The sequence below is a fragment of the Corynebacterium sp. NML 120412 genome (assembly GCF_002285155.1).
In the GTDB taxonomy this organism is placed as follows: domain Bacteria; phylum Actinomycetota; class Actinomycetes; order Mycobacteriales; family Mycobacteriaceae; genus Corynebacterium; species Corynebacterium gottingense.
This window is the reverse complement of sequence record NZ_NSGL01000007.1, coordinates 1-56,237: the sequence shown is the minus strand read 5'-3', so window position 1 is coordinate 56,237 and position 56,237 is coordinate 1. Positions and strand designations below refer to the sequence as shown.

The 56,237-nt window shown below is 66.4% G+C and carries 55 protein-coding genes, 2 pseudogenes and 1 riboswitch (1 of these 58 running past the window's edge); of the genes and pseudogenes, 25 read left to right on the top strand and 32 right to left on the bottom strand.

The window, feature by feature from the left end:
• Positions 1-388: the 5' portion of an SAV_6107 family HEPN domain-containing protein gene (locus tag CKJ84_RS10900; protein WP_095546958.1), read on the bottom strand. Its footprint begins 56 nt before the window's first position; 388 of the gene's 444 nt are visible here — the first part of the coding sequence; the start codon lies at positions 386-388; the stop codon falls past the left edge of the window.
• 139 nt (positions 389-527) lie between these two features.
• On the opposite strand from CKJ84_RS10900, the gene CKJ84_RS10895 reads away from it, so the two are divergent.
• The 3 genes from CKJ84_RS10895 to CKJ84_RS10885 are packed head-to-tail and all read left to right on the top strand — an operon-like array spanning position 528 to position 3,741.
• Positions 528-1,094, top strand: coding sequence for a GNAT family N-acetyltransferase (locus CKJ84_RS10895; RefSeq protein ID WP_095546957.1), 567 nt, complete (start codon positions 528-530; stop codon positions 1,092-1,094).
• 56 nt (positions 1,095-1,150) lie between these two features.
• A complete protein-coding gene (locus CKJ84_RS10890; protein ID WP_095546956.1) occupies positions 1,151-2,254 on the top strand; it encodes a polyprenyl synthetase family protein in 1,104 nt (367 codons plus the stop codon).
• Positions 2,254-3,741 carry an alpha-(1->6)-mannopyranosyltransferase A gene (locus CKJ84_RS10885; RefSeq protein ID WP_095546955.1) on the top strand — a complete coding sequence of 496 codons (1,488 nt, stop codon included), beginning with the start codon at positions 2,254-2,256 and terminating at the stop codon, positions 3,739-3,741. The genes CKJ84_RS10890 and CKJ84_RS10885 overlap by 1 nt, the downstream gene beginning before the upstream one ends.
• Here CKJ84_RS10885 and CKJ84_RS10880 read toward each other — a convergent pair.
• On the bottom strand, positions 3,713-4,105 hold the full coding sequence (locus CKJ84_RS10880; protein ID WP_095546977.1) for an Rv2175c family DNA-binding protein: 393 nt from the start codon (positions 4,103-4,105) through the stop codon (positions 3,713-3,715). The two genes, CKJ84_RS10885 and CKJ84_RS10880, sit on opposite strands and share 29 nt — an antisense overlap.
• Before the next feature lies 1 nt (position 4,106).
• Between CKJ84_RS10880 and CKJ84_RS10875 the strand changes: the two are divergent.
• A pseudogene (locus CKJ84_RS10875) lies at positions 4,107-5,417 on the top strand (protein kinase); the annotation flags it as partial.
• A gap of 62 nt (positions 5,418-5,479) precedes the next feature.
• On the opposite strand, the gene CKJ84_RS10870 reads toward CKJ84_RS10875, so the two are convergent.
• From CKJ84_RS10870 to CKJ84_RS10835, 8 genes are all read right to left on the bottom strand, one after another.
• Positions 5,480-6,868 (bottom strand): class II 3-deoxy-7-phosphoheptulonate synthase, encoded by a 1,389-nt coding sequence (locus tag CKJ84_RS10870; RefSeq protein ID WP_095546954.1) that lies wholly within the window; start codon positions 6,866-6,868, stop codon positions 5,480-5,482.
• A 51-nt stretch (positions 6,869-6,919) separates the two neighbouring features.
• Positions 6,920-7,456 (bottom strand): polyadenylate-specific 3'-exoribonuclease AS, encoded by a 537-nt coding sequence (locus CKJ84_RS10865; protein WP_095546953.1) that lies wholly within the window; start codon positions 7,454-7,456, stop codon positions 6,920-6,922.
• Positions 7,457-7,498: 42 nt separating this feature from the next.
• Positions 7,499-7,717, bottom strand: coding sequence for a hypothetical protein (locus CKJ84_RS10860; protein ID WP_133064696.1), 219 nt, complete (start codon positions 7,715-7,717; stop codon positions 7,499-7,501).
• Positions 7,718-8,467, bottom strand: a complete 750-nt coding sequence (locus CKJ84_RS10855; RefSeq protein ID WP_095546952.1) for a 1-acyl-sn-glycerol-3-phosphate acyltransferase — start codon at positions 8,465-8,467, stop codon at positions 7,718-7,720.
• 36 nt (positions 8,468-8,503) lie between these two features.
• Positions 8,504-9,469: an ROK family protein gene (locus CKJ84_RS10850; protein ID WP_095546951.1), complete on the bottom strand. Its 966-nt coding sequence runs from the start codon at positions 9,467-9,469 to the stop codon at positions 8,504-8,506.
• Between the two features lie 15 nt (positions 9,470-9,484).
• The gene (locus CKJ84_RS10845; protein WP_095546950.1) at positions 9,485-10,588 is read right to left on the bottom strand and encodes a glycosyltransferase family 4 protein; all 1,104 of its coding nucleotides are present in this window, start codon (positions 10,586-10,588) and stop codon (positions 9,485-9,487) included.
• A gap of 19 nt (positions 10,589-10,607) precedes the next feature.
• Positions 10,608-11,654 (bottom strand): C40 family peptidase, encoded by a 1,047-nt coding sequence (locus CKJ84_RS10840; RefSeq protein WP_233125678.1) that lies wholly within the window; start codon positions 11,652-11,654, stop codon positions 10,608-10,610.
• A 198-nt stretch (positions 11,655-11,852) separates the two neighbouring features.
• Complete coding sequence (locus CKJ84_RS10835; RefSeq protein ID WP_095546948.1) at positions 11,853-12,608, bottom strand: C40 family peptidase; 756 nt, start codon at positions 12,606-12,608, stop codon at positions 11,853-11,855.
• A gap of 13 nt (positions 12,609-12,621) precedes the next feature.
• Positions 12,622-12,782, bottom strand: a riboswitch (cyclic di-AMP (ydaO/yuaA leader).
• A 384-nt stretch (positions 12,783-13,166) separates the two neighbouring features.
• Here CKJ84_RS10835 and CKJ84_RS10830 point away from each other — a divergent pair.
• Complete coding sequence (locus tag CKJ84_RS10830) at positions 13,167-14,240, top strand: zinc-dependent alcohol dehydrogenase family protein (protein WP_095546947.1); 1,074 nt, start codon at positions 13,167-13,169, stop codon at positions 14,238-14,240.
• Between the two features lie 76 nt (positions 14,241-14,316).
• Here the strand turns inward: CKJ84_RS10830 and CKJ84_RS10825 are convergent, their stop codons facing one another.
• The 6 genes from CKJ84_RS10825 to CKJ84_RS10800 all read right to left on the bottom strand — a co-directional run bounded on the left by CKJ84_RS10825 (position 14,317) and on the right by CKJ84_RS10800 (position 20,648).
• Positions 14,317-15,948: a cytochrome bc complex cytochrome b subunit gene (locus tag CKJ84_RS10825; protein ID WP_095538103.1), complete on the bottom strand. Its 1,632-nt coding sequence runs from the start codon at positions 15,946-15,948 to the stop codon at positions 14,317-14,319.
• On the bottom strand, positions 15,948-17,168 hold the full coding sequence (locus CKJ84_RS10820; RefSeq protein WP_095546946.1) for a ubiquinol-cytochrome c reductase iron-sulfur subunit: 1,221 nt from the start codon (positions 17,166-17,168) through the stop codon (positions 15,948-15,950). Before CKJ84_RS10820 ends, CKJ84_RS10825 begins: the two co-directional genes overlap by 1 nt.
• Positions 17,165-18,013, bottom strand: a complete 849-nt coding sequence (locus CKJ84_RS10815; RefSeq protein ID WP_095538101.1) for a cytochrome c — start codon at positions 18,011-18,013, stop codon at positions 17,165-17,167. Before CKJ84_RS10815 ends, CKJ84_RS10820 begins: the two co-directional genes overlap by 4 nt.
• A 42-nt stretch (positions 18,014-18,055) precedes the next feature.
• On the bottom strand, positions 18,056-18,676 hold the full coding sequence (locus CKJ84_RS10810; RefSeq protein ID WP_173783230.1) for a heme-copper oxidase subunit III: 621 nt from the start codon (positions 18,674-18,676) through the stop codon (positions 18,056-18,058).
• Between the two features lie 428 nt (positions 18,677-19,104).
• Positions 19,105-19,536 (bottom strand): cytochrome c oxidase subunit 4, encoded by a 432-nt coding sequence (locus CKJ84_RS10805; protein ID WP_095278124.1) that lies wholly within the window; start codon positions 19,534-19,536, stop codon positions 19,105-19,107.
• A gap of 20 nt (positions 19,537-19,556) precedes the next feature.
• Positions 19,557-20,648, bottom strand: coding sequence for a cytochrome c oxidase subunit II (locus tag CKJ84_RS10800; protein ID WP_095534902.1), 1,092 nt, complete (start codon positions 20,646-20,648; stop codon positions 19,557-19,559).
• A gap of 419 nt (positions 20,649-21,067) precedes the next feature.
• On the opposite strand from CKJ84_RS10800, the gene asnB reads away from it, so the two are divergent.
• Positions 21,068-23,005 carry an asparagine synthase (glutamine-hydrolyzing) gene (gene asnB, locus CKJ84_RS10795; RefSeq protein ID WP_095546945.1) on the top strand — a complete coding sequence of 646 codons (1,938 nt, stop codon included), beginning with the start codon at positions 21,068-21,070 and terminating at the stop codon, positions 23,003-23,005.
• A 461-nt stretch (positions 23,006-23,466) separates the two neighbouring features.
• The gene (locus CKJ84_RS10790; protein ID WP_095546975.1) at positions 23,467-24,477 is read left to right on the top strand and encodes a S41 family peptidase; all 1,011 of its coding nucleotides are present in this window, start codon (positions 23,467-23,469) and stop codon (positions 24,475-24,477) included.
• A gap of 72 nt (positions 24,478-24,549) precedes the next feature.
• Here the strand turns inward: CKJ84_RS10790 and CKJ84_RS10785 are convergent, their stop codons facing one another.
• Positions 24,550-24,894 carry an iron-sulfur cluster assembly accessory protein gene (locus tag CKJ84_RS10785; RefSeq protein ID WP_095278134.1) on the bottom strand — a complete coding sequence of 115 codons (345 nt, stop codon included), beginning with the start codon at positions 24,892-24,894 and terminating at the stop codon, positions 24,550-24,552.
• Positions 24,895-25,060: 166 nt separating this feature from the next.
• Between CKJ84_RS10785 and CKJ84_RS10780 the strand changes: the two genes are divergently transcribed.
• Together CKJ84_RS10780 and CKJ84_RS10775 are read left to right on the top strand one after the other, a co-directional pair.
• A complete protein-coding gene (locus CKJ84_RS10780; protein WP_095546944.1) occupies positions 25,061-25,807 on the top strand; it encodes a DUF3043 domain-containing protein in 747 nt (248 codons plus the stop codon).
• Between the two features lie 3 nt (positions 25,808-25,810).
• A complete protein-coding gene (locus tag CKJ84_RS10775; protein ID WP_095546943.1) occupies positions 25,811-26,833 on the top strand; it encodes a nicotinate-nucleotide--dimethylbenzimidazole phosphoribosyltransferase in 1,023 nt (340 codons plus the stop codon).
• Positions 26,834-26,848: 15 nt separating this feature from the next.
• Here the strand turns inward: CKJ84_RS10775 and CKJ84_RS10770 are convergent, their stop codons facing one another.
• A complete protein-coding gene (locus CKJ84_RS10770; protein ID WP_095546942.1) occupies positions 26,849-27,955 on the bottom strand; it encodes a branched-chain amino acid aminotransferase in 1,107 nt (368 codons plus the stop codon).
• 111 nt (positions 27,956-28,066) lie between these two features.
• Here CKJ84_RS10770 and CKJ84_RS10765 point away from each other — a divergent pair, with 111 nt between their 5' ends.
• Entirely contained in the window at positions 28,067-29,548 is a 1,482-nt protein-coding gene (locus CKJ84_RS10765) for a leucyl aminopeptidase (RefSeq protein ID WP_095546941.1), read from the top strand.
• Between the two features lie 39 nt (positions 29,549-29,587).
• On the opposite strand, the gene CKJ84_RS10760 is transcribed toward CKJ84_RS10765, so the two are convergent.
• Positions 29,588-29,983: an oxidoreductase gene (locus CKJ84_RS10760; RefSeq protein WP_095278143.1), complete on the bottom strand. Its 396-nt coding sequence runs from the start codon at positions 29,981-29,983 to the stop codon at positions 29,588-29,590.
• 162 nt (positions 29,984-30,145) lie between these two features.
• Here CKJ84_RS10760 and sucB point away from each other — a divergent pair, with 162 nt between their 5' ends.
• The 8 genes from sucB (at position 30,146) to CKJ84_RS10720 (ending at position 40,878) form a co-directional block, all read left to right on the top strand.
• On the top strand, positions 30,146-32,239 hold the full coding sequence (gene sucB, locus CKJ84_RS10755; protein WP_095546940.1) for a 2-oxoglutarate dehydrogenase, E2 component, dihydrolipoamide succinyltransferase: 2,094 nt from the start codon (positions 30,146-30,148) through the stop codon (positions 32,237-32,239).
• A 175-nt stretch (positions 32,240-32,414) separates the two neighbouring features.
• Entirely contained in the window at positions 32,415-35,255 is a 2,841-nt protein-coding gene (gene gcvP, locus CKJ84_RS10750; protein ID WP_095546939.1) for an aminomethyl-transferring glycine dehydrogenase, read from the top strand.
• 30 nt (positions 35,256-35,285) lie between these two features.
• A complete protein-coding gene (gcvT, locus tag CKJ84_RS10745; RefSeq protein WP_095546938.1) occupies positions 35,286-36,374 on the top strand; it encodes a glycine cleavage system aminomethyltransferase GcvT in 1,089 nt (362 codons plus the stop codon).
• 1 nt (position 36,375) lies between these two features.
• The gene (gcvH, locus tag CKJ84_RS10740) at positions 36,376-36,768 is read left to right on the top strand and encodes a glycine cleavage system protein GcvH (protein WP_095278151.1); all 393 of its coding nucleotides are present in this window, start codon (positions 36,376-36,378) and stop codon (positions 36,766-36,768) included.
• A gap of 47 nt (positions 36,769-36,815) precedes the next feature.
• Positions 36,816-37,604, top strand: a complete 789-nt coding sequence (lipB, locus tag CKJ84_RS10735; RefSeq protein WP_095546937.1) for a lipoyl(octanoyl) transferase LipB — start codon at positions 36,816-36,818, stop codon at positions 37,602-37,604.
• A gap of 34 nt (positions 37,605-37,638) precedes the next feature.
• Entirely contained in the window at positions 37,639-38,682 is a 1,044-nt protein-coding gene (gene lipA / locus CKJ84_RS10730) for a lipoyl synthase (RefSeq protein ID WP_095546936.1), read from the top strand.
• Between the two features lie 74 nt (positions 38,683-38,756).
• Positions 38,757-39,545 carry a DUF4191 domain-containing protein gene (locus tag CKJ84_RS10725; protein WP_095546935.1) on the top strand — a complete coding sequence of 263 codons (789 nt, stop codon included), beginning with the start codon at positions 38,757-38,759 and terminating at the stop codon, positions 39,543-39,545.
• A 28-nt stretch (positions 39,546-39,573) separates the two neighbouring features.
• Positions 39,574-40,878 (top strand): threonine/serine exporter ThrE family protein, encoded by a 1,305-nt coding sequence (locus CKJ84_RS10720; RefSeq protein WP_095546934.1) that lies wholly within the window; start codon positions 39,574-39,576, stop codon positions 40,876-40,878.
• Positions 40,879-40,908: 30 nt separating this feature from the next.
• On the opposite strand, the gene CKJ84_RS10715 is transcribed toward CKJ84_RS10720, so the two are convergent.
• Positions 40,909-41,370 carry an RDD family protein gene (locus CKJ84_RS10715; protein ID WP_095546974.1) on the bottom strand — a complete coding sequence of 154 codons (462 nt, stop codon included), beginning with the start codon at positions 41,368-41,370 and terminating at the stop codon, positions 40,909-40,911.
• A 116-nt stretch (positions 41,371-41,486) separates the two neighbouring features.
• Between CKJ84_RS10715 and glnA the strand changes: the two genes are divergently transcribed.
• A complete protein-coding gene (gene glnA / locus CKJ84_RS10710; RefSeq protein ID WP_095546933.1) occupies positions 41,487-42,923 on the top strand; it encodes a type I glutamate--ammonia ligase in 1,437 nt (478 codons plus the stop codon).
• Between the two features lie 47 nt (positions 42,924-42,970).
• Here glnA and CKJ84_RS10705 read toward each other — a convergent pair.
• Together CKJ84_RS10705 and CKJ84_RS10700 are read right to left on the bottom strand one after the other, a co-directional pair.
• A pseudogene (locus CKJ84_RS10705) lies at positions 42,971-43,306 on the bottom strand (carboxymuconolactone decarboxylase family protein); the annotation flags it as partial.
• A gap of 155 nt (positions 43,307-43,461) precedes the next feature.
• Positions 43,462-44,076 (bottom strand): META domain-containing protein, encoded by a 615-nt coding sequence (locus tag CKJ84_RS10700; protein ID WP_095546931.1) that lies wholly within the window; start codon positions 44,074-44,076, stop codon positions 43,462-43,464.
• Positions 44,077-44,236: 160 nt separating this feature from the next.
• Here CKJ84_RS10700 and CKJ84_RS10695 point away from each other — a divergent pair, with 160 nt between their 5' ends.
• Complete coding sequence (locus CKJ84_RS10695; RefSeq protein ID WP_095278171.1) at positions 44,237-44,497, top strand: helix-turn-helix transcriptional regulator; 261 nt, start codon at positions 44,237-44,239, stop codon at positions 44,495-44,497.
• A gap of 19 nt (positions 44,498-44,516) precedes the next feature.
• Positions 44,517-44,990 (top strand): hypothetical protein, encoded by a 474-nt coding sequence (locus CKJ84_RS10690; protein WP_095546930.1) that lies wholly within the window; start codon positions 44,517-44,519, stop codon positions 44,988-44,990.
• Here CKJ84_RS10690 and CKJ84_RS10685 read toward each other — a convergent pair whose 3' ends face one another.
• Positions 44,991-45,593: an META domain-containing protein gene (locus tag CKJ84_RS10685; RefSeq protein WP_095546929.1), complete on the bottom strand. Its 603-nt coding sequence runs from the start codon at positions 45,591-45,593 to the stop codon at positions 44,991-44,993. It lies immediately after the preceding gene.
• 155 nt (positions 45,594-45,748) lie between these two features.
• Between CKJ84_RS10685 and CKJ84_RS10680 the strand changes: the two genes are divergently transcribed.
• Positions 45,749-46,027: a DUF4236 domain-containing protein gene (locus CKJ84_RS10680; RefSeq protein ID WP_095538082.1), complete on the top strand. Its 279-nt coding sequence runs from the start codon at positions 45,749-45,751 to the stop codon at positions 46,025-46,027.
• Here CKJ84_RS10680 and CKJ84_RS10675 read toward each other — a convergent pair.
• Complete coding sequence (locus tag CKJ84_RS10675) at positions 45,993-46,847, bottom strand: CPBP family intramembrane glutamic endopeptidase (protein ID WP_095546928.1); 855 nt, start codon at positions 46,845-46,847, stop codon at positions 45,993-45,995. The two genes, CKJ84_RS10680 and CKJ84_RS10675, sit on opposite strands and share 35 nt — an antisense overlap.
• Positions 46,848-46,915: 68 nt before the next feature.
• On the opposite strand from CKJ84_RS10675, the gene CKJ84_RS10670 reads away from it, so the two are divergent.
• On the top strand, positions 46,916-47,845 hold the full coding sequence (locus CKJ84_RS10670) for a TDT family transporter (RefSeq protein ID WP_095546927.1): 930 nt from the start codon (positions 46,916-46,918) through the stop codon (positions 47,843-47,845).
• Here CKJ84_RS10670 and CKJ84_RS10665 read toward each other — a convergent pair.
• From CKJ84_RS10665 to CKJ84_RS10645, 5 genes are read right to left on the bottom strand one after another with little or no spacing between them, the layout of a single operon-like run.
• Entirely contained in the window at positions 47,842-48,561 is a 720-nt protein-coding gene (locus CKJ84_RS10665) for a ketopantoate reductase C-terminal domain-containing protein (protein WP_095546926.1), read from the bottom strand. The genes CKJ84_RS10670 and CKJ84_RS10665 overlap by 4 nt on opposite strands.
• Positions 48,561-48,890: a ketopantoate reductase family protein gene (locus tag CKJ84_RS12725; protein WP_095546973.1), complete on the bottom strand. Its 330-nt coding sequence runs from the start codon at positions 48,888-48,890 to the stop codon at positions 48,561-48,563. The genes CKJ84_RS10665 and CKJ84_RS12725 overlap by 1 nt, the downstream gene beginning before the upstream one ends.
• Positions 48,891-48,930: 40 nt before the next feature.
• Positions 48,931-50,064 (bottom strand): HNH endonuclease signature motif containing protein, encoded by a 1,134-nt coding sequence (locus tag CKJ84_RS10655; RefSeq protein ID WP_143340365.1) that lies wholly within the window; start codon positions 50,062-50,064, stop codon positions 48,931-48,933.
• Positions 50,065-50,075: 11 nt separating this feature from the next.
• Positions 50,076-50,660, bottom strand: a complete 585-nt coding sequence (locus tag CKJ84_RS10650) for a GH25 family lysozyme (protein WP_095546924.1) — start codon at positions 50,658-50,660, stop codon at positions 50,076-50,078.
• Complete coding sequence (locus CKJ84_RS10645) at positions 50,657-51,181, bottom strand: NUDIX domain-containing protein (protein WP_095546923.1); 525 nt, start codon at positions 51,179-51,181, stop codon at positions 50,657-50,659. Before CKJ84_RS10645 ends, CKJ84_RS10650 begins: the two co-directional genes overlap by 4 nt.
• A 62-nt stretch (positions 51,182-51,243) precedes the next feature.
• Here CKJ84_RS10645 and CKJ84_RS10640 point away from each other — a divergent pair, with 62 nt between their 5' ends.
• Positions 51,244-51,981: a hypothetical protein gene (locus tag CKJ84_RS10640; protein WP_095546922.1), complete on the top strand. Its 738-nt coding sequence runs from the start codon at positions 51,244-51,246 to the stop codon at positions 51,979-51,981.
• Between the two features lie 15 nt (positions 51,982-51,996).
• Here CKJ84_RS10640 and CKJ84_RS10635 read toward each other — a convergent pair whose 3' ends face one another.
• The 3 genes from CKJ84_RS10635 to thrC are packed head-to-tail and all read right to left on the bottom strand — an operon-like array spanning position 51,997 to position 54,647.
• On the bottom strand, positions 51,997-53,040 hold the full coding sequence (locus CKJ84_RS10635) for a S1 family peptidase (protein ID WP_233125676.1): 1,044 nt from the start codon (positions 53,038-53,040) through the stop codon (positions 51,997-51,999).
• Position 53,041: 1 nt separating this feature from the next.
• On the bottom strand, positions 53,042-53,179 hold the full coding sequence (locus CKJ84_RS12380; RefSeq protein WP_167457398.1) for a hypothetical protein: 138 nt from the start codon (positions 53,177-53,179) through the stop codon (positions 53,042-53,044).
• Between the two features lie 25 nt (positions 53,180-53,204).
• Entirely contained in the window at positions 53,205-54,647 is a 1,443-nt protein-coding gene (gene thrC, locus CKJ84_RS10630; RefSeq protein ID WP_095546971.1) for a threonine synthase, read from the bottom strand.
• 136 nt (positions 54,648-54,783) lie between these two features.
• On the opposite strand from thrC, the gene CKJ84_RS10625 reads away from it, so the two are divergent.
• Positions 54,784-56,130, top strand: coding sequence for a nitrate/nitrite transporter (locus CKJ84_RS10625; RefSeq protein WP_095546921.1), 1,347 nt, complete (start codon positions 54,784-54,786; stop codon positions 56,128-56,130).
• Positions 56,131-56,237 lie beyond the last annotated feature (107 nt).

Here is a 56,237-nt window from a genome sequence, read left to right as displayed (position 1 = left end):
GCTCCGCCTCGTCCAGCAGGGCCGTCACCTTGTCCATCTCTGGGCGCTGCTGGATGCCAGAGGCAACGCGGCCACGCAGCGCCGAGTAACCACGAAACGTCGCCGCCCACCGCTTGCCGTCCGGACCGGTGAGCGCCAGCTTGTCCCACGCGCTACTCGGCAGCCGCTTTCGCCGGCGTATCTCCGGCGCGGTGGCACACACCGCTCCCGCAGTACGCAGCGCAGCCAGGTACGCCTGCTCAAGAGCGAGCGCCTCATCCCCCGCTTCAAGCTCCTCGTGAGCCTGCGCCAAGAAGGCGTCCGCGGCGGCAAGGAAGCGGTCGCGCTTGGCGGTGGAGGACGCGGAGCGGGTAGTTGCGGAAATCACGCTGGCAGTAGTGGTGTTCATCGGGCTGTCCTTTCCTATTGGGATGTCGTTGGTGTTGACCTTAAGGTGCGGGGCGAACACGGTGGCGTCGATAATCGCTCAAATGTTCGAAGTTGTGGCTTTTTCCACGGCGCGAGTACCGGCATGGTTCGATGGAGACGTGACCGTAGACATTCGCCCCCTGAGCAAGGCTGAATTCGCGTACCTTGCACCGCAGCTCGTGGACATTTACCTCGACGCGATGGAGTACCCGCGCTCGATCCGCCCCGAGCGGATCCGCGTTTGGCGCGGCGAAGTCACCACCCCCGGGTTCGTTGCCTTCGCCGCCGTCAGCGGCGAGCACGTTCTTGGCGTGGCCTACGGATTCCTGGGCAGCCGCGAGCGCTGGTGGGACCGACAGCTCGTCCGCGCGATGCGAGAAAACGGCGGGCCGACCGACCACGACCGCGCAATCCTGCGCAACTACTTCGAGGTTGCGGAGGTCCACGTCTCCCCCAGCGCCCAGGGGCACGGCATCGGCGCGCAACTCCTGCGCGCGCTCCTCCAGGCGACACCTGCGCCCCACGCGCTGCTGTCCACCCCGGAGGTCGAGCAGGAGGCCAACGCCGCCTTCCGGCTCTACCGCAGGTTTGGGTTCACCGACGTCGCCCGCGGCTTCTACTACTCGGGGGACCCGCGCCCGTTCGCAATCTTGGGACGCACCCTGCCGCTGCCGTCCGACGGGTAGGTAATCTTGCGGTAGCACGACGCCCCCACACTCATGAGATATAAGGAGTTCACACCGTGGCCGATAGGAGCACCCCGCTAGACCAGATCCCCGCGGCCGTGGAAGCACAACTCCGCCAATTCTTTGACCAGCAGCGCGAACCGGTCGCCCGCATCGGCGAGCCCGTCACCAACGCGGTAGCGCACCTGGAGCGATTCGTCCTGGGCGGCGGAAAGCGCATCCGCCCGCTCTATGGTTGGGCCGGCTTCGTTGGCGGCGGCGGGCTGGAGCGTAAAGGGGCCGGAAGCGCCGAGGACCCGGAGGCAGTCCTGCGCGCCGTCAGCGCGCTCGAGTTCATCCAGGCCTGTGCCCTCGTCCACGACGACATCATTGACGCCTCCGACACCCGGCGTGGCAACCCGACCGTCCACCGCGCCGTGGAGGCCGAACACCTCGCGGCCGGCAGGCGCGGCGACGCCGCCACCTTCGGCGAACACGCCGCCATCCTCATCGGAGACCTCGCCCTGGTGTGGGCCGAGGACATGTGGCGCTACTCCGGCCTGAGCGACGCCGCCCTCGAGCGCGCCGCAGCGCCCTGGCGAGGGATGCGCACCGAGGTCATCGGCGGCCAGCTGCTCGACATCATGCTCGAGGCGCAGGGCAGCGAGTCCATCGAACTTGCGGATCGCGTCAACCGGTTCAAGACCGCCGCGTACACCATCGAACGCCCGCTGCACCTCGGCGCAGCGATCGCGGGCGCGCCTGCGGATACCATCGAAGCCTTCCGCGGCTACGGCCACGACATCGGCATCGCCTACCAGCTCCGCGACGACGTCCTCGGCGTCTTCGGGGACTCCGCCGTCACCGGCAAGCCGGCCGGCGACGACCTCCGCGAGGGCAAGCGCACCGTCCTCTTCGCCACCGCGCTCCAGCTGCTCGACGAGTCCGACCCGTCCGCCGCGGCCGAGCTACGCGCCGGCATCGGCACCGCCACGGCGCCTGAGGATCTGGCCCGGCTGGCGGAGCTGATTGCGGAAAGTGGGGCGCTGGAGGGCGTCGAAAAGCGAATTGAGGCACTCACGACCTCGGGGCTCGCGCACCTGGAGACCGCCAATATCGACGACGCCGTGGCCGACAACCTGCGGCAACTGGCCATCAAGTCCACGGAACGGCGTGCCTGATGCAACGCACGCTCTGGCTTGGCGTCGCCGCCAGCGTGTGCATCGCGCTTGGCTCCTACGGTGCGGGCGCAACGCGCAACCGCAGCGGGCTGATGCGGGAACTCGGCCTCAACGCGCTGACCTACGGCCACGGCCGCGGACTCATGGACGGCCTGCTCACCGTGGGCATCCTGGGTCTTGTCGTGGCCTGGCTGCTGCTCGGCCGCGCCCGCCCCGGCCTACGCGCGACGCGACTGGCCACCTGCGCCTGGACCGCACCGCTCGTGCTCAGCGGGCCGGTGCTGTCGCGCGACGTCTACTCCTACCTCATGCAGGGGGCAATGCTTCGCGACGGCTACGACCCCTACACCGAGGGCGCAGCCGTCAACCCGGGGCCGTACCTCTGGGAGGTCAGCCACGACTGGCGCAACACCACCACCCCGTACGGCCCGTTACACCTCGGGCTGGGCAAGGCGATTACCTCGGTCATCGGCGACGACGTCACCGCCGGGTTGGTGGCGTACAAGCTCATCTCGCTCGCCGGCTTCGCCCTCATCGTGTGGGCGGTACCGCGGATCGCCCGCGAGCTCGGCGGCGACCCGGAGTTCGCCCTCTGGATCGGCGCCACAAACCCGGTCATGCTGCTGCACCTCGTCGGCGGCATGCACAACGAATCCGTCATGGTCGGCCTCGTTTCCGCCGGCCTGCTCGCGTGCATCGCGCCGGAGCGACGCCGTTTTGCCTGGTCCACCGCAGGCATCGCGCTCATCGCGCTCGCCGTCTCCTTGAAGGCCACCGCGGCGATCGCGCTCCCCTTCGTCGTCTGGATCCTGCTCGCGCGCGACAACGGCGGCGCGCACGCCAGCTGGCCGCGCCGCGTGGGCGTGTTCATCGGCAGCGGTGCGTGGACCGTCGCCGTCACGGCCGCGGTGGTCAATCTCGTCACCGTGCTTTCCGGATCGTCGTGGGGCTGGGTCGAGGAGATCTCCGGAAACTCCAAGGTGGTCAACCCGCTGGCCGGGCCGACGCTGCTCGCCGAGCTCATCGCGCCGATCGCGCAGCTGATCAACGAGGACTTCCACTACAACAGCGCCCTCGCCGCCACCCGCGCGGCCAGCGGGATCCTCATGCTCGCCGGGCTCGTCGTCGTGTGGTGGTTCTTCCGCCCCAAGGACAGGGCGCTTGCCGACGCCACCGCTGTCGCCGGCACCGCCGCCGCCTACGCCGTCGCATTCGTCGCCAACTCGGTGACGCTGCCTTGGTATTACGCGTCGCTCATCTCACTGGTGGGCACGTTCCGTGCCCCGGCGTGGGTCGAGCGGGTCGCGGTGGGCGGCTCCGTCGTCATCGCGCTCGCGTTCACGGGCAGCGGCAACCACCGCTTCTACGACCCGTGGTTCCTCGTGCTCGCGCCGTTCGCGGCGCTTCTGTCGGTCGTGTTGGTGTGGCCGCGCGGTGGCGTCGATAAGCAGGTCGGCGCTAGAACGCCATCGCCTGCGCGCGCCTAATCACCTCGCGCGCGCCGTGGCCGTGCAGGGCGTCGATCGGACGGCCCGGGAGCGAATCGTCCGGGGTAAACAGGTATGCGAGGATCTCTTCCTCGGTAAATCCGCCGTCGTAGAGCACCGTGATCGCGCCGGTGATGAACTTGCTCATCTCGCCGTCGCTGAACAGCACGGCCGGGATGCACTTCTTGCCGTCCTTGCGGTAGACCACGAGCTTCTTGCCGTTCACGTAGTCGTGCACCTTGGTCACGGGGATGCCGAGCATCTCCGCAACATCAGGCATGGTGAGCAGTTCTTCGCCAGCGAGAAGATCATCAAGAGTATTCACGGAACCGTAGTTTAGCGCCGAGCGACGGGTGTGCACCATACTGGTCAGCATGCGTGTAGGAGACTACCTGGACAACCGGTACGTGATCGACAGGCCGATCGCGCGTGGCGGCATGGCCACCGTGTACCGCTGCGTGGATACCCGACTCGGGCGCGAGGTCGCCGCAAAAGTCATGCACGAGCAGTATGTTCATGACCCGGTGTTCCTCGACAGGTTCCGCCGCGAGGCCCGCGCCATGGCGCAGTTGTCGCACCCGAACCTGGTCAACGTCTACGACTTTTCCGCGCAGGGCGACACCATCTTCCTCATCATGGAGCTCATCACCGGCGGCACGCTTCGCGAGCTCCTCGCCGAGCGCGGCCCGATGCCGCCGCACGCGGCCACCAGCGTGCTCCGCGGCCTGCTCACCGGGCTCGGAGTCGCGCACGCCAAGGGCCTTGTCCACCGCGACATCAAGCCCGACAACGTGCTTATCAGCGCGGACCACCAGGTCAAACTCGCCGACTTCGGGCTCGTGCGCGCCGCCGCCGAATCGCCGCAATCTACCGACCAGATCGTGGGCACCGTGTCCTACCTCTCGCCGGAGCAGGTCAACGGCTCCGCGATCACGCCCGCCTCAGACGTCTACTCCGCCGGCATTGTCCTTTTCGAGCTCCTCACCGGCCGCACCCCGTTCACCGGCGACACGCCGCTCGCCCACGCCTACGCACGCTTGCAGGATGATGTGCCGCCGCCGTCGCAGCTTATCGACGGAGTGCCCATGCTCTTCGACGAACTCGTCACCACCGCGACAGCCCGGACCCCCTCCGAGCGGTTCCGCGACGCCGGGGAGTTCCTCGATGCGCTCGACGACGTCGCGCGCGACCTGCGCCTTCCCGCCTACACCGTGCCGGCCCCAAAAAACTCGGCCGCAAACCGCGCCGCAGCGCACCCCACGCGCTTCGGCTCCCAGCCGCGCCCTCCTCGTCCTCCGCACCCTCAGCGCCCGCAGTACCCCAACGGAGCAGGATCCACGCGCGCCGTTCCGCAGGCCGAGCGGCGCCTGTTCCCGGATGCCCCGGGCGCTGGGGCCGCGGCTTCGGTTCCGCAACCAGTCCCGCAGCCTGCCCCGCAACCGGTGCCCGTGCCGACGCGGCAGGCTCCCGTCGCGCCGCCTCCCACGCAGCGGCCGCCAACACCGGCGGCACCGCCAGCCGCGCGCGGACCGCGCCCCAAGGTGCGGCGCGTGTCCAACCGATCAGGCCTGGGGATTGTGGTGTACGTGCTGTTCGCGGTTGCGGTCACCGCAGCTGTCGCCGTCGGCGGTTGGTGGTTCGGCTCGGGCCTCTACGGCGAAATCCCTCCCCTGCTCAGTTCCGCGCTGGGCGGGTGAGGAAGGGAGGGATCGCGGGGGCGTCGAGAAGCGAATGGCGCTTAGTAGCGCAACATCTCCGCGACGAGGAAGGCCAGCTCGAGGGCCTGCTCGGTGTTCAGGCGAGGGTCGCATGCCGACTCGTAGCGGCCCGGCAAGTCCACGTCGCTGATGTCCTGCGCGCCGCCGAGGCACTCGGTGACGTTCTCGCCGGTGAGCTCGATGTGCACGCCGCCCGGGTGCGTGCCCAGCTCGCGGTGGACCTCGAAGAAGCCCTGGACCTCATCAATAATCTTGTCAAAGTGGCGCGTCTTGTAGCCGTTGGACGAGGTGAACGTGTTGCCGTGCATCGGGTCCGACTGCCAGACGACCTTGTGGCCGGACGCCTCGACCGCCTTGACAATGCCGGGCAGGACCGTGCGGATGTTGTCGTGACCCATGCGGATCACCATGGTCAGGCGGCCCGGCTCGCGGTTCGGGTCGAGCTTGTCCGCGTAGGCGACAGCCTCCTCCGGGGTCACCTTCGGGCCGAGCTTGATGCCGATCGGGTTATCAATGAGCGCCGCGAAGTTGACGTGGAAGTCATCCATCCCGCGGGTGCGTTCGCCAATCCACAGCTGGTGCGCGGACAGATCGTAGAGGTGCTGCTTGCCGTCCTCGCCATCAGCCAGGCGCAGCATCGCGCGCTCGTAATCAACCAGCAGCGCCTCGTGGGACGCGAAAATCTCGGAGGTGCGCAGGTTGTAGTCGTTGACACCGCAGGCGTCCATGAACGCGAGCGAGCGAGAGATCTCGCGTCCGAGCGCCTCGTAGCGCGCACCCGCCGGCGAGTTGGTCACGAACTCGCGGTTCCAATCATTGATGTTGTGCAGGTCAGCGGTGCCCGAAGCAACCAGGGCGCGCACCAGGTTCATCGCTGCGGACGAGTTTGCATACGCGCGGACCATGCGGGCCGGGTCGTGGCGGCGGGACTCCTCGGTCGGCTCCACGCCGTTGACAATGTCGCCGCGGTAGTTCGGCAGACCGTTCGCGTCCAGATCGGACGAGCGCGGCTTGGCGTACTGCCCCGCGATGCGGCCGAGCTTGACCACCGGCATCGACGCGCCGTACGTCAGCACCGCCGCCATCTGCAGCAGCGTGCGCACGTTCGCCCGGATGTGCGGCTCCGTGTTGGACTCAAAGGTCTCGGCGCAATCGCCGCCCTGCAGCAGAAACGCCTTGCCCAGCGCGACGTTCTTGAGGTGCGACTTCAGCTGGTGCACCTCCGGCGCGAGGACCACAGGCGGAACGGACTCGAGGATCTTGCGCACGGCGCGGGCCTGATCCGGGTCCCAGCTCGGCTGCTGCTTCGCGTCGCGCGAAACCGCGTCCTGAAATTGCTCGTTCAGGTCCCCCGGCAGCGGCGGAAGATCGGGCAAAACTTCTTTAGGGATGTCAATAGTCCAACTCACGTTCTCATTCTTAGCACACCGGTGAGGGGCACAAAATGAATTTGCGGACTTTTATGCGTGCCCAAGAGAGGGGTCACGGAACGCGGTGACCCGGCCTTTTGCATCCAGCGGCAGCACTTCCGCGCAGGCGCGGTACTTCTTGACGTTATGACGGGCGTCGACAAGCGCATCGTGGCTCCCCTTCGGAACCCGCGGAAGCTTCGGCCGGCCGGCCATCTCCCAATACTGCTTCAGCTCGTGGGTGAAGTGCGGCAGCTCGCGCGGGTACGCGCTCATGTCACCCCACATCTGTGCGAACAGCACGTGGTCATAGCCGCCAACCCACGCCCAGAGGTGCGGCGTGGAGGAGTCAGCGGTGAGGAAGTCGAAGACCTCATCGCGGATCGTGCGCAGCGGCTTCCAGCGCGGGTCGCTCTCCGGCGGCAACTTACGCAGCACATTGCGGACGACCCAGTCGCTGGCGCGGGTGGCGTCGAAGTCGCGAGAAACCGCGTAGTACTCGCGGCCGTCCTCGGCGACGATGCCGATGGACACCAGCTCGATCGTCGAGCCGTCCTCAATGAACTCCGTATCGTAGAAGTACTTCACCTGCGCACACAGGCCTTCCTAGTTCCAGGGTGTAAACATTTGTTACTCGCTCGGGCGATCATCCAAGCGGATCGGCAGGCGCTCCTCACGCCGAGCGCGACTGCGCGGCCAGAACATCACTACCGCGACGATGACGACGGCGATCGGTGCGGCAATCGTCGTGTGAAAGCCGGTTTGCGACGCAACAATGTAGAGCGCCACCGTGACAACCACCAGCACGATGCGGGTGAGGAGATCCTTGTCCATGCTCTTCATGCTCACCTACTTTCCCTCCGACGTTGCTTCCGGCTCGGCTCCCGGCGGGTACGACCCCGTCGCGGCGAGGGATTCCTTGACCTCGCTGGCGTAGACGTCAACGTAGTCGTAGCCCGTCAGCTCGGCGAGCCGGCGCATGAGGTAGTCCGTGAACGGACGGGCTACCTCGCGCGACGCCGGGTCGAACCCGTGCTCCGCAGCCCACGCGTGCGGGTCGATCTGCTCACTGATCTCAATGTGCACCTTCGCCGGGCGCGGGAAGTTGGTGCCGATCGGGTTGGCGTTGCGGGTGCCCACCATGCCGGTCAGCACGACGGGCGCGCCCGTTTCCATCGCGATGCGCGCAACGCCCGTGCGCCCCTTGTATACCCGGCCGTCCGGCGAGCGCGTGCCCTCCGGGTAAATACCAAAGAGCTCGCCGCTGTCCAGCACCCGCGTCGCGGCGTTAAGCAGGGCATCGCCCGCATCCGAGCTCTGGCGGTCCAGCGGGACCTGCCCCACCGAGGAGAAGAACCACTTCTGCACCGCTCCCTTCACGCCGGGCGTGGTGAAGTACTCGCTCTTCGCCGGGAACGTGAGCTGCCGGCGCACCATCAGCGGCAGGTAAAACGAGTCCATGACGGCCTGGTGGTTGGACACCATGATCGCCGGGCCGCGCTCCGGAATGTTGTCCGCCCCGTTGATCGTCGGGCGATTCCACACAATGAGGAACGGGCCGAGCACGGCCTTAAACAGTGAATACCACCGGTTTGTCATTGCGTTTGCTCCCTCATCAAGATGCTGATCAAGATTTCAGTGCTCGCCGCGCAGCATCTCGCGCGCGAGGTCAGCCACACCGATCATACCGGCCTGGGGGCCGAGTTCCGCGCACTGGATGTCTGCCACCGGGCGGTACCCGGACCCGACCATCGTGTTCGCCATCGTTTCCCGAGCAGTGTCAACGAACAGGTCGGCATCCTCCGACACCCCTCCGCCCAACACGATGAGGGCGGGGTCGAGCACGTCAGCGACGATTGACAGTCCGCGCCCCAGCCAGGTGGCGAAGCTGTCCACGGCGGCCTGCCCCAGCTCGTCGCCGGCGCGCGCCGCGGCCATCACGTCGCGCCCAGTCGCGCGCTTGTCCACCACCTTGCGGTACAGGCCACAGCGCTTGTAGGAGCCCTTCGCCGCGCTCTCTATCGCACAGTCCACCAGCGAGGTCCCCGACGCGTAGCGCTCGAGGCACCCTTGCTTGCCGCAGGAGCAGACTCGCCCGTCCGGGACAACGGTAATGTGGCCGAACTCCGGGGCGGTACCGAAGGACCCACGGTAGATCTCCCCGTGGTGCATCAGTGTCGCGCCGATTCCCGTGCCCACGGCGAACAGCACCCACGTGTCGGCCGACTTCGCGGCGCCGAACCGGTACTCGCCCCAGGCCGCCGAGTTCGCGTCGTGCTCCAAGCGCACCGGCAGGCCAAGGGCGTCAGTGAGCTCGCGGCGCAGCGGGTGGTCATCGCGCCACGGCAGGTGCGGGGCGAACCGCACGATCTCGCAATCGGGGTCGAGGAAGCCGGCGATCGCCAGGCCGACAGCACCGATGTCGTACGTCTCGCGCAACTGGTTGACCAGCTGCACGATCCCCTGCGTCATTTCCGGGCCGGTTTGCGGCGTCTGCGTCTGCGCCGAGTCAAGAATCCGCCCCGCCGAATCCACGACGGCGGCGCGCAAGTTCGTTCCGCCGATGTCAAAACCGAGCGTGAGCGTTTCGTCCGTTGCCATAGCCCATCATCGTAGTTACTTCAGCTGTGCGGCCAACCTGCGGGTCAGCACGTCCCAGGCAAAGTGCTTCTCGACGCGCACCCGCCCCGCCTCACCCATCCGCTTGGACGCGGCGGGATCGCTGAGGAGGGTGATGGTGGCGTCGGCAAGCATGCGCACGCTCGTGCCGTCAACGACGACGCCGGTTGCCGGCGTGATGGTTTCGGGCGCGCCGCCGGAGTCGCCGGCGATGACGGGGACGCCGCAGGCCTGCGCCTCGAGGTAGACGATGCCAAGGCCCTCCACGTCGAGGCCGCCGCCGCGGGTGCGAGCGGGCATGGCAAAGACGTCGGCTGAGGCGATGGTGTCGCGCAGCGTTGCTCGGTCGACCGCGCCGGTGAAGGTGACGCCTGCGGTGCCGCGGGCGAGGGTGCGGAGTCGGCGCTCGTCTGGACCGGACCCGACGATCACAAGCTGGGCACCCGGCACGGCTGCGCGGATGGCGGGCAGCGCGCGGATGAGCTGGTCCTGCCCTTTTCTGCGGACGAGCCGGGACGCGCACACGATGCGGGGCGCGGGCTCGGCGTGGGCGGGCTCGGCCGGCCGGAAGAAGTCCGTGTCTACCCCAGACGGCAGCGCGACGTACTCGGGGTGTGCGCCGAATGCGGGGGCAATGCGGCGGCGCGTGTAGCCGGAAATGTAGGTGAGTACGTCTGCGTTGCGGCCGATGTTGCGCAGGACCTGGCGCGCGCCCGGGAGCATCGACCAGCCGACCTCGTGCCCGTGGGTCGTGGCCACGACGCGGTGCGCACCGGCCCGCTTGGCGGCGCCGCCAAGGACGGCCAATGGCGCGGCTGCACCGAACCACACCGTGGTCGCGCCGTGGCGGCGGATCAGCTGCGCCATTGCCGCCCGGACGCGCGGGGTGGGCAGCATCACCCGGTGTGGCCACCGCACGATGGTGTAGGGCTGCGCGGCGTCCCACTCGCGCGCAGCCGCCGCGTCCTGCGTGGAGGCAAACACGACCACCGAGTCGGACCCGTTCAGCGCAACGAGGTGGGAGACGAAATCCCGCAGATACGACTGAATCCCGCCGAGAGTCGGCGGGAAGTCGTTGGTGACAAGCAGCGTCGGGGCCATGGCCTGCCAGCGTACGCGGTTAGTAGCGCACTGCGCCCTGGGCCGGCATGGAGTTGACCGGCACCACCTGGACCGGGATGCCGTAGTCGGACGCGTGGACCACCATGCCGTCGCCGATGTACATGGCCACGTGGGTCACGCCCGGGTAGTAGCCGATGATATCGCCCGGCTGCAGCTGGTCCATGGAGACCGGCGTACCGCCGGCCAGCTGGGCCTGCGACGTACGCGGGATGCCCTTACCGTTCTGGCCGTAGGCCCACACCATGAGGCCCGAGCAGTCGAATGCGTCCGGGCCGGTCGCGCCCCAGCCGTAGGGCTTGCCAATCTGCGCGAGCGCTGCGGCGACCACGCCAGAATCCGCTGCCGGCACGTTGGCACCGAGGTCGATCGGTCCGTCCTTGGCAATCCAGCGCTGGCGGTCTTCCTCGTTCAGGCTATCTACCTGGTCCTCGATGTCACGGATCTGGTCGTCCAGCTCGTCGCGCTCGCGGTGGAGCGCGTCCAGCTGCGCGGCGAGCTGGTTGCGGTTGTACTCCGCTTCCGCCTTCGCAATGTTCGCGCTCCGGGCGCGCGACGCTGCCTCTTCGTTGGCGGTGTTCAAGCCATCAATGGTCATCTGCGCGTTGCGAGACAGCGAGTTGAGGTACGCGGCTCGGTCGATCGCCACCTGCGGGCTGCCCGACTCGAGCGTCGTGAGCAGCACCTCCGACTCCGAATTGCGGTACTTCGACTGCGCAATGTCGTTGACGTTGCGCTGGTAGCTCGTCTTTGCGCCGTTGGCCTCCGCAGCGGCGGTGCGCGCCGCGGCAGCCTTCTCGTCCGCCTCCGCGATCTTGCGTTCGGACTCAGCGACCTGGTCCTCGAGGGACTTGATCTCCTCCGACTTCGCCGTGGCCTGGTGCGAGACGTCTTCGAGCCTGTCGATCAACTCATCAACGTCGTCCGCACCAGCCGGCACCTGCAGCGCGGCAACCGCCGCCGAAGAGAGCGCACCGACCGCGATGACCATTGCGCCTCGACGTCCTGAACGGCGCGCACCGCGCGCGTGGAGAGAGTGTTTGCCCACGACAAATCCCCTTGAACTTTCAAGCCGAGTACGCCACTCGGAAAACCAATATCGGCCGTGGTCCAACTGACCGCAAGCCTTTACAAAACTGTAACTACTATAGCCAGATCAGCCGTCCAACAAAAGCACACCCGGCCAATCAGCAACGATTGACACGGGTGTGAAAGTTGGTGCGCAACGAGTGCGCGAATCCGCGAGTTAGAAGCGGACCACGGAGTGGACCGGCATCATGCTCAGCGGGCGCTCGCCGACCGGGACGCCGTCGTTGAGGGCGTCGATGATCATGCCATTGCCAGCGTAGATAGCAACGTGGGAGGCGCCGCTGTAGTACACGACGATGTCGCCCGGCTGGATGTTGTCCAGGGAGACCGGGGTACCCGCGGAGGCCTGCGCCTGCGAGGTGCGCGGGATGGACTTACCGGCCTGAGCGTAGACCCAGGAGGTGAAGCCGGAGCAGTCGAACGCGTTCGGGCCCGCTGCGCCGTAGACGTACGGCGAGCCAATCTTGGTGCGGGCGATGTCGACGATGCGCTCACCCTGGGTCTTCTCCTGCACCACCGGCGCCGGCGCGGACACCGGAGCGGAGTACTGCTGAGCGACGGCCGGTGCCGGAGCCTCCGGCAGGACCTGCGCCTCAACGTTGGCGATGAACTGGTTGAAGCCCGGGACGTTGGCGATACCCGGCAGCGTCTTCACCTGGGACAGGGCCTGACGGTACTGGCCGCCATCGGCCTTGCCCGCCAGGGATGGGACCCAAGCCTCGATGCCCGGGATGTTTGCGACACCCGGAATGTTCTCAATGCCCGGGATCTGGGCAGCAACCGGGGTGTTCGGGACGCGGACCTCAGCGGCGGAAGCCTGGGTCGGGACCATCAGAGTCGCGCCTGCGACGACGGCCGTGGCAGCTGCGACGGTGCGCACTGCGGAATTGTTCTGGCGACGGTGCTTAGCCATTGTAAGTTTCTCCATATCTTCTCTTCGCCTACCGGGTTGCCTGTCGGGCTGGGCCCTGAGAATGCGCCCTGACGTACCTCTGCACGCCATCCGCCCTTGTAGGAAAGTGCGGTTTCCCGGTTCCACATCGCTCGTGCATCTCACTCGGTCCGCGGAATTCGGCTCATATGTTCTGTTTTCGTACCTTGCAAGCAACGGCTGTTGTCGCAATGTCTCGATCAGATTACGAAACGGCAACAAGTTTGTCCAACACTGAGAGTGTTACTAATCCGTTATCGAATCTTTGCACAGTCTTTGCCCGCTTATCGACGCCACCGCTCCCCCACAATTCGCGCCGCTCTTTCCCCAATTTCTATCCATTGACCTGCACTAAACCGACCAGCGCGGAAATTCCACTGATTGACTACAGCTGTACGCTGCGCCATTTACGAAACTACTGTGACGTTAGACACAGGGGCATTTTTGGCGGGTGCAACGGGGGCAGAAGGGCGTCGGCAAGCATGCTCCCCGCCGTAAAATTGGGTCTATACCGATACCCCCTACAGGAAGGACCGCCCAATGAAAGCACTGACCTATTACGGTGCGAACGACGTGCGCATCGAAGACCGCCCCAAACCCATGATTCTCGAGCCAACCGACGCCATCATCCGCGTGGACACCACGACGATCTGCGGCACCGACCTCGGCATCTTCCACGGCAAGAACCCGGAGATTGAGGCCACCGAGCGCGAGCGCACCGGCGAATGGAACGGGCGCATCCTTGGACACGAAGGTATCGGCACGGTCGAGGCCGTCGGCGACTCCGTGAAGAACTTCAAACCGGGCGACAAGGTCCTCATCTCCTGCGTATCGCGATGCGGCACGTGCGAGAACTGCCAGAAGCAGCTGTACAGCCACTGCCGCAACGGCGGGTCCTGGATCCTGGGCTACATGATCGACGGCACGCTCGCGGAGTACGTGCGCACCCCGTTCGCGGACAACTCGCTCTACCACCTGCCGGAGACACTGGACAAGGAGGTAGCGGTCTTCCTGTCTGATGCGCTGCCCACGGGCCACGAGATCGGCGTGCAAAATGGTGCCGTCGCGCCCGGCAAGGACGTGCTCATTGTCGGTGCGGGACCGGTAGGGATGGGCGTGCTGCTCACGTCGCAGTTCTACTCCCCCGCATCAATCACTGTGGTGGATATGGACGACAACCGTTTGGCCAAGGCCAAGGAGATGGGGGCGACGTACACGGTGAACCCGGCTAAGGAGGACGTCGCGGCCCACGTCGCTTCCATCACGGACGGCTACGGCGTGGACACTGCCATCGAGGCGGTCGGGCTGCCGGCTGCGTGGGCAACGTGCGCCGAAAACGTCAAGGAGGGCGGCCACATTGCCGTCGTCGGTGTGCACGGAAAGCCGGTCGACTTTGAGCTGCAGAAGATGTGGATCAAGAACCTCACCGTCACCACCGGACTCGTGAACGCGAACACAACGGGCATGCTGCTCAAGGCGGTCCAGAACTCGGACCTGCCGATCAACTCGCTGGCCACCCACCACTTCACGTTTACAGAGCTGGATGAAGCGTGGGAGACCTTTGCGCACGCCGAGGAGCACCAGGCGATGAAGGTCATCATCGACAACGCGTAAGACGCGACGGCAAAGGCCCCTTTCCCGTACAAGGGAAAGGGGCCTTTCGATGACCGCAAGTGGATTGAGTCAGGCCCTAGTGACTCGGCTCGTCGGTGGCGTTGCGGTCGGAGAGGTGCTTGGTCTCTTCGAGCTTGCGCAGCGTCTCGATCTCCTCGTGGTGCTTCTGCGCCTCCGCGTCGCGAACGCGCTCGGTAACGCCGAGCTCGCCGGACTTGAAGGTACCAACCGTCTCGGAGTCGGCGAAGCCCAGCTGGTTGAGCTGCTTCGGAACCGGGGCACCGGCGTACTCGAGCGGGACCGGGTGGCCGTGCTCGTCCACCGGACCGAGCGGCTGGTGGATCTCCACGAACGCGCCGTTCGGCAGCTTCTTGATCACGCCGGTCTCGATGCCGTGCTCCAGGACCTCTCGGTCGGAGCGCTGCAGGCCGATGCACAGGCGGTAGGTGATGAAGTACGCCAGCGGCGGCAGGATGATTAGACCAATGCGGCCGAACCAGGTCATCGCGTTCAGCGAGATCTGGAAGAAGTGGGCCACGTGGTCGTTACCACCGGAGATGGTCAGCAGCAGGAAGAACACGAGCGCCATGACACCGATGGAGGTGCGCACGGGAACGTCGCGCGGGCGCTGCAGCAGGTTGTGGTGCGCGTCGTCGCCGGTGATCTTCGCCTCGATGAACGGGTAGGTGATCAGCAGCACGACCATCAGGCCACAGAGCAGGGCGACCCAGAACGCACCCGGGATGGTGTAGTTGCCCAGGTAGAGCTCCCACGCCGGCATGACACGGGCCGCACCATCCGTCCACAGCATGTAGACGTCAGGCTGGGAACCTGCGGAGACCTGCGACGGGTTGTAAGGGCCAAGCATCCAGATGCTGTTGATCGTGGTCAGGCCGGCCATCGCGGCGAGGACGCCGAAGACGAACATCATGAAGCCGATTGCCTTGACGGCGAAGACCGGCATGATGCGGATACCAATGACGTTGTTCTCGGTACGGCCCGGCCCCGGGAACTGGGTGTGCTTCTGGAACCAGACGAGCAGCAGGTGGGCTGCGATCAGCGCCAGGATGATGCCCGGCACGATCAGCACGTGCAGGATGTAGAAGCGGTCCAGCATGAGGTCCGACGGGAAGTCGCCGCCGAAGATGGCCCAGTGCATCCAGGTACCGATGATCGGGATACCGACGATGATGGCGGACATAATGCGCAGACCGACGCCGGAGAGCAGGTCGTCCGGCAGGGAGTACCCCATGAAGCCCTCGATCATGCCGAGGAGCACCAGGGTGACACCGATAATCCAGTTCGCTTCACGCGGGCGACGGAACGCGCCGGTGAAGAAGATGCGCATCATGTGGGCGAACATCGACATCATGAACATCAGCGCTGCCCAGTGGTGCATCTGGCGGACGAACAGGCCGCCGCGGACCTCGAACGAGATGTTCAGTGCAGTTGCGTACGCGCGTGACATCTCCACGCCGTTAAGCGGGAGGTACGCGCCGTCGTAGATGACCTTAGTAATGGACGGATCGAAGAACAGTGCCAGGTAGACACCGGTCAACAACAGGATGATGAAGCTGTACAGGGCCATCTCGCCGAGCATGAAGGACCAGTGGCTCGGGAAGACCTTGTTCAGCTGGGGCCGCAGGAACCCGGAGATCGTGTAACGCGAGTCTACGTTGTCCGCGGCTTGTGCAAGTTTAGTGCTCATTAGGATCGACGCTCCCAGAATGCCGGGCCGACGGGCTCGATGAAGTTGCCGTTGGCGATGAGGTAACCTTCTTCGTCAACAGTCACAGGAAGCTGCGGCAGCGCACGGGCGGCCGGGCCGAAGACCGGCTTGCCGTAGTGCAGTGCGTCGAACTGCGACTGGTGGCACGGACACAGGATGCGGTTCGTCTGGGCCTCGTACAGCGAGGTCGGGCAACCGATGTGCGTGCAAATCTTCGAGTATGCGTAGTAGTCGCCATAGTGGAAGTCCTCCTGGCCTTCGCGCTCAACGGCGCGCTGTGCGTCCTGCGAACGCAGGCGAATCAGCATGACGGAGTTACGCGGACCGTGCAGCGAGTGCATGTGGTGCTCGTACACGTCGCGGTTCGGGTCGTACTCCTTGCCGTCGTTGACGTCCTCCTCGTAGAGGGGGAAGACAGTCTCCATGGACGCGGCAGCCAAGTCCTCCGGGCGCATGCGCACCAGGCGGGAGACGCCGGCGGTGCTGTAGTGCGAACCGGCTTCGCCCTCGTGCAGCTCGGCGATTGCACCGGTGTCGCGGCCGAGGTAGACCTTGACGCCCTGGTCCTGAATGGTCCAACCGTGGGTCCACAGCGTGCCGTCGCCCATGTAGCCGAGCTCGGTGCGCGGGCGCCACGGGTTCTTGATCAGACCGGCCAGCGGGGCGATGACCATGAGACCGGCCAGCACGCCAGCGCCGCCAAGGAGGCCCTGCATGGCCTTACGACGGCCAAAGGTCGAGGTCTCCCAAGCGTCGTTCAGCAGCGCCGTCGTCGTGCGGCGATCCAGCTCGCTGGAACGGCCGTCGTGGCGGCGCTGTACCGAGATCTCCGCGGGGATGAATTTCTTCACGTACTGGATGATTGCAATACCCAGCGTGACAAAGCCAAGACCGGAGGTCAGGCCGAGCAGCGGGGTGTACAGGGTGTAGACCCACAGGTCCTCGTCGCCGTGGAACTTCGGTTCCCAGGGCCAAAAGAGGTAGACGCCGAGGAACGCGATGCCGCACAGGACCGAAACCAACAGCCAGGCGTTGATACCTGCGGCTGCGGACTTCTCGCGCGGGTCGCCCTCGACCGGGAAACGCTCCTTGCGGTAGGCAACGGTGACGTCGTCAAGCTCGGTGCCCAGCGCGGCCAGCTCCGCATTGCTCATGCGGTCCAGCTCTTCGTTTGTGTAGTTCTTCTTTACATCACTCATGAACGCGATCCAATCCAGATAGCAGCGGCGGCGACCAAGGTCACGCCAATCATCCACATAGCCATACCCTCAGAAACCGGGCCGAGGCCGCCCAGGGCGTAGCCGCCGGGGCTCGGGGTCTCCTTAGCCGACTTGATGTAGGCGATGATGTCTCGCTTCTCATCAGCAGAGAGCTGACGGTCAGAGAACTTCGGCATGTTCTGCGGGCCGGTGAGCATCGCCTGGTAGATCTCCTGCTCGTTGGCGGGATCCAGGGCCGGTGCGTACTTACCGGACGACAGCGAACCGCCGCGGCCGGTGAAGTTGTGGCAAGACGCGCAGTTCAGGCGGAAGAGCTCGGAACCGCGGGCAACGTCGGCGGCCTGAATGTTGCCGTCGTAGTCCTTACCGCGCAGCGACTCCATCGCGACGCTGCCGTCCTTGTCGTACACGAGCTCGGGGCCGCCACCGTTCGCCGCGACGTACGCAGCGAGGGCGAGTGCCTGGGACTCGGTGTAGCGCGGGCGCTTGCGCTCAGCCTGCGCGTCGTTGGACATCATCGGCATGCGGCCGGAGTGCACCTGGAAGTACACGGCGCCTTCGCCGGTACCGATCAGGGACGGGCCGCGGTCCTCGACGCCCTGCAGGTTGGCGCCGTGGCAGGTGATACACGCGACGTCGTAGATGTCCTTGCCTTCTTGGATCATCGCCTGCTCGTCTCGCTCTGCGTTAGCAACCTGAGCGTTCGGGGCCAGTGCGGATGCCAAGAGGCCGGCGCCGGAGAGGCCGAGCGTGAGCGCGGCAGCACCAGCGACCGTGCGCCTGGTCTTGCGACCAATGCGCTTCTTCTTTGGTGTGTTTTCCATCTTGTTTCCTTTTAGCGACTATTCAAACGGTTACTAGGCCGGTTACTGGACCAGGTAGATCGTGGTGAACACGCCGATCCACACGACGTCCACGAAGTGCCAGTAGTAGGAGGTCACCATTGCGGCCGTAGCTTGCGCCGGGGTGAACTTCGACTTGGAAACGCGGAGCAGCACCACGATGAACGCGAGGATGCCCGCGGTCACGTGCGCCATGTGGAAGCCGGTGATGATGTAGAACACCGAGCCGTAGACGCTCGCCTGCGGCGTCACGCCCTCGTGGACCATCTCAGTCCACTCAAACGCGACGAGGCCCAGGAAGACCACGCCGAGCAGAATGGTTACGGAGAACCACTTGCGAAGCCCGAATACGTCACCCCTTTCTGCAGCAAACACGCCAACCTGGGACGTCACCGAGGAAGCCAGCAGAACGATAGTAATGATGAGGCCAAAAATAACGTTCAGGTTTTCCGTCTGGTGCGCCCAGTCTCCGGCGGCCAGGCCGTTTGCGCGCGACGTGAAGTACATCGCGAACAAGCCGGCAAAGAACATCAACTCTTGGGCGAGGAACGCCATCGTGCCAACGCTGACCATGTTGGGTCGGTTCAGCACTGGGACACGATTCTGCGGTGTCGCCATACCTTGATTAGTAATTGCGGTCGTCACGCATGTGATTATGGCGCGTTTCCGCCTTAAAGTCACCTCGAATACCCCCGGGCTTTCTCTGACAGGCACGCCCCAACCTGCCGTTTCAGCGCGAACGACAGTTACGGAAAAACTTTTTGGAAAACTCGGGAACTTTTCGCCCGCGCTTTACGACGCTCATCGTCCCTGGTCACACCAACACGACACAAGCGAGCGCCACCGGGCACCGATTTCCACAACGCCGCTCCCCTCCCCGACCGACGGAATTGCCGTCGCACGGCGAGTTCCCCGAGTTCCCGATTGTGTCGCTTCTCACATTCCCTCCCAGGGGATTTGGCGCGCGGACCTACTTTCGGTTGACCCCTGGGCGCGTGGGCGTCGCTAAGCAAAAAGCCCCGGCACCGAAGTGCCGAGGCTTGCGGACCCGCGAAGGCAGCGGGGCGGAGCAGCTAGTGCTTCTCGCGCGGGATGCCGTACTGCAGGTTCAGCTGGGTGGTGGTCCAGATGAGGAACACTGCACCGAAGGCGATCAGCCACAGCTGGTAGAAGGCGATACCCAGGCCGAGGAAGAGCACGGCGCCGGACATTGCGAACGGCCAGATGGAGTGCGGGGAGAAGAAGCCGAGCACGCCCGCGCCGTCTTCGATCTCCGCCTCTTCCCAGTCCTCGGGGACGACGTCCATGCGTCGCTCGGTGAAGTCGAGGTACACACCCATCATGAAGCACAGGGCCGTTGCCAGGACGAGGGCAACACCGCCGACCCACTCGAGGCCGAACAGGTAAGCATCTTCACCAATCCAGCTCGTGGCGAAGATGTAGATCACCGCCATCAGACCCAAGAAGGTGCCGATTGCGTAGAAAACTTTTGCGCCAGGACCCATAGTTCTACACTTCCTCTTTCTTAGTTGTTGGCAGCGACAACGGCGTTATCGCCGTCGCGGGTTGCGGTGCGGTCAGTGACAAACGGGTGGGTGGTCGTTGCGAACGGCTCCTCGCCGATAGCCTTCAGCGCGTCCGAGTTCGGCGCCTCCGGGTTGGCTTCGCGGAACTCCATGTAGTCCTTGAACTTCTCCGGCGAGACGGCGCGGAGCTCGAAGTTCATCATCGAGTGGTAGGTACCGCACATCTCGGCACAGCGGCCGACGAATGCGCCTTCCTTCTCAATGCGCTCGATCTGGAAGCTGCGCTGCTGCTGGTTCGCCTCCGGGTGTGCGTAGACGTCGCGCTTGAACAGGAACTCCGGAATCCAGAACGCGTGGGAGACGTCGCCGGATGCGAGACGGAACTCGATCGGCGTGTCGGTCGGCAGCACCAGCACCGGGATTTCCTCGGTGGAACCGATGGTCTCGATTTTGTTGAAGTTCAGGTACGACTGGTCGCCCTGGGACATACCGTGAATCGGGTTCGCGTTCGGCATGTCTTCCGGATCGTGCTTGGTCTCCTCGGCGAGCGCCTGGCGCTCCTTGTCCACACCCTCGTACTTCTGGCCGTTGTTGGTGAACTCGCCGTCGAGCTCGGCGTAGCCGAACTTCCAGTTCCACTGGAACGCGGTGACGTCCACGGTCACCTTCGGATCCTTGTCCAGCGCGGTGACCTTGGTCTGCGACTGCACGGTGAAGAAGAACAGGACCATAACGATGACGATCGGCACGATGGTCAGCGCAAGCTCCAGCGGGACGTTGTACTGCAGCTGCTTCGGGAACTCGCCCTCACCCTTCTTTTCCTTGGCCTTGCGGTTCCACTTGAACACAGCGGTGAGGAACAGGCCCCACATGATGATGCCGACAATCCAGGCGGCAACCCAGACCCACACCCAGAAGTTGTACAGCTCAGTACCCTCCGGCGTAATCGGGTCCGGCCAGCCCATGTCCAGCACGTTAGCGAGGGCCTCCGGGGGAGCAACGCTGCAGCCAGCGAGCGCGAAGCCACCGAGCAGGAGCGAGCCTGCTACACCGAGCTTCCGGGCAAAGCTGCGCTTTGTTTCCTTTTCCACGTGTGTCTGCCTTCCTGTCCACACTTCAATTCGTTGAAAACGATGAACGTTCATAGAAATGCCAGAGCATTCCTACCCATTCCTACCCAGTCAGAATAGTTCATCCAGCGGGCAGGCACGGAATTGCAGATTGGAGCCGCAACGCGCCGAGCTTTCGCTTCTCGACGTACACCCGCCACCCTTGGCTTTTCCCCATCACCCACTCGGCGCGTGGTCTGCGTCACCCAAAAAACGGATTTTTCGCCAAAAAGTTCATCCGAAAGTTGGCCCCCAATCGGGGACGGGCTAAAGGTTGAACCACCGCGGCCACGTCTGGTTCGCCGTTCCAGCCCTCGGAACCTTATCCTGGAACACATCATGACGCGCCCCGGCCGATGCTTGCGGCGCACCGTATATATAAGGAGAAGGTTCAACTTACGATGTGTGGCCTGCTTGCAATGCTTACCGCCGGATCCAACGCCAGCACCTTCGTCCCAGCTGTGGACGACGCGCTGCCGTGCATGTACCACCGTGGCCCGGACGCCGCCGGCACCTGGCACGACGACGACGCAGTGTTCGGCTTCAACCGCCTGGCCATCATTGACCTCGAGCACTCCCACCAGCCGCTGCGCTGGGGCCCGGCCGAGAACCCCGAGCGCTACGCCATGACGTTCAACGGGGAGATTTACAACTACATCGAGCTGCGCGAAGAGCTCCAGGCCGCCGGCTACACGTTCAATACTTCCGGCGACGGCGAGCCGATTGTGGTGGGCTACCACCACTGGGGCAAGGATGTGGTCAAGCACCTGCGCGGCATGTTCGGCATCGTGATCTGGGATACCGAGACCAAGACGATGTTTGCCGCCCGCGACCAGTTTGGCATCAAGCCGCTGTTCTACGCCACGACCAAAGCCGGTACCGTCTTCGCCTCCGAGAAGAAGTCCATCCTGAACATGTTCGAGCAGTTGGGCCTTGCCCTCTCCGGTCAAGACAACGGCCTGGACCGTCGCGCCATCGAGCATTACGTGGACCTGCAGTACGTCCCTGAGCCAGAGACGCTGCACGCCGGAATTCGCCGCGTAGAGTCCGGCTGCACCGTCACCCTGACCCCGGGCGGCGAGGTCCACGCGGAGCGTTACTTCAAGCCCGATTTCCGCACCACCCCGGTGACCAAGGACAAGGAGCAAGACCTCTACGACCGCATCGCAGCGGCGCTTGAGGACTCGGTGGCGAAGCACATGCGTGCCGACGTTACCGTCGGCTCCTTCCTCTCCGGCGGTATCGACTCCACCGCAATCGCCGCGCTGGCAAAGCGCCACAACCCGGACCTGCTCACCTTCACCACCGGCTTTGAGCGCGAAGGCTACTCGGAGGTCGACGTGGCGGCCGAGTCCGCCGATGCGATCGGCGTAGAGCACATCGTGAAGATCGTCTCCCCTGAGGAGTACGCCGACGCCATCCCGAAGATCATGTGGTACCTCGACGACCCCGTCGCCGACCCGTCGCTCGTGCCCCTGTTCTTCGTGGCCCAGGAAGCGCGCAAGCACGTCAAGGTCGTGCTGTCCGGCGAGGGCGCCGACGAGCTGTTCGGCGGCTACACCATCTACAAGGAGCCGCTGTCGCTCGCTCCGTTTGAGAAGCTCCCCTCTCCCCTGCTGCGCGGGCTGAACAGGCTCGGACAGGTCCTACCGGAAGGCATGAAGGGCAAGAGCCTGCTCGAGCGCGGCACCACACCGATGGAAGACCGCTATTACGGCAACGCACGGTCCTTCAACTTCCAGCAGCTGGAGCGGGTGCTTCCCTGGGCGAAGCGCGAGTGGGACCACCGCGAGGTCACGGCGCCGATTTACGCGGCGTCGACAAGCATGGACCCGGTGGCACGCATGCAGAACCTTGACCTCTTTACCTGGATGCGTGGCGACATCCTGGTGAAGGCGGACAAGATGAACATGGCGAACTCGCTCGAACTGCGCGTGCCGTTCCTGGACAAGGAAGTGTTCAAGGTGGCGCAGGCGATCCCGCATGAGCAGAAGATTGCGAACGGGACGACCAAGTACGCGCTCCGCCGCGCGATGGAGCAAATCGTGCCCGCGCACGTGCTCAACCGACGCAAGCTCGGCTTCCCGGTGCCGATGCGCCACTGGCTCGCCGGCGAGGAACTGTACGGCTGGGCGCAGGACACCATCAATGAGTCGCAGACCGCGCACATCTTTGACAAGAAGGCCGTGCTGGAAATGCTCAAGGAGCACCGCGACGGCATTTCGGATCACTCGCGACGCCTGTGGACCGTGCTGGCTTTTATGGTGTGGCACGGCATCTTCGTCGAGCACCGTATCGACCCGCAGATCGAGCACAAGGAGTACCCGGTCAAGCTGTAACCGGGCGGCCGCGTTTGGGGGTCCTGCGTGGGCTGGCGGCTCCGGTGCGCACGCGGGGGCTGGGTGCACAAAGGGGGCGCTGGGTGCGCAAAGGGGGCTGGGTGCACACGGGGCAAATGGAGCTAGCTCCCTTTGGGCGGCGCCGGGGCCGCGACCAGGCGTTTTACGGGCAGCGTCCGTCTGATGGAGCTAGCTCCGTTTGCACCTGGCAGCACCAGCCGACCGGGCGTTTCCCCGACACAGCTATCTACATGGCGTTAGCTCCATTTGCACCGGGCGACCCCAGCCGACCAGGCGTTTTGCAGGCAGCATCCGTCCAGATGGAGCTAGCTCCATTTGCGCCAGGCAGCACCAGCCGCCGGCGAAGTAGCTGCGCGAGCTCAAGGGGTAGCGCTAGCTCTACCCAAAGACTCCGGTTGCCACCATTGTCCGAGCCCCGCCGCCACGGTGGAATGGACACCATGAGTACAGCAAAGAAAATTCTTCTCGTCCTCGGCGGCGTCGTAGTCGCCATCGGCCTGGCCCTCGCGGCCGCCTGCTACGTCTGGGGGCCGACACTTTCCGCGCAGATGACCGGCCAGGCAAAGTTCCTGGGCAAAGATTCTCCGCAGCGCTACGCCCGCACGGTGCTCGACCTGTCTGAGTCCATGGGGGTTTACGCAGACTCGGAGGAATTCGCCGCCGCTCGAACCAAGGCAGAGGAGGCTGCGAAGGACGCAGAACACCAGGCCGAGCTACAGGACGTGCTCGACCAGGCCGTCCACGCCGCCGGTGGCAAGCACTCCAGGCTCATTCCGGCGGAAACCCAGCAGCCCGACGCCGAAGAAGACAGCCGTACTGCCCAGGTCGGAGTGACAACGGTGGGAAACGTCGCGGTCGCAACTGTGCCGGGCATCGGCCGGAACGATGAAATCCAGCAGTACGCGGACACCCTCACCAGTGGACTGATCGAGGCCCGGGACGGCGGGGCGTGCGGCGCGATCGTCGACCTTCGGGGCAACGATGGCGGCGACATGGGCCCCATGATCGCCGGCCTGTCCCCGCTCCTGCCCGACGGCACTGCGCTCGAGTTTGTCAGCCGCGCCAACACGTCCCAGGTCACGGTCGACGGCAACGCGGTCAGCGGCGGCGGCACCCCGCTGGAAACTGCAGGCGGTAAGTGGGAGGCGCCCACCGCAGTGCTTGTCGACGCCACCACTGCCTCCTCCGGCGAAGCGACCATGCTCGCTTTCCGCGGCTTGGACGACTCACGCTCGTTCGGCACGCCGACCGCCGGCTTTGCCTCGGCCAACATGGTGTATGACTTCCCCGACGGCAGCGAGCTGATGCTTACCGTCGCAAAGGACAAGGCCCGCACGGGCGAGGAGTTTTCCGAGGATCCGGTCGCGCCGGACACTCCTACGGACTCCGGTGATGCGGCGCTCGACGAGGCGAAGGCGTGGCTGCACGCCGAGCACGGTTGCGAGTCGTAGCCGGCCAGAAAAATACCCCGTCCGCTGCGGAAAGGATTCGCGCAGTGGACGGGGTATCGGAGGCGTTGCGACTTAGTTGAAGGAGTCGCCGCAAGCGCAGGAGCCACCGGCGTTCGGGTTGTCGATGGTGAAGCCCTGCTGCTCGATCGTGTCTGCAAAGTCGATGGTGGCGCCCATGAGGTACGGCACGCTCATCTTGTCCACCACGAGGCGCACACCGCCGACCTCGTCGGCCTTGTCGCCGTCCAGGTCGCGGTCGTCGAAGTACAGCTGGTAGCGCAGACCAGCGCAGCCACCCGGCTGCACGGCGATGCGCAGGGACAGGTCGGTGCGGCCTTCCTGGTCCAGCAGCGCCTTGGCCTTCGCGGCGGCGGCCTCGGTCAGGTTCACACCAGTTGCAGAGGTAGGTGCAGTCATTGAAATCTCTCCTTATATATGTGGCCGGAGTTTGCCCCATCATACTGCCCGCGCAGCATCGGTGGGGTCGGTGGGGTTTCCTCATGCCTCGCAACGCGGGGCCGTGGGCGATTATTCCCGGTAGCGCATTGCTCCTTTCCGAGCGGCGCCTTGTAGCCTAGAGTGCGTGAAACTCCCATGGCAGAAATCTGAGCAACAGTCCGAGCAACGGGCCGGGGGCGGCTCGACCGCCATCTCCGCCGCGGAGATCGGTGGGGCATCCGGTGGGGACAAGGGGGCGTCGATAAGCGATGCACACGACGAGCCCAAGTACCCGAAGGGCTACACGCCGCCGAAGGGGCGGCCGACCCCGAAGCGCCACGACCAGGAGGTCAAGCGCGGCGTCTTGCGCGACCCCGACAACATGACGCAGGCGCAGCGCGCGCAGAAGAACAAGGAGCTCAAGGCCTCCATGTCGAAGGAGGAGTGGAAGGCCTACAAGAAGGAGCAGCGCGCGGAGAACCGCCGCGCGAACAAGGAGATTCAGGCGCGCATCGACGCTGGCGACGAGCGCTACCTCATGGACCGCGACAAGGGCGAGGTGCGCCGCTACGCGCGCGACTGGGTCGACGCGCGCCGCTTCTTCAACAACTACGTGATGCCGGTCGCGCTTGTGCTCGTGGTGGTCCTGTTCATTGGCACGTGGCTGCCCGAGGTGTCCGCGGTGCTCTCCGGGCTGACCATGCTGTTTATCCTGGCCATCTTCATCGAGGCCTTCGTGATTGGCAAGCGCGTGAACAACGCGGTGCGCGCCAAGTTCCCGGGCACCACCGAGACCGGCTTCGGCCTGGGTATGTACGCGTTCTCTCGCGCGTCGCAGCCGCGCAACTGGCGCTCGCCCAAACCGCAGGTGAGCATCGGCGAGAAGGTCTAAGCCATGACCGAGCCTCATCTGGCCGGCGTCGACTTCGCGCCCGTGCAATCCCCCGATCTTGGCCGCACGCGGAACGTGTCCCGCCTTCTCGCGCGCTCCGTGCCGGGGCGGAACCTGGGCCGGTTGGCCGACATCGGCGCGTGGGTCGCGGGGGTGCAGGGGGCGTCGACGCCCGCGCCGTTCGCCCACCCGCGCGCGGTCATCGTTGCCGCTCGCCACGGCGGCGTAGCCCAGCGCGGCGTGTCCGCGTGGGAGCCGGACGCAGGCGCGACGCTGCTGGAACAGCTTGAGGCCGGCGCGGGTCCGGCGCACATCGCGGCGCGCGCCGCGGGGGCGTCGGTGCGCGTGGTAGACGATTTCGACGAGGTCACCGGTGCGATCGACGTGGAGCCCGCGATGACCACGCAGCAGTGCGCCGCTGCCATCGCGCGGGGCATGGAGGTGGCCGACCACGAGGTGGATTCCGGCACCGACCTCATCATCCCCGGCAACGTGGGCGTCGGCGATACCACGGTCGCCGCCGCGGTGTACGGCACGCTCACGCGCACCGAGCCGGTCAAGGCGATCGGCCGCGGCTCCGGGATCAACGATGAGGTGTGGAAGGTCAAGGTCGCCGCGATCCGCGACGCAATGTTCCGCGCCCGCACCATCGCCGACGACGTTGAGCGCGTGCTCGCGGAGATCTCTGGCCCCGACATGGCCTTCCTCATGGGCCTCGTCGCCCAGTCCGCGGCGCGCAGGACGCCAGTGCTTATCGACGCCGCGCTCCCCTCCGTCGCCGCCTACACAGCAGAGCGACTCGCCCCCGGCACGAAGCGCTGGTGCATCGCCGGCGGGGTAAGCCCAGAGCCGGCGCACATCGGCTGCCTCCAGGCGCTCGAGCTGACCCCGGTACTTGCCCTGGACATGACCACGGGCCAGGCGGCGGGCGCGCTGGCCGCGCTGCCGCAGGTCAATATGGCTGCGGAGATGGCGGCCGAGGCGCTCACGCAGCTGCGCGCCACGAGCCGGCCGGAGCCGCGCTAGGCCGGGTGAGGCGCGTTACGCCTCAACCAGCGTGACGTTCCACCCGTGGGTGTCCTCCACGCTGCCGTTCTGGATTCCCCGCAGGCGCTCGCGCAGCGACATCGTGATCGGACCGGCCTCATTGTTGTTGATGGTGAACTCGCCGTCCGCACTACGCACGCGCCCCACCGGGGTGAGCACGGCAGCGGTGCCGCACGCCAGCGTCTCCGTGATCGTGCCGTTTTCCACTCCCTCGCGCCACTGTTCCACGGTGATCTTGCGCTCCTCAGTGCCCAAGCCGGCGTCTTCCGCGACCTGGAGCAGCGACTTGCGGGTGATGCCGGCGAGCAGCGAACCGGACAGCGCCGGGGTGACAAGTGTGGCGTCGTCCCCGGAGCCCTCGACGAACATGAGGTTCATCCCGCCCATCTCCTCGATGTACTTGCGCTCGATGGCGTCGAGCCAGACCACCTGGTCGCAGCCCTTCTCCTGGGCCTCCGCCTGCGCGAGCAGCGAGCCCGCGTAGTTGCCGGCGAACTTCGCGTCGCCGGTGCCGCCCGGCGCGGCGCGGACGTACTCCTTAGACACCCACACGGAGACCGGCTTCACGCCGCCGGAGAAGTACGCGCCCGCGGGCGAGGCAATGACGTAGAACGTGTACGAATGGGAGGGCTTGACGCCCAGGGTCTCCTCGGTGCCGATCATGAAGGGACGCAGGTACAGCGCGGCCTCGCCGCCCGCCTCGGGCACCCACGCCTTATCGATGCTCACCAGCTGGCGCAGCGACTCGATAAACAACTCCTCCGGCAGCTCCGGCATGGCCAGACGGTGGGCGGAGTGCTGCATGCGCTTCGCGTTCTGCTCCGGCCGGAAGGTGCTGATGGAGCCGTCGGCGTGGCGGTACGCCTTCAGGCCCTCAAAAATGGCCTGCCCGTAGTGGAAGACGTTGGTCGCGGGGTCCAGGGAGATGGGCCCATACGGGCGCACCTGCGCGGCGTGCCAGCCCTTGTCCTCGGTCCACTCGATGGAGACCGTGTGGTCGGTGAACTCTTGCCCGAACGCCGGGTCGGCCAAGATGGCTTCGCGCTCCGCGTCGGTTGCGGGGTTCGGGTGTTGCGAAATGGAGAAGTCTAGCATTGTCATGCGCCCCACCCTACTCGGGCGGTACCCCGCCGGAGCCCGAGTACGCTGAATAGGGCTGGAATTTATTCAGCAGAGCTTATCGACGATTCCCTGATCGAAAGGTAACCCAACATGACTTTCACTTGCGCACTCCCCGCCCGCGGCACCACCGCGGCGCTGACGTTGGCGGATTCCGCCCCGTTGCAGGCCGCGCGCCTGATCCCGGTCGCTGCGGGCCAGGACGGCGTCGAGCTGCCCGTGACCGCGCTGACTGCGGACGGCGTCCTCGACGCCCTGGCGAAGGTGGGCGCAAAGGGCGCGGCCGGCGAGCTGCACCACGTCGTGGTCGACGGCACCCTGTTTATCGCTTACGGCTTGGGCCCTGCCGACGAGGTTGACGAGGAGTCCGTGCGTCGCGGCGTCGGCACGGCGGCGCGCAGCCTCTCCGGCATCGAGGAGGTCGCGGTGAGCACGGAGTTTGGCATGGGCCCGATAGTGGAAGGCCTGCTGCTGGGCTCCTACTCCTACCAGGGCTTGAAGTCCGCGGAGGAGGACGCCCCCGCCCCGGTCGCGGTGACAGTTGTCGCGGGCGACGAGGAGCGAGCAGCGTTTGACCGCGCGCGCATCATCGCAGAATCCGTCAACCTGGCGCGCGACTTGGTCAACACGCCGGCGAACTACCTCTACCCCGAGGCGTACGCCGAGATCATGCGCGAGGTCGGCGAGCAGGTCGGGCTGAGCGTCGAGGTCTTTGACGAGCAGTACCTGGAGGACCACGGCTTCGGCGGCATCACCGCTGTGGGCAAGGGCTCGGCCCGCCCGCCGCGCCTGGTGCACCTGTCCTGGTCGCCGAAGGACGCGCAGGACGGCGAGGCAGCGAGCGCCGCGTTGGTTGGCAAGGGCATCACCTTTGATACCGGCGGTATCTCCCTGAAGCCGGGCGCGCACATGGAGGACATGATCAGCGATATGGGCGGCTCCGCGGCCCAGCTGGCCTCCATCGTCGCCGCGGCACGCCTCGAGCTGGCCATGCCTATCGACGCCTGGCTGCCCCTCGCCGAGAACATGCCATCCGGCTCGGCGACCCGCCCGGGCGACGTGATCACCCACTACGGCGGGCTGACCTCGGAGATCCTCAACACCGACGCGGAGGGCCGCCTGGTGCTTGCCGACGCGATGGCGCGCGCCGCGGAAGACAAGCCCACCTACCTCATCGAGACCGCCACGCTCACCGGCGCGCAGATGGTGGCGCTCGGTGCCCGCACCGCCGGTGTGATGGGCACGGAGGAGCTGCGCGACCGCATCGCGGAGAACGGACGCACCGTCGGCGAGCCGGCCTGGTCCATGCCGCTGCTCGAGGAGCAGGAGGCGCAGCTGAAGTCCCCGATCGCGGACATCCGCAACACCCACAACGCACGCACCGGCGGCATGCTGTTCGCCGGGCTGTACCTCTCCAAGTTCTCCGGGGAGGACAACGGCACGCAGTGGGCGCATATCGACGTCGCGGGCCCGGCCTTCAACACCGACTCGCCATTCGGCTACACCCCAAAGAGGGCAACCGGCGCGCCGGTTCGCACCATTGTGGAGACGCTCACGCAGCTTGCGGGTGAGTAGGTGTGGCCGGGGGCGGTGGCGTCGATAAGCGATGAACCCCTAACTGTAGGGGTCCTCGCCGCGCTCGAACTTGGCGCGGCGCTGCCGCTGCTCCTCGCGCTTGCGCAGAATGCGCTCCTGCTCCATCTTCTTGCGCATGCGGTCGGGGTAGCCGGTCTCTTCGACGTCGTAGAGCGAGATGCTCAGCAGCTTGGCCACCTGGTCGATGCCTTTCGGCCCGCCGATGCGGCGGCGGGTGTAGTTGCCCAGCTCATCGACGAGCACGACCGACATTTCGTTGACCATGGTCTCCGGCTCGATGTAGCCCTCGACAAACTTGCGGCCGCGCACCCACTGCTTCAGGTACTCGGCGTCGTCCGGGCGAATTGTTCCGCCTGGCGCGCGCGGGGGTTTGAAGCTGGAGGACTGTTTCCGTTTGCCGAAAAGGTTAAACACGCGCCTTATCTTACGGAACCGGCGCGCGGGCGAGGCGATGCCGCCCGGCTGAGGCCCCCACCGATGGTGCCCCCCAAACGCGACGAATACGGGGGAATACGGGTAGCCTGTTTTCTGTATAGCTTCCGTTACAACCTTGAACTACGAGGAGACTGAGAAAACATGGCGCACTCCGTAGAGATGCCCGAGCTGGGCGAGTCTGTCACCGAAGGCACGATCACCACGTGGCTGAAGGAAGTCGGCGATACCGTCGAGGTAGACGAACCCCTGCTCGAGGTCTCCACCGATAAGGTCGACACCGAAATTCCGTCCCCGGTCGCCGGCGTCCTCATTGAGGTCAAGGCTGAGGAAGACGACACCGTCGAGGTCGGCGAGGTCATCGCCATCATCGGCGAGGAGGGCGAGGAAGCCGCTGGCTCCGCCGACTCCGCCGACAAGGCTGAGGAAAAGGACGAGGCCGCAGAGGAAAAACCGTCCGAGAAGCAGGAAGCCAAGTCCGCACCGAAGGCGTCCGGCTCCGCGACCGACGTCGAGATGCCGGAGCTTGGCGAGTCCGTCACCGAGGGCACCATCACCACCTGGCTCAAGGAGGTCGGCGACGAGGTCGAGGTCGACGAGCCGCTGCTCGAGGTCTCCACCGATAAGGTCGACACCGAAATTCCGTCCCCGGTCGCCGGCACTCTGGTTGAGGTCCTGGCCGATGAGGACGACACCGTCGAGGTCGGCGAGGTCATCGCCCGCATCGGCGACGCAGACGCTGCTGCCGCTGGCGCGGACGACGCAGCCGACGAGACCGAGGCCGAGGAAGAGGCTCCGGCCAACGCAGAGGAGCCGAAGCAGGAAGCTCCGAAGCAGGAGAAGAAGTCCTCCGGCTCGGGCGCTGGCACCAAGATTGAGATGCCGGAGCTCGGCGAGTCCGTCACCGAGGGCACCATCACCACCTGGCTCAAGGAGGTCGGCGACGAGGTCGAGGTCGACGAGCCGCTGCTCGAGGTCTCCACCGACAAGGTCGACACCGAAATCCCGTCCCCGGTCGCCGGCACCCTGCTGGAGATCCTGGCTGAAGAGGACGACACCATCGAGGTCGGCGGCGCCATCGCCGTTGTCGGCGACGCAGACGCCGCTGCCGCTGGCGCAGACGACGCAGCCGACGAGGCTGAGGAAGAAGAGGCTCCGGCCAAGGCAGAGGAGCCGAAGGAGGAAGCTCCGAAGGCTGCCCCGAAGCAGGAGGCGCCCAAGAAGGAGGCCCCGAAGGCGGGCGCTTCCGAGAAGCTGGCAAACCGCGGTGGCGACGTCCCGTACGTCACCCCGCTGGTGCGCAAGCTGGCCGACAAGCACGGCGTTGACCTCAGCACCGTTGAGGGCACCGGCGTTGGAGGCCGCATCCGCAAGCAGGACGTGCTGGCTGCTGCTAACGGCGAGGCCGCAGCTGACAAGGGCGCTTCCGCAGCTGACAAGGGCGCGGCCGAGAAGCCGGCCGCCAAGGGTGCTCGCGCAAACTGGTCCACCAAGTCCGTGGACCCGGAGAAGCAGAAGCTCATCGGCACCACGCAGAAGGTCAACCGCATCCGCGAGATCACCGCTGCGAAGATGGTCGAGTCCCTGCAGACCACCGCCCAGCTCACCCACGTGCAGGAGGTCGACGTCACCCGCGTCGCAGAGCTGCGCAAGAAGGTCAAGCCGGCCTTCGTGGAGAAGCACGGCACGAACATCACCTACCTCGCCTTCTTCATCAAGGCGACGGCCGAGGCGCTGGTCTCCCACCCGAACGTCAACGCGTCCTACAACGCGGAGACCAAGGAGATCACCTACCACTCCGACGTCAACATCGGCATTGCTGTGGACACCCCGCAGGGCCTGCTCGTGCCGGTGATCAAGAAGGCGCAGGACATGGACCTGGCCGAGATCGCCAAGGCCATCAAGGACCTGGCCGAGCGCGCCCGCAACAAGAAGCTGCGCCCGGACGACCTGACCGGTGCCACCTTCACGGTGACCAACATCGGCTCCGAGGGCGCCATGCTGGACACCCCGATCCTCACCCCGCCGCAGGCCGGCATCCTGGGCACGGCGACGATTGAGAAGCGCCCCGTCATCGTCACCGAGGACGGCATCGACTCCATCGCGATCCGCCAGATGTGCTACCTGCCGTTCAGCTACGACCACCAGCTGGTCGACGGCGCAGACGCAGGTCGCTTCATCACCACGATCAAGGACCGCATTGAGGTCGGCGACTTCGAGGCAGACCTTGCCCTGTAATTTCGCCTACTGATCCGGCGCCGGATCAACGGCACAGCGACGCAGCGGCCCGGTCCCCCACGAACGGGGGCCGGGCCGCTGTGTGCGTTCTGGGACTCCCCCACAGTTCGAGTCACCTAAGGCCCAGACCGTATACTGACAGTGTTTGGCACCACTTTCGACCAAGGAGCACCTGTTGGATTACATCTCCCGTCATATTGGCCCCGACCAGAGCGAGCAGCGGAAAATGCTGGACGCGCTGGGTTACGAGTCGCTGGACGCCCTGATCAGCGCGGCGGTGCCGAAGGGCATCCTCGCTGACGGGCCGCTGCAGCTGCCGCAGGCGCTCACGGAGTACGAGGCGCAGGACCGCCTGCGCGAGATCGCAAGCCAGAACACCGTGCTCAAGGCGTTCTACGGCCAGGGCTACAACTCCACGCTCACCCCGCCGGTGATCCGCCGCGGCGTGATCGAAGACGCCGGGTGGTACACCGCCTACACCCCGTACCAGCCGGAAATCTCCCAGGGCCGTCTGGAGGCGCTGCTCAACTTCCAGACCATGGTGCAGGACCTCACCGGCCTGGACATTGCCAACGCTTCGCTGCTGGACGAGGCCTCCGCAGCCGCCGAGGCCGTCGGCCTCATGTCGCGCGCGGTGCGCAAGGGACGCAGGGTGCTTCTCGACGCCCGCCTGCACCCCCAAGTCATTACCGTCGCGGCAGAGCGCGCCCGCGCCATCGACCTTGAGGTCGAGGTCGCTGACCTTTCCGAGGGCGTGGTTGGCGAGGATCTCGTCGGCGCCGTGCTGGCCTACCCGGGCACCGAGGGCGACATCGCGGACCCGCGCCCGGTCATCGAGGCGATCCACGAGCGCGGCGGCCTGGTCACCGTCGACGCCGACATCCTCGCCCTGACCGTCCTGGAGTCTCCGGGCGAGCTTGGCGCCGACATCGCGATCGGCTCTACCCAGCGCTTCGGCGTCCCGCTGTTCTACGGCGGCCCGCACGCAGCGTTCATGGCGGTGCCGGAGAAGCTCAAGCGCCAGCTGCCGGGCCGCCTGGTGGGTGTGTCCAAAGACGCCGAGGGCTTCCCCGCCTACCGCCTCGCACTGCAGACGCGCGAGCAGCACATCCGCCGCGAGCGCGCCACCTCCAACATTTGCACCGCCCAGGCGCTGCTGGCTGTGGCGGCCTCCATGTACGCCGTCTATCACGGCCCCGCCGGCCTGACCGAGATCGCGCGCACCGTCCACGACTTCGCCTCGCGCTTCGCCGCTGGTGTCGAGGCCGCCGGCGCGCGCGTCAAGCACGCGCACTTCTTCGACACGGTGGCGGTTGAGGTTGGGGACGCGCAGGGGGTCGTCGAGAAGCTTGCGCAGGCTGGTTACCTTGTGCGCGCCATCGATGCGACCACCGTGGGCGTGTCCTTCGGCGAGGACACCTCCGAGGACGACCTGGCCGCACTACTCGCCGCGTTCGACGCCACCGCCCCCGAGACCGCCGAGACGCGACTGCCCGAGGCGCTGGAACGCCGTACCGAGTTCCTCACCCACGATACCTTCAACGCGATCCACTCGGAAACGCAGATGATGCGCTACATCCGCGCCCTCGGCGACAAGGACCTCGCGCTGGACCGCACGATGATCCCGCTCGGCTCCTGCACGATGAAGCTCAACCCCACCGCGGGCCTGGAGACCATCACCTGGCCCGAGTTCGCCAACGTGCACCCCTTCACCCCGGCCGAATACACGAAGGGCTGGGCCACGCTTATCGACGACCTGCGCACCTGGCTCATCAGCATCACCGGCTATGCCGAGGTGTCCCTGCAGCCCAACTCGGGCGCGACCGGCGAGCTCGCCGGCCTGCTCGCGATCCGCCGCTACCACGTAGCAAACGGCGATACCGAGCGCGACATCTGCTTGATCCCGGCGTCGGCGCACGGGACGAACGCGGCGTCGGCAAGCTTGGCCAACCTGCGAGTCGTGGTGATCAAGACCGCCGACGACGGCTCGATCGACCTGAACGACCTCGACGTGCAGCTGGAGAAGCACGGCGAGCACGTCGCCGCCATCATGCTGACCTACCCGTCCACGCACGGCGTCTACGAGGACACCGTGCGGACCGTGGCCGACAAGGTCCACGCCGCCGGCGGCCAGGTCTACATCGACGGCGCAAACATGAACGCGCTGACCGGCATCGCGCGCCCCGGCGACTTCGGCGGCGACGTCAGCCACCTCAACCTGCACAAGACCTTCACCATCCCGCACGGCGGCGGCGGCCCGGGCGTGGGCCCGATCGGCGTGGGCGAGCACCTCATCCCCTTCCTGCCGGGCGACGCGAACATCTCTCTCGAGCAGGCCTCGGCGCCTGTGCCTGGCGACGCCGGCGTGCCCGTCGCCGCGAGCCTCTACGGCTCCGCGGGCGTGCTGCAGATCTCGTGGGCCTACATCGCCATGAGCGGCGCCGACGGGCTGAAGTCCGCCACCCAGCACGCCGTGCTCGGCGCCAACTACCTCGCTCACCAGCTCAACGAGTACTTCCCGGTCCTCTACACCGGCGACAACGGCATGGTGGGCCACGAGTGCATCCTGGACCTGCGCGAGCTGACCGACAAGTCCGGCGTAACCGCCGCGGACGTGGCGAAACGCCTGGTGGACTACGGCTTCCACGCGCCGACGCTGTCCTTCCCGGTCGCTGGCACCCTCATGGTCGAGCCGACCGAATCCGAGGACCTGGCCGAGCTGGACCGCTTCGTCGAGGCGATGCGCTCCATCCACGGCGAGATCCAGGAGATCATCGACGGCCGCGTCGCCTACGAATCCTCCGTGCTGCACCACGCGCCGTTTACCGCCCACTCCGTGGTGCGCTCCGACTGGCCGTACGAGTTCAGCCGCGAGCAGGCGGCCTACCCGGTCGACAGGCTCGTGCACGCGAAGTACTTCCCGCCGGTGCGCCGCATCGACGAGGCGTACGGCGACCGCAACCTCGTCTGCGCCTGCCCGCCGCCGGAAGCCTTTGGCATCAACACCGGCGAATAGTCCCCCTCCCCACTGAAAGCGAGAACCCTCATGGCTACCTCTCCCCTGCACGCAGCCCACGAGAAGCTGGGCGCCACGTTTACCGATTTCGGCGGCTGGAACATGCCGCTGAAGTACGGCAACGAGCTCGACGAGCACCGCGCGGTGCGCAGCGCCGTCGGCATCTTCGACCTCTCCCACATGGGCGAGATCGACGTCAAGGGCCCCGACGCCGCCGCGTTTTTGGATTACGCCCTGATTTCCAACATGTCCATCCTCAAGGTGGGCAAGGCGAAGTACTCCATGATCGTCGCCGAGGACGGCGGCATCCTGGACGACCTGATCACCTACAAGATGGCCGATGATCACTTCATGGTCGTGCCCAACGCCGCCAACACCGCCACCGTGTGGGCCGCGTTTGAAGCGCGCAAGGGCGACTTCGACGTTGAGCTGCGCAACGACTCTGAGGCCGTGGCGCTCGTCGCGGTCCAGGGCCCGAATGCGCTCAAGGTCCTCGAGCCTTTGCTCAGCGACGACGCCGACACACTCGCCTACTACTCCGGCGCCTGGATGACCCTGCGCCCGGCAGGCGGAGGGTCTGTCGAGGTGTTCGTCGCCCGCACCGGCTACACCGGCGAGGACGGCTTCGAGCTGTTCTGTGCCAACGCAGACGCCCAAGCGGTGTGGGACGCCGTGATCGGTTCCGGCACCCCGTGCGGGCTCGCCTCGCGCGACTCGCTGCGCCTCGAAGCATCGATGCCGCTCTACGGCCACGAGCTCACCACCAACATCACCCCGGTCGAGGCTGGGATGGGCCGCGCCTTTGCCAAGAAGGAAGCGGACTTTGTGGGCAAGGAAGTGCTGACCGGCCGCGAGCCGACCGTGGTCATCGCCGGCCTGACCTCCGAGCAGCGCCGCGCCGCGCGCGAGGGCGCGGAGGTGTTCCTGCCGGGCGCGGAGGACCGCATCGGTGTGGTCACCTCCGGCCAGCCCTCGCCGACGCTGGGCTACCCTGTTGCACTGGCGCACATCGCGCCCGAGCACGCGGAGGTTGGCACGGCTGTGGAAATTGACATCCGTGGACGTCGCTATCCGTTTACTATCGTAGAGACCCCGTTTTACTCCCGAAAGGACGCCTAACATGGCACTGCAGAAGGACTTCTACTACTCCGAGGACCACGAGTGGATCAACGCCACCCCGGACACCGCCGTCGGCGCCACCGTGCGCGTGGGTATTACCAACGTGGCCGCTGATCGCCTGGGCGAGATCGTCTTCGCCGAGCTGCCGCAGGTGGGCGACACCGTGACCGCCGGCGAGCACTGCGGCGAGGTCGAGTCCACCAAGTCCGTCTCCGACCTGTTCTCCCCGGTCACCGGCACCGTGACCGCCGTCAACGAGGACATCGACGGCGCGTACGAGGCCATCAACAATGACCCGTACGGCGACGGCTGGCTCTTCGAGGTCGAGGTCGAGTCCGTCGGCGAGCTTATGACCGCCGACGAGTACGCCGCAGAGAACGGCGTCGAGGGCTAAACAGCGCTAAACACCCACCACTTCACGCGGGGCTAGAATGCGAAAGCATGACTGCCCCGCGTGACCCATTTTTCCCCGCCGACAAATCCATCCGCGCCGACGCCGCCACCCCGCTCGAGGTGCGCGAGCTCGGCGTCGTGCCGTACCAGGAGACCTGGGACCTGCAGGCGGAGCTCGCGGCGAAGCGCGCGAAGGGCGAGGTCGGCGACACCGTGCTCGTCCTCGAGCACCCCTCCACGTTCACCGCGGGCAAGCGCACGCAGCCCGAGGACATGCCCGACGCCGACTACCCCGTCCCCGTGGTCAACGTGGACCGCGGCGGGCGCATCACGTGGCACGGCGAGGGCCAGCTCGTGGTCTACCCAATCATCAAGCTCGCCGAGCCCGTTGACGTGGTCGACTATGTCCGCCGCCTGGAAGAGGCGCTCATTGAGACGGTCCGCGAGGCGGGCGTGACCACCGCCGGCCGCATCGACGGGCGCTCCGGCGTCTGGGTCCCCCACACCACGCGCGCCGCCGACCCGTCGGCACCGACGCGCGACCGCAAAATCGCGGCCCTGGGAATCCGCATCACCCGTGGCGTCACCATGCACGGGCTGAGCCTCAATTGCGATAACACGCTCGCCCACTACGCGCACATCGTCGCCTGCGGCATTGACGACGCCGACGTGACCACCATGAGTCTGGAGTTGGGGAGGGACACGCGGGCGTCGGCAATCGCCCCAAGGCTCCTCCACCACCTCGACCGCGCGCTGTCCGGCGAGCTCACGGTGGCAAACCACACCTTCGCCTCGGCGCCGGACCCCACGAAGGGGCTGAAGAAGCGACCGCGGTAACGCAGTGCTTGACACGTCCGTTAACGTAGGGGGCGTGACTGTAGCACCAGATGGCAGAAAGCTCCTCCGAATCGAAAAGCGCAACGCGGAGACTCCGATCGAGTCGAAACCGCGCTGGATCCGCAACCAGGTCAAAACGGGACCTGAGTACGAGGACATGAAACAGAAGGTGAAGGGCGCAGGCCTGCACACCGTGTGCCAGGAAGCCGGCTGCCCCAACATCCACGAATGCTGGGAATCCCGCGAGGCGACCTTCCTCATCGGCGGCTCCCGCTGCTCCCGCCGCTGCGATTTCTGCGACATCGCCTCCGGCAAGCCCGACCCGCTGGACCGCGACGAGCCGCGCCGCGTAGCCGAAGAGGTCCGCGGCATGAACCTGAACTACTCCACCATCACCGGCGTGACCCGCGACGACCTTGAGGACGAGGGCGCGTGGCTCTACGCCGAGGTCGTGCGCAAGATCCACGAGCTCAACCCACACACCGGTGTGGAGAACCTCACCCCGGACTTCTCCGGCAAGCCGGACCTGCTCCAGGAGGTCTTCGAGGCCCGCCCCGAGGTTTTCGCGCACAACGTGGAGACCGTGCCGCGCATCTTCAAGCGCATCCGACCCGCGTTCCGCTACGAGCGCTCGCTGGACGTGATCCGCCAGGCGCGCGACTTCGGGCTGATCACCAAGTCCAACCTCATCCTCGGCATGGGCGAGACCCGCGAGGAGATCCTCGAGGCGTTGGCAGATCTGCAGGACGCCGGCACCGACATCATCACCATCACCCAGTACCTGCGTCCCGGCCCGACGTACCACCCGATCGACCGGTGGGTGAAGCCGGAGGAGTTCATCGAATACCGCGACGCCGCCTACGACATGGGCTTCGCCGCCGTCATGTCCGGTCCGCTCGTGCGCTCCTCGTACCGCGCCGGCAAGCTCTACGTCCAGGCAATGGAGCACCACGGCCGCGAGCTGCCGGAAAACCTCAAGCACCTCAAGGAGACCTCGCAGGGCGAAACGACGCAGGAGGCATCGACCCTGCTGAAGAAGTACGGCCCGTCGCAGGACCACCCCGTGGTCACTCGCTAAGCACTGCTTCACGCCCGCCTCACCGGCGGGCGTTTCTTTTTGCTTGCCCGGGGCGTGCCATTAACATTGGCGACATGGCGAAGCAGGATGACAAGGCCGCAGCGAAGGCCGCGAAGAAGGAAGAGCGCGCCGCGAAGCGCGCGAAGAGCAAGCAGACGCGCAGCCAGGTGTGGCAGGCGTTCAAGATGCAAAAGGAGCGCGACAAGGCGCTCATCCCCATCATGCTGGGTTCGGTGCTCGGCGTGGGCCTGCTGTTCTTCCTCATCGGCCTGCTCTGGAGCGGCCAGTGGTTCATGCTGGTCATCGGCCTGCTGCTTGGTGCTGTGCTGGCGATGTGGCTGTTCTCCCGCCGCCTGGAGAAGTCCATGTACGACGAGGTCGGCGACACCCCGGGCGCCGCAGGCTGGACCCTGGAAAACATGCGCAACACCATGGGCATCGTCTGGCTGACCAAGAACGGCGTCCAGGCCAACACTCACATGGACACCATCCACCGCGTCGTGGGCAATCCCGGCGTCGTGCTGGTTGGAGAGGGCAACCCGAACCGCCTTAAGCCGATGATGGCGAAGGAGCACAAGCGCGTCGACCGCCTCCTGGCGGGCGTGCCGATCCACGAGGTCTACGCCGGCGACGGCGAGGACCAGGTTCCCGTCCGTGACCTGCAGAAGCACCTGTTGAAGCTGCCGAAGAACTACAAGAAGGACGAGGTCTACTCCCTCAACGCCAAGCTCGAAGCGATGGACACCCGCAAGGGCCCTGGCCAGGTCGCCGGCATGCCGGGCGGCCCAATGCCGCGCCAGGCGCAGAACATGGCGGGCATGAACCGCCGCATGCGCCGCATGCAGCAGCGCAAGGGTAAGTAGAGCGACCGGGCGGCTACCGGAGACGACGATGCGAATCGACCACACGCACCACGGCAGCGACGAGCACTTCGGCATGGGCGTAGAGGCCAGCACGGCGCTGCGCTACGGCTCAATGCTGCTGACCTCCGGCGCGCCTGCCTACCGAGTCATCCGCGCCGTGAAGCGGTGCGCCCGCGCGCTCGGCTTCGACCACGCGGACGTCATCGTCGGGCTCGACACGCTCACCTGCACGTTCCACCGCGGCGAGCGGTTCCGCACCCTCGCCGCCGTGCTCCCGGTCCCCGGCGTGAACGCCTCGCGCATCGAGGCGCTGGAAAACTTTAGCCGCCACGAACTGCACCACTACGCCACCGCCGAGGAAGTCAACGCGCTTCTCGACGACATCGAGCACATCCACACCCCTCGCTGGAGCCCCCTCGTGGCGTCGCTCGCCGCGGGCCTGGCGTGTGGCGGGTTCGCGATCCTCAACCGCTTCTCCCTGCTCACCGCTGTGCTGGTGGTGATCGCCGCGGGCGTCGGCCAGTTCGTGCGCCAGCGCCTGGCGCACAAGCGCTTCCTCCAGCTCGGCGTGGTGATGATCGCCGGCGCCGTCTCCACCATCCTCTTCCTGCTGTTGTCGCTCCTCGTGCCGGGCGCGGACACGCAGCTCTCCGCCGGCTTCGTCGCTGCGATCCTCTACCTCATCCCCGGCTTCCCGCTGTTCGTGGCGCTCAATGATCTGTCGCGCTTCGACTTCAGCGCCGGCATCCCCCGGCTGTTCTACGCGCTCGAAGTGATCGTGGCCATGATGCTCACCGTCGCCGTGATCGCCATGATCACCAGCGCTCCCCCGCCGCCGCACATCGCCGCGGAGCCGGAGCTCGGGTTCTACCTCGCCGCAGCCGTCGCCAGCTTCTTTAGTATCGGCGGCTTTGCCATCATCTTCAACGCCTCACGGCGCATGGCGCTCCTCGCCGCGACGCTCGGCACGGTCGCCAACGTCTTGCGACTCGTCCTCCTCCACGCCGACATGCGGTACTTCCTCGCGTGCTTCCTCGGCACGCTCACCATCGGTATCCTCGGCCGCTGGCTCGGGCAGCACTTCCACGTCCCGCGCTCCACGGTCACCATCCCCGCGACCGTCGTGATGATCCCCGGCACCACGATCTACGCCGCGATGCAGGAGCTGACCAGCGGCGACGTCACCGGCGGCATCAGCGCCACCACCGAGGTCGTCCTCGCGGTGCTCTTCCTCTCCGGCGGGCTTACCGTCGCCCGCCTCATCACGGACCGCAATTGGGCGTTCCAGCACCACATCGACTTCCGCGAAAACCTCGGTGGTACGCCGGGCTAGTCGCTTATCGACGCCCTCACTTCCCCCTTCTCAGCCGCGGATCACCGTCGTGTTCGTCGCCCGGTCGTGCATGCCGCGGTCGTCCGCGTCCACGATCGCGGCCGGGAACACGAACCCGGTCAGGACGGTGCGCAGCGCGGCGCGCCAGAGGCCGACGGGCTCGGTGGCGTCGACACGCGCGACGCCCATACCCAGCATGGCCATCCCGGGCGTGCGGGCCATGAGCCATCCGGTGAGGATGCCCAGGACGATCCAGACGAGGTAGGTCAGTGTGGCGGTGTCTCCCAACGCATCCGTGGTGGCGGTAATCAGCGTCGCGATCGCCCACGCGAGGACCCAGTCGATGAGGACGCCGCCCGCGCGCCGCATTACCGACGCCTGCGAGCCCGGCCCCTCCGCCGGCAGCCCCAACGTCTGCCCTGGGTACTCCGGTGTGCCGCCGAACTGGTTCGGCATTTCCGGGCCTTCGCGCCAACTCTTCGATCCTGCCATGGTGACCAAGCCTAGCTGCGCCGCGCGGGCGACGAAAATGGGCGGGGTCCGCGACCGCGGCGGGGCATTCGACTAAACTTGGTGTGGTTCACATTGTCGCCGTAAGGAGATAGCACGTGTCTTTCGAAAATATCGAGGACGTAACAAAATTCATCAAGGACGAGGAAGTCGAATTCGTCGACGTCAGGTTCACCGACGTTCCCGGCCGCGAACACCACTTCTCCATCCCGGCGTCCATGTTTGATGAGGAGGTCATGGAAGAGGGCCTCGCGTTCGACGGCTCCTCCATCCGCGGCTTCACCACCATTGAAGAGTCCGACATGACGCTCATGCCGGACCTGGCCACCGCGAAGCTGGACCAGTTCCGCGAGGCGAAGACGCTGAACGTGAAGTTCTTTGTCAACGACCCGTTCACCCACGAGGCCTTTTCGCGTGACCCGCGTAACGTGGCGCGCAAGGCGGAGGACTACTTGGCGTCGACAGGCATTGCGGACACCTGCAGCTTCGGTGCCGAGGCCGAGTTCTACCTCTTCGACTCCATCCGCTACGAGGCCGAGGGCCACCGCGCGTTCTACGAGATCGACGCGGAAGAGGGCTGGTGGAACCGCGGCAAGGAATCCGACGCCGACGGCAACCCGAACCTGGGCTACAAGAACCGCTACAAGGGCGGCTACTTCCCGGTCCCGCCGTACGACAAGACCGTCGACGTGCGCGACGCGATGGTCCGCAACCTCGACCAGGCCGGCTTCCACATCGAGCGCTTCCACCGCGAGGTGGGCAACGGCGGCCAGCAGGAGATCAACTACCGCTTCAACACCCTGTTGCACGCGGCCGATGACCTGCAGGACTTCAAGTACATTGTGAAGAACACGGCGACCCAGTTTGGCAAGACGGCGACGTTCATGCCGAAGCCGCTGGCCGGCGACAATGGCTCGGGCATGCACGCACACCAGTCGCTGTGGAAGGACGGCGAACCGCTGTTCTACGACGAGTCCGGCTACGGCGGCCTGTCCGACCTGGCGCGCTGGTACATCGGTGGCATCCTCGAGCACGCCGGCGCCGTGCTCGCGTTTACCAACCCGACGCTGAACTCCTACCACCGCCTGGTTCCGGGCTTCGAGGCGCCGATCAACCTGGTGTACTCGCAGCGCAACCGCTCCGCCGCGATCCGCATCCCGATCACCGGCACCAACCCGAAGGCCAAGCGCATTGAGTTCCGCGCGCCGGACCCGTCGGGCAACCCCTACTTCGGCTTCGCCGCGATGATGATGGCCGGTATCGACGGCATCAAGAACCGCATCGAGCCGCACGCCCCGGTGGACAAGGACCTCTACGAGCTCCCGCCGGAGGAGGCGAAGGAGATCCCGCAGGCACCGACCTCGCTCGAGGCCTCGCTCGCCGCCCTCGAGGCGGACCACGACTTCCTCACCGAAGGTGACGTCTTCACCGACGACCTGATCCAGACCTACCTCACGCTCAAGCGCGAGGACGAGATCGCGCCGGCCCAGCTGCGCCCGACGCCGCTCGAGTTCGAAATGTACTTCGACTGCTAGCTCGCGCGCGTAAGTCAAAACCCCGAGGGTGTTCCCTCGGGGTTTGCTTATGCTCGGATGCCTAGGTCGAAGTCGTCAACTCCGGAGAGGCTTCGCGGGTTAAGTCGTGTGGTGATGCCGATCCGATTCCAGGCGTTGATCGCCACGACCGCCATGAGCAGGTTTCTCGCACCCTTCGCCCCGTGGATTCGGGACACGGCGTCGGTGAGCTCGAGCGCAGCGCATTCTTCGTCGGTGAATTGCTCCTTGTAGTCGGTCCAGCGCTCGGTGCTGCTGATCTTTTCTTCGCTCCAGCCGTCCTTCTTCGCATCACGACGGTGCATGGCCAGGCAATACACGCATTGGTTGAGCGCGGAAGCCCGCAGCTGCACCAGGTGCGAATAGCGCTTGTCGACGCGCTCGGCCTATGTTTCCAGCCCGAGCATTGGCGCGTAGGCGACTTTCGAAATTGGTTTGTGTGCAGTCATAGAACGATGCTACGCGGCCCGGACCAAAGTAGTCCGGGCCGCGAGTGCATCGTTTCTCGTGGGTCGCGTTCTTAGCCTTCCTGCGGTTCGCTGATCGTGGCCTTCGCCTCGATGAACTCGATCCCGTGGCCCTGGCTGCCCAGTGCGATGGTGTCGCGGTCCAGGATGTAGACGTCCGGGTTCGCCTGCAGGATGGTCTTCAGATCGTCGGCGGCGGCCATAGCGGCCGGGTCGCACAGCGCCTGAGTCTCGGCAAGGTCGCCGACGTGCAGCTTGCCCTGCTCGTCGAAGTGGTAGGTGGCGTTGCCGGAGTTGCACCCGTCGCCGTAGGTCAGGGTGCCGTCCGGGCTGAACTCGATGGTCACGTTCTCGTTGGCCTTCGCCTGCAGCGGGCGCTCGACGGCGGGGCCGCGCAGATGCTCGGGTGCCGGCTGCGCGTGCTCGGGCAGGGCGGTAATCAGGCCGCCCTGCTCGGCCGGAGCAGCCGGCAGCTGAGCGCTGGAGCCCGGCAGCGCCGGTGCGCCGCCGATGAGGATGGAGCTGAGCCCCGCAGCACTCTCGACGATCGCGGGGTCAGACGACAGCCCCTGCGGCAGCTCCTGTGCGTTGGCGGTGCCGGTGGCGCCACCCATCAGGGCAACGGCAATGGTTGCGGTGGACAGTTTCTTCATGATCTTGGAAACCATGGCCCTCAACCTACCGAGCAAAACCGCCAAATCAACCACCTTGAGAGAACTAGAACGGTATCTCCAGGGCACTCCTAAACGCGGCGGTCGAAGCTGAAAGTCGCATGAAAGTTGGTGCAATCAGTTGATAACCCGTTGTGTTTATGCAACACTCTGAGTCATGTCCCCAAAGAAAAGACCTGTGGATCCGATCTTTAACCGTATCCGCGTGCTGCGCACCGAACGGGACATGTCGCGCGGGCAACTCGCGGAAGCGGTTGAAGTCAATCCACAAACCATCGGAGCGCTCGAACGCGGCGACCACTACCCCAGCCTCGACCTCGCCTTCAAAATCTGCGACGTCTTCGGGCTACCGGTGGAAGCCGTGTTCTCCCGTACCGAGTTCACGCCAATGTCAACCGAGATCTACCGCACACCCTAAAACCCCGAAAGGACTCCCCATGGCGCCGAAAGATGTTCACGCGATCGTCGTGAAGCGAAAGAGGCTCACCCTGGCCACCGACGTCGGAATCGCGATCATGCTGCTCGCTGCGGTCCTCCAATTTTTCAACCCCACCGTGTCCACTGCGCTGTGGCTCGGTGGGGGTGCGCTCGCCGCGGTCGGAATCTTGCTGCTTCGCAAATCCATCGGCGGGGCCGACATGCCGCGCGCCGAGCTCGACGAATACGAGACCCAGCGGCACATCGAGGCTCGCGACGAGGGACTAAGCTGGTCCATCTTCTCCTCAACCGCCATGTTTGTCCTGGCAGGATTCCTGGCGCTCGCGACGCGCTTCGGATTCGAACCGTCAAGCCTGGACGTGGCGCTGTTCTTTGCCAAACTGCTCTTCTGCCAGATGCTCTGGATCCCGTTCGTGGTGGCGCGCTCGCTGGCGGGCAAGATCAACCGCGACGCGCTCATCGCCGCCGAGTAACTACTGCGCGGCGGCCTTGGTGAACTCGATCGCCTTCGCCGCGCTCCCGAGCGCGACGCCACCGTTAACCTGGTACACGGCCGGGGCGGACTGCAGCACCGACTTCAGCGCGGCGGCGTTGTTCATCGTCGCGGAATCGCACATGACGCGGGTCTCCGAAAGGCCGCTGACGTGCAGAGAGCCGACGTCGTCGATGGTGTACAGGCCGTTGCCGGAGTTGCAGCCGTCGCTGTAGGTGAGCGTGCCGTCGGCGCGCAGCTCCACGGTCATCGCCTGGCTCTGCTTCGCCTCAAGCAGCCCGGTCACCGCGCGCTGCGCCTGCGACTTGGGCAGCGGCTGCGCGTCGGCGGGCAGGGTGGTCACGACGGAAGACTGCGACGCGCGCTGCTCCGCCGCCTTCCCGCTCGCGCCGCCAAGCACGGTGGCGTTGAGCTCGCCAAGCCGGTCGGTATCGACGTAGTCGGTCACGTTCAGGCTTGCGACGCTCGGCACAGACGACAGGTCCTGCGCCCCCGCCGTACCAGCGCCGCTGAGCGCCAGCGCGCCGATCGCCGCCGCGGCAGCCGTCTTGGTGGTCAATTTCCGTACGATCTGGTTAGCCATGCGGACCAACGTACCGGCGCTCCGGCGCGATCTCCCGCGGAACGAACACGTCTTATGAAAGCGTTACGGTCCTGCCACCGCGCACCAAGGTCGAGTGTGGGGTGGTCTTTGCTACGCTTGAGGGACTTTTTACGCTACGCCGATAAGGAGCCCCCATGCCGTTCCGTTTCCGCCGCTCCAAGAAGTTCGGGCCGTTCCGGTTCACGATGTCCGGATCCGGCCTCTCCGCGTCCGTCGGCTCGGGCCCGTTCCGCTACACGTTCAACTCCAACGGCGGCCGCACGCGCACGATGCGCACCGGGATCCCCGGCCTGCGCTACGAGGAGCGCGACACCCCGAACCAGGTGCGCAGGAAGAAGCGCGCGAAGCAGCAGCGCAAGCAGGTTGGCAAGGAGCAGGCTAGCTTCGACGAGATTTCGCAGCAGTACCGCTAGCCACCAGCCACCAAATCGCGGCGGTGGCGAGCACGGTCGCGCCTATCGACGCCACCGCATCCCCCACCGTCGCCTCAGCCAAGCCCGCAACGGGCACGTGGAAGGGATCCGGTAGGATCGCGAGCGTGTTCGCCACGGCGTGCACCGCCAACGACGCCTCGAGCCCGCCCGTTGCCCACGTGAGGAACGCGCCGCAGAGCGCGAACGTCGCGACGCTGAGCTGGCCTCGCCAGCCGTAGTCGTGGACGGAGACGAACATGAACGCGGGGACGAGGTAGGCCACCCACGGCGAGCGGGTCCACTGCCCTACTGCCTGCACCAGCGAGCCGCGAAACACCAGCTCTTCCGACAGCGCCTGCAGCGGGATGAGCGCGACGAGGATGCACAACGCACCGAAGTTCTCTGCGGTGAACGCACCGTCCGCGGGTTCGCTCCGCCACAGCGTGTACCCTAGCTCCGCACCGAACGCGACGAGCGCCGGCACCAGCGCGATGCCAAAAATGCGCCACCGGAAGCGGCGCTCCACCGACCACAGCGCGGACGGGCGCCGGCCCCGCAACCACGCGGCGATGAACGCCGCAGGGATCGTCGCGGCCTCTATTGACCCCGCCGCGAGCGCGAGCCAGGGCGTGTCCACGAACTCGAACTCACCCATCGCTTTGACCGACGGGTCGAAGAACTGATCCGCCGCGCTGAAAAGCGCGAGCATCGCGGCGTAGATGCCGAAGAAGAGTATGAGGACGACGACGAACTCGAGAAGCGGACGCCACCAGGCAACGCGCGGCGCCCCGTCGCGGCCGAGCATATGATAGGAACCCATAACTTCATGATACGCCGCTGGGGTGGGGTAACGTGGCGTCGTGAAGCAATAGGGATTACCATAAGCCCGTGACTGACAAATTTCGCCAACTCCCGCCCCCGGGCCCCGCGTGGGGCGGCAGCCTCATGGGCACCTCAATCGTCGCGCGCCTGCTCGTCGAGGAAGACCTCCTCTTCCTCGCCGGCGTCTTCGCCGCCATCGCGTGCGTGATCCTGGTCGTGCTCACCGTAGGCTTTGCGCGCTACCGCCAGCCCAGTTTCGAGCGCACCACGATGGCCGAGTGGTCGATGTACTTTATCGGCATCCTCGCGCTCGGCGCCGCGCTGTCCGGGCTCACCGGCGACGGCGTGTACAGGCTCATCGGCTTCTGGATCGGCGGCCCAGTGACCGTCATCACCTGGGCGATCCAGCTCACGCGATTCGACGGCGAGCCCCGGTTCACCTGGGGCCTGCCGCTGGTCGGGCCGATGATTTCCGCGTCCGTCTCCGGCTGGCTCGCGCACGACTACGGCCCGCTCTACCACGTGATGGGCACCGCCCTGTTTGTCATGTCGCTGCTTACCGCGGTGCCGACATTCGCCCGCGTCTACTGGGCCGCCTGGCACGGGCGCGTTGACTTCGAGGGCGCGAAGTCCGCCACCGCGTGGGTGCCACTCGGCGTGGTCGGGCAATCCACCACCGCGATGCAGATCCTCTTCCCCGGCCCGGTCTCCATCTACTACGGCCTGGTCGCGCTGATCATCGCGATCCCGCTCGCGATCTACGCCATGATCACCTTCTACCCCAACGCCGCGCGCTGGGTGCCGTACTCGCCGGCGTGGTGGTCGTGCACCTTCCCGCCGGGCACCGTCAGCATGGGCGGACACCAGATGGCGATGGTCAGCGGGTCGCAGTGGCTGGACGCGATCGCACTGAGCATCCCGGTGCTGCTCGTCGCGCACTGGGCGCTGTGCTCGAGCCGGTTCGTCAGTTGGGTGGCGGAGGGGCGCACGAGCTAGGCGCGCACCGCGAGCACCGCGTAGGTGTAATCCAGCAGCGGGGTGGGCACGCCCGCAGCGGCGGCCTGCCGGCGGATCGCGCCGACCTGCGCGTCGAGCTCGCTCGGCAGTCCGTCCGCGATGTCGCGCTGCATCGAGCTCGTCGCGCCCGCGTACTGCTGGTCCGCAAACGCGAGGGTTTGCGAGACCGCGTCCGCCGGCAGCCGCACGCCAAGCCCGCGGGCTGCGGCCTCGACTTCTTTCATGAGGGCGCGGAGTTGGGGGCGTAAAGCGTCGCGAAGCACGCCCATCGGCACGCCGGCCACCGCGCCGAGCGCGCCCGTGGTGGTGACAAACATGGCTTTTGACCACACGTCCGTAAGCACGTCGCCCGGCGCGTACAGCTCGCCGCCGATCCCCGCCTCATCCAGCGCCGCGCGGAACTCCCGGGCAGTTTCGCTTATCGACGCCCCCGCCACCGGCCCAAAGCTCAACGCCAAAGGCCCGGGATTGAGCACGATCTTTGCCGGCCCGACGCGCGTGGCGTAGCAGCGGGCCACCCCGGCGAGGACCCGGTCGGCGCCGAAAATGCGCGCGGCGGTGTCGTGGATTTCGACCGAGTTCTGCGTCGTGACGATGGGCACGCCGCCAAGCTGCCGCGCGTCCGCGAGGTCCGCGAACGTCGGGTTATCCGGCAGCGCCTTCGTGGCGACAACCACGATGTCCGCCCCGCCCATCAGGTCCGCGGCCTCCCCGGCGTGCTCCGCCGCTGTCTCTTATACACATCTAGATGGGTATAAGAGACAGGGCGCGACACGCTCACCTGCACGTTCCACCGCGGCGAGCGGTTCCGCACCCTCGCCGCCGTGCTCCCGGTCCCCGGCGTGAACGCCTCGCGCATCGAGGCGCGGGCCGGCTCGTCGCCGCGGCTGAGCAGCACGCCGCGCTGCCTGAGCGCCGCGAGCGTCTCCCCGCGCGCGACAAACGACACCTCGTGACCAGCCTCTGCGAGCACGCCGCCGAAGTACCCGCCGATCGCGCCCGCACCAATGCACACCACCTTCATGGTGCACAGTCTATCCGCGCGCACGCCGCCGCGTGCGCCTTTACTCCGGTGGCGACGGTCCCGCGTAGGTGGGCTCACCGGCCGGCGCGCCCTGAGCCGGCCCGCCGATCACGGCGCCGGTATCGGCGTAGGCCCGGCCGGTGAAGCGCGGCGCGGCGTACTTCGGACCGACCCACGCGATGCGCCCGTTGATGCGGGTCATGCGGCCGCGCTTCGGGTCGCCGTTGACGGCATTGTGGTGCGGGCACAGCCAGCACATGTTCGCCGGGGTGGTCTCTCCCCCGTGCGCGTACTCGGTGAGGTGATGGGCCTGGCACTTGGAGATCGGCGCGTTGCAGTCGGGCCAGCAGCACGTCGGCGAGTCCGCCTCCAGCGCGAGCCGCTGCACCCGGGACGCGAGGCGCATGCGGTGGGTGTTGATCGGGCCAAGGTGCTCCGCGGCGAGCGTGATGTACCCGTCCGGCAGGATCCGGCGCTGGAGCAACTGGCTGGTGGTCATGCGCACCCCGGTGTTGGTGACCACGACCGGCTCGGTGTCGTCCCTGTCGTCGGTGCCGGCGAGCACGTGGTCGATGTCCTTGTCGGTGACAATCGCGTGCACCGCCACCGGCGCCTGGACGATGCGCCGGTTGTTGACAATCCAGTCGATCGCATCGATGGGCTTGCCCCGCTCGTCGGGCGTCTCAAAGGTGGTGACCACGTCCTGCAGCCGGTTAGTAGGGCCGGTGAGCCGGATGATGAACTTGTCGTTTTTCATGTCGCGCTGGATCCGCACCCCGTCCTCGGGCACGCGCGGCGCGATGAAGTCCTTGCGCAGCCGGGCGGCTTTCTTTGCGATGGTGGCCGTATCCCCCTGCGCGGCGCACAGCTCGGCGGTGTATTCCCAACGCTTGGTCGGGTTGCTGATGCGGCGAGCAGTGCGCTCGATCAGTTCCAGCGTTTCAATGCAGTGACTGTTGGCTTCCGCCGCGGAGCGTGCCTCGGCCTGGTAGCGCGAGTGGCTGGTCGGCTGAAAGAACCGCTGTGCGAGCCGAACCAGCGTGTCCGCGTAGTCCTCGGCCGCGCCCATCCTCACCAGCGCGGGCGCGTCGAGCCCGGCCTCGTCGACGAGCCGGAGCGTGGCAATACCCCCAGCGCGGAAGGCCAAAAAGGCCCGTAGTTGTTCCTCCCCCATAGGCCCACAACCTAGCCCACCCCCACGCACCCCGCAACCGCAAGGTTGAGATCCACCGCGATCCCGCCGACGCGCCCGCGGGACGTGAACTGCCACACCTGCGGTGCCGGGAACCCGAGCGGCCGCGGCCACGGCCCGAGGCGCGCGGGGTCGGTCACCGAGTTGTCGCCCCACTGCGCCAGCCACAGCGCGCCGAACTCCGCCGGGTTGGCAAGGCGCATGTGGCGTCGCCAGTAGCGGGCGGTGGTGTAGATACCGGCGACGGGGACGTCGGCGGCACGGAAGGCGGTGGCGGCGGCGCGGACGTCGGCAAGCGAAAGCCCCGCGGGTGACTCCACGTCGAGCCACATCGGCAGCCGCCTCCCACCCAACACGTCGAGGGCGGCACCGACCTGCTCGGTGACGGTCGTGCCCTCGGACGGGCTGCGCAGGTAGTGGTAGGTGGACAGGGAGCAGTGGGACGAGTGGGCGTCGAGAAGCAATTGCTCGAAGCACGGGTCCTGGTAGGTGCCGTCGGTGGTGCGAAGGACCGCGAAATCGAAGCCTGCGAAGTCGAGGCCGGCCTGGTATTCGGAGCAGTCGACGCCGAGCCTCACCGCTTGGACAGCCCCATCCGCGGAGTGAACGACGCGGGGTGGCGGCGCTGGGCGGCCGCGTCCGCGATGGCCAGGCGCCACTTCGGGTCCGTGACGGGCATGCGCGAAATGGGGAACCAGCCGACCTCGGTCGACTCGTCGTCGCCCACCACCGGCTCCGCGGCGGGGTCTGCCGGCTCGAGGCGCAGCTGCACGGACATGTAGCTGGCCCGGTCGCCGTTGGCGTGCACGAGAGGGCCGACGGACCCCGCGCCAAGGATCGCGGCGGGCGTAGCCTCGATGCTGGTCTCCTCGCGCACCTCGCGCACCGCCGCGTCGTGCGGCTGCTCCCCCGGCTCTGCGATCCCGGTCACCGGGGTCCACTCGCCGTTGTCCGCGCGGCGCACGAGCAGCACGTCCGGCACCGCCCAGGCAGACTGGTCGACGGAATCGCGCAGCACGATCGCGGCGACTGACGGCAGCCAGAGCGGGTCGTGGCCGATCTTCTCGCGGATCTGCACGATAAATTCCGGGGTTGGCACGGCGTGTCCTTTCGTTCGTCGTTCGCGTGCCCACGAGTCTACGTCGGCTAGGATGAGCTGCGATGCACACCCTGAAGCGCCTCCCCAAAGCCGTATTTATCACCGTCTACGGCGCGGTGCTGATCGCGCTCGTGGTCATGATCGCGGCGCTGACCAGCTACCAGACCAACGCGCGCACCACGCAGACGACGCCGGCGCCGCCGGTTTCCGCCTGGAACCCCGCGCCTGCCGACGCCCCCAACGTCGCCGCCAGCGTCCGCCCCAATGTCATCGCCGACGCGCAGGTAGGCGCCACGAAAACCGGCGTGATGCTGCGCGGTGACCTCACCCCCACCGCCATGGTGAGTGCGGAGACCGCCGGCCATATCTCGCGCCTGCTCGAGCAGAACTGCCTGGACACGCTGACCCTCGAGACACCCGACAACATGCGCTTCGAGCTGCTGGGCTTTTGCTTCACGACGCTCCCGCCCCAGACCATCGCCGACCTCCTCCACTTCGGCGACGAGCACGGTGCCAACTCGGTTACGGTGACCAACAACCTGGAGCGTCAAGGGGGCGGCCAACTCGCGCAGCTGTACTGGCTCGACGCGACGCACGAGCAGGTGGAGGCGCTGCAGCCCGCATGGGAGGAGTTCGGCCTGCGCCCGTACCTGGACCGCGCGACCTTCGAGGCGTTCACGGACGACGAGCTCACCATCATGGAGGCGAATCCCTCGCGGCCGCACACCTACAAGCACGAACCGGCCGGCGCGGCGCTGCGCGAGAAGTGGCGCATGCCGGAGCCTGGCCAATCCTGGTAGCTTCGCAGCGCAGCGCTACCAGCGCTGCGTCTCCCACTGTGCGTCCGGCACGACCTGGTCGATCACGGTCATCATCTGCTCGACGTTTGAGTAGGACATGAGCTTGGGGTTCTCCATCCCCTCCCAGCAGTCCTCGCCGCTGCGGCCGGCCTCCGTGCCGGAGACGATGCCGATGATTACGGCGCGGCCGTTGACGTGGGTGAACACCGGGCCGCCCGAGTCGCCGGCGGCGGCGCAGACTGCGGCGATGTCGCCGAAGGTTTCGCGGTCTTCGTCGTCCCCCGCGTTCACGATCTGCACCCGCTGCGTGTCTTCGAACTCGCCGCAGGTGTAGCCGGTGGTGGCGCCGGTTTTGCAGACGTGGCCCACTGGCGGGACTTCGTCGGCGATGCCGGTGGGGATTGGGTCGCCAATCACGTCCATGTAGCGGTCCGGGTCGGTGATCTTGATGATGCCGACGTCGATGCCGTCGGAGGCGCTGGCGTCGTGAGCAAACAGCCCCGAGTAGACGAACTGGCCGACTTCGTGCGCGTAGTCGAAGGCGCGCGAGGCGTTCGTGGGCCACACGAGGTCGCCGGCGTGGCCGCAGTGCCCCGCGGTGACGGCGTAGTGCTGGCCCGCCGCGTCGCTGAAGCTGAACGCGACGGTGCACGACTGCGCCGTGAAGCTCTCGCCGGGCTGCGGCTGGTGGTCTGTCGTCTGGATGCGCGTACCGGGCGCCCACAACGCGAACGCTGGCACGCGGACCAGGTTGGCCTGGCCGTCAGACTCGGCGGCCTCCGTCTCCAGCGGGGTCTGCACCGCCTCGCGCGCCTGGCGCTCCTCGACGGAGCCGGTGGGCAGCTGCGAGGTGGTCAAGCCGAGCCACACCACGGAGGCGACGAACAGGGCGACTGCGACGATGCAGACCACCCAGCTCACGGTGCGTGCCGTGGTGCTGCGCGGGGCGGGTGCGGCGCGGTGTTGCGGCGCGGGCTCCGGGAACGTCCAGCGCTCGCCGTAGGTCGGCTGGTACTTCCTGGCGTGGTTGCCGGTCGATGAATCGTTTGGGTGGGTCACGCTACTCGGCGTCCGAGTGCTCCTCCGCGTCGTTTTCCGACTCAGCGCCGGCGGATGCCTGGATCTTTAGGTCGCGGATGAACTTCTCCGGGTCGAACTCGGTGAAGTAGTCGGGGCCGGCGAACTGTTCCTGTGCCATGGTGTGCTCCTTTTCGTGCTGGGGCTTACTGCCCGAGGGTATCGACGATAAACTGCTTGACGCGCTCCGCGTCGTTGGGCAGGTCCGTGACGTGGCGGTCGGCGGCCAAGATGGAGGCGAAGCGCTCCGGCACCTGCGGCTCGCGGCCGGTCGCCTCGACGATCGTGTCGGCGAACTTGACCGGCAGCGCGGTCTCCAGGACCACGATGCGGGTGTCGGTCTCGTCGGCAAGGCCGCGTGCGACGTGGATGCCGTCGGCGGTGTGCGGGTCCACCATTACCCCGTGCTCCTCCCACGTCTGCTTGATCGTGGCGAGTCGGTCGGCGTGGGTGGACGAGCCCGAGACGAAGCCGAAGTCGTTCCGGATGCGGTCCAGGACCTCCTGGCCGCCCAGATCGTCCAGGTCGAAGCCGCCCTCCTTCACTTTGGTACCGAAGAGGCGCTTGGTGGCGGAGGCGTCGCGCTGGAGGGCGTCGAAAAGCATGCGCTCGAAGTTGGATGCCTTCGAGATGTCCATGGACGGCGACGAGGTGGCCTGGGTTTCCGCCGAGGAGCGCGGGCGGTAGTTGCCGGTGCGGAAGAACTCGTCGAGCACGTCGTTTTCGTTCGTGGCCACGATGAGGCGGTCGATGGGCAGGCCCATGCGCTTGACGACGTAGCCCGCGCACACGTCACCAAAGTTGCCGGTCGGTACAGCGAACGAGAGTTTTTCGTCGTTCGACTCGGTCACGCGCAGGTAGGTCGAGATGTAGTAGACGGTCTGCGCAAGCAGGCGCGCCCAGTTGATGGAGTTCACCGCGCCGATGGAGTACTTGGCCTTGAAGGCGGCGTCGGCGTTGACCTCCTTGACCACGTCCTGGCAGTCGTCGAAGACGCCGTCGAGGGCGATGTTGTGGATGTTCGGGTCGTCCAGCCCGAACATCTGCGCCTGCTGGAACGGGGTCATGCGGCCGGCTGGGGTGAGCATGAAGACGCGGATGTTGTTGCGTCCGCGCATCGCGTACTCGGCGGACGAGCCGGTGTCGCCCGAGGTCGCGCCCAACACGGCGAGCGCCTCGCCGCGGCGGGTCAGCTCGTACTCGAACAGCTCGCCGAGCAGCTGCATCGCCATGTCCTTGAACGCGGCGGTGGGGCCCTCGGACAGGTGGGCGATGGAGAGCGTTTCATCCAGCTCCGTGACCGGAACGATGTCCGGGTGCGCGAACTTGGGAGTGCTGTAGGCCTTGGCGGTGAGTTCCTCGATCACCGCTGGCGGGATGTCGTCCACGAACAGCTTCACAACCTCGGCCGCGAGGGCTGCGTACCCCTCGGCGGCGAGGAGGTCACGCCAGGCGTCGAGAAGCGAAGGCTCCAGGCGCGGATACGTGGCCGGCATGAACAGACCGCCGTCGGCGCTCAATCCCCCGAGCAGGATGTCGGTGAACTTGTGCGGTGAGGCGGTCGTATCGCGAGTTGAAATGTAATCCACGGGCGTCGAGTTTACGGGACCGGGTTGGAATTCGTAGATATTTTTGCGGCGCATCGGGCTGCGCAACGTGCACGAGTTCCCTCAAAGGTATTCCCAATTAAACATAACGGGCGTTAGGGTATTACCATTCATTGCCATGGCAAACAATCATCCACGCGAACAACTGACAACCAAAGCCCTTATCGTGTGGTTCGGCGCAGTCGCTGTGTATGCCGTAGCCATCCTCGGCCGCACCTCCTTCGGTGTGGCAAGCGTGGAAGCTATCGACAGATTCAACGTCGACGCATCACGAATCGCAGTCTTTACCGCAGTCCAGGTCGGCGTCTACGCCTTCGCGCAGATCCCCACCGGGCTGCTCATCGACAGGCTCGGCCCCCGCTTCATGCTCGTCGCCGGCGCCATCATCATGGCCGTGGGGCAGATCGTCCTCGGCCTGACCACGTCGTACGGCGTAGCCATTGTCGCCCGCGTCCTCATCGGCGCCGGCGACGCCACCGCGTTCCTGTCCGGCATGCGCATCCTGCCCTACTGGTTCCCGCCGCGGAAGACCCCGCTGTTCACCCAGCTCACCGCGGCGCTCGGCCAGCTCGGCCAGTTCCTCTCCGCGGTCCCCTTCCTCGCCCTGCTCACCGCCAAGGGCTGGACCGTCTCCTTCGTCTCCCTCGGCGCGCTCGGCCTACTTGTCGCGCTCCTCGCCGCGATCGCAGTCGCCGACACCCCGGAATGGGCCGAGATGACGCCCGGCCAGCGCCGCGAGATCAAGCAGCAGCGCCAGGACGACCGCACCCCGATGAAGGAGGTGCTCGGCGTGGTCCTGCGCTCCCCCATCGCCTGGGAGGCCTTCTTCATCCACGGCTGGGTCATCTTCTGGATGTTCAGCTTCTGCCTCCTGTGGGGCCTGCCGCTCATGACGCTCGGCATGGGACTGACCGAAAGCCAGGCCGGCACCGTGCTCATCCTGTTCACGGTGGTCAATATCGCCTCGGCACCGTTCGTCGGCGCGGTCTCCGCCCGCATGGGCTCGAGCCGCGACCTCGGCGCCCTCATCCTCGGCGGCGTCACCCCGCTGGCGTGGATCATCTTCTTCCTGCCCAGCGAGCCGCGCAGCTACGCGGCCATCCTCACCATGGCCATCATCATGGGCCTGTGCGTGCCCACCGCGAACTTCGGCTTCGACGCCGTGCGCGAAAACCTGCCCACCAATATGGTCGCCACCGGCACCGGCCTGGGCAACATGGGCGGGTTCGTCGCGACCATGATCGGCGCTCAGACCGTCGGCGTGCTGCTCGACCACTCCTCGCACGGGCAGGCCTACCAGTGGCACGACTTCCAGCTCGCCTGGATCGCCTTCTACGTCACGGCCGCCGTGTTGCTCATCGGCCTGCTCGTGTCGCGCCGCAAGGCGCAGCGCCTTACCGCGACACCGCGCGTCAAGATCGTCAACGAGGCGCCCGCCGAGCGGCAGAAGCTGCAGGACGCGTAGCCCCTACCGCCGGGGCGGCTCCTGGCGCCCGGTCAGGATGTCCACGACGGAGCGGATGGCGGCGTCGCCAAGCTGCGGCAGCTGCCCGCCCGTCGCCGGCGCATGCT

Bases quoted from the DNA above. Each gene is read 5' to 3' on its own strand.
- CKJ84_RS10885 (WP_095546955.1), top strand. From the start codon at position 2,254: ATGCAACGCACGCTCTGGCTTGGCGTCGCCGCCAGCGTGTGCATCGCG.
- CKJ84_RS10880 (WP_095546977.1), bottom strand. From the start codon at position 4,105: ATGGTGCACACCCGTCGCTCGGCGCTAAACTACGGTTCCGTGAATACT.
- CKJ84_RS10855 (WP_095546952.1), bottom strand. From the start codon at position 8,467: ATGACAAACCGGTGGTATTCACTGTTTAAGGCCGTGCTCGGCCCGTTC.
- CKJ84_RS10850 (WP_095546951.1), bottom strand. From the start codon at position 9,469: ATGGCAACGGACGAAACGCTCACGCTCGGTTTTGACATCGGCGGAACG.
- CKJ84_RS10845 (WP_095546950.1), bottom strand. From the start codon at position 10,588: ATGGCCCCGACGCTGCTTGTCACCAACGACTTCCCGCCGACTCTCGGC.
- CKJ84_RS10835 (WP_095546948.1), bottom strand. From the start codon at position 12,608: ATGGCTAAGCACCGTCGCCAGAACAATTCCGCAGTGCGCACCGTCGCA.
- CKJ84_RS10830 (WP_095546947.1), top strand. From the start codon at position 13,167: ATGAAAGCACTGACCTATTACGGTGCGAACGACGTGCGCATCGAAGAC.
- CKJ84_RS10825 (WP_095538103.1), bottom strand. From the start codon at position 15,948: ATGAGCACTAAACTTGCACAAGCCGCGGACAACGTAGACTCGCGTTAC.
- CKJ84_RS10820 (WP_095546946.1), bottom strand. From the start codon at position 17,168: ATGAGTGATGTAAAGAAGAACTACACAAACGAAGAGCTGGACCGCATG.
- CKJ84_RS10815 (WP_095538101.1), bottom strand. From the start codon at position 18,013: ATGGAAAACACACCAAAGAAGAAGCGCATTGGTCGCAAGACCAGGCGC.
- CKJ84_RS10805 (WP_095278124.1), bottom strand. From the start codon at position 19,536: ATGGGTCCTGGCGCAAAAGTTTTCTACGCAATCGGCACCTTCTTGGGT.
- asnB (WP_095546945.1), top strand. From the start codon at position 21,068: ATGTGTGGCCTGCTTGCAATGCTTACCGCCGGATCCAACGCCAGCACC.
- CKJ84_RS10790 (WP_095546975.1), top strand. From the start codon at position 23,467: ATGAGTACAGCAAAGAAAATTCTTCTCGTCCTCGGCGGCGTCGTAGTC.
- CKJ84_RS10785 (WP_095278134.1), bottom strand. From the start codon at position 24,894: ATGACTGCACCTACCTCTGCAACTGGTGTGAACCTGACCGAGGCCGCC.
- CKJ84_RS10775 (WP_095546943.1), top strand. From the start codon at position 25,811: ATGACCGAGCCTCATCTGGCCGGCGTCGACTTCGCGCCCGTGCAATCC.
- CKJ84_RS10770 (WP_095546942.1), bottom strand. From the start codon at position 27,955: ATGACAATGCTAGACTTCTCCATTTCGCAACACCCGAACCCCGCAACC.
- CKJ84_RS10765 (WP_095546941.1), top strand. From the start codon at position 28,067: ATGACTTTCACTTGCGCACTCCCCGCCCGCGGCACCACCGCGGCGCTG.
- sucB (WP_095546940.1), top strand. From the start codon at position 30,146: ATGGCGCACTCCGTAGAGATGCCCGAGCTGGGCGAGTCTGTCACCGAA.
- gcvT (WP_095546938.1), top strand. From the start codon at position 35,286: ATGGCTACCTCTCCCCTGCACGCAGCCCACGAGAAGCTGGGCGCCACG.
- gcvH (WP_095278151.1), top strand. From the start codon at position 36,376: ATGGCACTGCAGAAGGACTTCTACTACTCCGAGGACCACGAGTGGATC.
- lipB (WP_095546937.1), top strand. From the start codon at position 36,816: ATGACTGCCCCGCGTGACCCATTTTTCCCCGCCGACAAATCCATCCGC.
- CKJ84_RS10725 (WP_095546935.1), top strand. From the start codon at position 38,757: ATGGCGAAGCAGGATGACAAGGCCGCAGCGAAGGCCGCGAAGAAGGAA.
- CKJ84_RS10720 (WP_095546934.1), top strand. From the start codon at position 39,574: ATGCGAATCGACCACACGCACCACGGCAGCGACGAGCACTTCGGCATG.
- CKJ84_RS10715 (WP_095546974.1), bottom strand. From the start codon at position 41,370: ATGGCAGGATCGAAGAGTTGGCGCGAAGGCCCGGAAATGCCGAACCAG.
- CKJ84_RS10700 (WP_095546931.1), bottom strand. From the start codon at position 44,076: ATGGTTTCCAAGATCATGAAGAAACTGTCCACCGCAACCATTGCCGTT.
- CKJ84_RS10695 (WP_095278171.1), top strand. From the start codon at position 44,237: ATGTCCCCAAAGAAAAGACCTGTGGATCCGATCTTTAACCGTATCCGC.
- CKJ84_RS10690 (WP_095546930.1), top strand. From the start codon at position 44,517: ATGGCGCCGAAAGATGTTCACGCGATCGTCGTGAAGCGAAAGAGGCTC.
- CKJ84_RS10685 (WP_095546929.1), bottom strand. From the start codon at position 45,593: ATGGCTAACCAGATCGTACGGAAATTGACCACCAAGACGGCTGCCGCG.
- CKJ84_RS10680 (WP_095538082.1), top strand. From the start codon at position 45,749: ATGCCGTTCCGTTTCCGCCGCTCCAAGAAGTTCGGGCCGTTCCGGTTC.
- CKJ84_RS10675 (WP_095546928.1), bottom strand. From the start codon at position 46,847: ATGGGTTCCTATCATATGCTCGGCCGCGACGGGGCGCCGCGCGTTGCC.
- CKJ84_RS10665 (WP_095546926.1), bottom strand. From the start codon at position 48,561: ATGGGCGGGGCGGACATCGTGGTTGTCGCCACGAAGGCGCTGCCGGAT.
- CKJ84_RS12725 (WP_095546973.1), bottom strand. From the start codon at position 48,890: ATGAAGGTGGTGTGCATTGGTGCGGGCGCGATCGGCGGGTACTTCGGC.
- CKJ84_RS10655 (WP_143340365.1), bottom strand. From the start codon at position 50,064: ATGGGGGAGGAACAACTACGGGCCTTTTTGGCCTTCCGCGCTGGGGGT.
- CKJ84_RS10640 (WP_095546922.1), top strand. From the start codon at position 51,244: ATGCACACCCTGAAGCGCCTCCCCAAAGCCGTATTTATCACCGTCTAC.
- CKJ84_RS12380 (WP_167457398.1), bottom strand. From the start codon at position 53,179: ATGGCACAGGAACAGTTCGCCGGCCCCGACTACTTCACCGAGTTCGAC.
- CKJ84_RS10625 (WP_095546921.1), top strand. From the start codon at position 54,784: ATGGCAAACAATCATCCACGCGAACAACTGACAACCAAAGCCCTTATC.